The sequence below is a fragment of the Nonomuraea sp. NPDC003214 genome, from assembly GCF_053590035.1.
Genome location: NZ_JBSFSX010000031.1, coordinates 1 through 54,911, shown reverse-complemented (window position 1 = coordinate 54,911; position 54,911 = coordinate 1). Strand labels below are relative to the sequence as shown.

General features: G+C 68.3%; 41 protein-coding genes and 3 pseudogenes. 22 read left to right on the top strand and 22 right to left on the bottom strand.

Features of this window, described 5'->3' with window-relative positions; genetic code table 11:
* Positions 1–411 precede the first annotated feature (411 nt).
* A complete protein-coding gene (locus ACWDXC_RS44280) occupies positions 412–810 on the top strand; it encodes an SAM-dependent methyltransferase (protein WP_449993007.1) in 399 nt (132 codons plus the stop codon).
* 273 nt (positions 811–1,083) lie between these two features.
* Here the strand turns inward: ACWDXC_RS44280 and ACWDXC_RS44275 are convergent, their stop codons facing one another.
* Positions 1,084–2,223, bottom strand: coding sequence for a hypothetical protein (locus ACWDXC_RS44275; RefSeq protein ID WP_449993005.1), 1,140 nt, complete (start codon positions 2,221–2,223; stop codon positions 1,084–1,086).
* Positions 2,224–2,394: 171 nt separating this feature from the next.
* Between ACWDXC_RS44275 and ACWDXC_RS44270 the strand changes: the two genes are divergently transcribed.
* A complete protein-coding gene (locus ACWDXC_RS44270) occupies positions 2,395–3,450 on the top strand; it encodes a tyrosine-type recombinase/integrase (protein ID WP_449993003.1) in 1,056 nt (351 codons plus the stop codon).
* Between the two features lie 679 nt (positions 3,451–4,129).
* On the opposite strand, the gene ACWDXC_RS44265 is transcribed toward ACWDXC_RS44270, so the two are convergent.
* From ACWDXC_RS44265 to ACWDXC_RS44255, 3 genes are all read right to left on the bottom strand, one after another.
* A complete protein-coding gene (locus ACWDXC_RS44265; RefSeq protein WP_449993001.1) occupies positions 4,130–4,285 on the bottom strand; it encodes a hypothetical protein in 156 nt (51 codons plus the stop codon).
* Positions 4,286–5,577: 1,292 nt separating this feature from the next.
* On the bottom strand, positions 5,578–6,036 hold the full coding sequence (locus tag ACWDXC_RS44260) for a MarR family winged helix-turn-helix transcriptional regulator (RefSeq protein WP_449992999.1): 459 nt from the start codon (positions 6,034–6,036) through the stop codon (positions 5,578–5,580).
* Positions 6,037–6,622: 586 nt separating this feature from the next.
* The gene (locus ACWDXC_RS44255; RefSeq protein WP_449992997.1) at positions 6,623–8,056 is read right to left on the bottom strand and encodes an MFS transporter; all 1,434 of its coding nucleotides are present in this window, start codon (positions 8,054–8,056) and stop codon (positions 6,623–6,625) included.
* Positions 8,057–8,312: 256 nt separating this feature from the next.
* On the opposite strand from ACWDXC_RS44255, the gene ACWDXC_RS44250 reads away from it, so the two are divergent.
* Together ACWDXC_RS44250 and ACWDXC_RS44245 are read left to right on the top strand one after the other, a co-directional pair.
* Entirely contained in the window at positions 8,313–8,672 is a 360-nt protein-coding gene (locus ACWDXC_RS44250; protein ID WP_449992995.1) for a TetR/AcrR family transcriptional regulator, read from the top strand.
* A complete protein-coding gene (locus ACWDXC_RS44245) occupies positions 8,669–9,835 on the top strand; it encodes an FAD-dependent monooxygenase (protein ID WP_449992993.1) in 1,167 nt (388 codons plus the stop codon). Before ACWDXC_RS44250 ends, ACWDXC_RS44245 begins: the two co-directional genes overlap by 4 nt.
* A 328-nt stretch (positions 9,836–10,163) precedes the next feature.
* On the opposite strand, the gene ACWDXC_RS44240 is transcribed toward ACWDXC_RS44245, so the two are convergent.
* Together ACWDXC_RS44240 and ACWDXC_RS44235 are read right to left on the bottom strand one after the other, a co-directional pair.
* A complete protein-coding gene (locus ACWDXC_RS44240; protein ID WP_449992991.1) occupies positions 10,164–10,790 on the bottom strand; it encodes a hypothetical protein in 627 nt (208 codons plus the stop codon).
* 200 nt (positions 10,791–10,990) lie between these two features.
* Positions 10,991–12,010, bottom strand: a complete 1,020-nt coding sequence (locus ACWDXC_RS44235) for an ArsR/SmtB family transcription factor (protein ID WP_449992990.1) — start codon at positions 12,008–12,010, stop codon at positions 10,991–10,993.
* Positions 12,011–12,077: 67 nt separating this feature from the next.
* Between ACWDXC_RS44235 and ACWDXC_RS44230 the strand changes: the two genes are divergently transcribed.
* The gene (locus ACWDXC_RS44230) at positions 12,078–12,983 is read left to right on the top strand and encodes an aldo/keto reductase (RefSeq protein ID WP_449992988.1); all 906 of its coding nucleotides are present in this window, start codon (positions 12,078–12,080) and stop codon (positions 12,981–12,983) included.
* Positions 12,984–13,198: 215 nt separating this feature from the next.
* A pseudogene (locus ACWDXC_RS44225) lies at positions 13,199–13,576 on the top strand (helix-turn-helix domain-containing protein); the annotation flags it as partial.
* A 571-nt stretch (positions 13,577–14,147) separates the two neighbouring features.
* On the opposite strand, the gene ACWDXC_RS44220 reads toward ACWDXC_RS44225, so the two are convergent.
* From ACWDXC_RS44220 to ACWDXC_RS44205, 4 genes are all read right to left on the bottom strand, one after another.
* Positions 14,148–16,034: an NACHT domain-containing protein gene (locus ACWDXC_RS44220; RefSeq protein ID WP_449992986.1), complete on the bottom strand. Its 1,887-nt coding sequence runs from the start codon at positions 16,032–16,034 to the stop codon at positions 14,148–14,150.
* 259 nt (positions 16,035–16,293) lie between these two features.
* A complete protein-coding gene (locus tag ACWDXC_RS44215; RefSeq protein WP_449992984.1) occupies positions 16,294–16,665 on the bottom strand; it encodes a hypothetical protein in 372 nt (123 codons plus the stop codon).
* Entirely contained in the window at positions 16,662–16,961 is a 300-nt protein-coding gene (locus tag ACWDXC_RS44210; protein WP_449992982.1) for a hypothetical protein, read from the bottom strand. Before ACWDXC_RS44210 ends, ACWDXC_RS44215 begins: the two co-directional genes overlap by 4 nt.
* 208 nt (positions 16,962–17,169) lie before the next feature.
* Positions 17,170–17,406 (bottom strand): hypothetical protein, encoded by a 237-nt coding sequence (locus ACWDXC_RS44205; RefSeq protein WP_449992980.1) that lies wholly within the window; start codon positions 17,404–17,406, stop codon positions 17,170–17,172.
* On the opposite strand from ACWDXC_RS44205, the gene ACWDXC_RS44200 reads away from it, so the two are divergent.
* The 5 genes and pseudogenes from ACWDXC_RS44200 to ACWDXC_RS44180 all read left to right on the top strand — a co-directional run bounded on the left by ACWDXC_RS44200 (position 17,405) and on the right by ACWDXC_RS44180 (position 20,499).
* Complete coding sequence (locus ACWDXC_RS44200) at positions 17,405–17,761, top strand: hypothetical protein (protein WP_449992978.1); 357 nt, start codon at positions 17,405–17,407, stop codon at positions 17,759–17,761. The two genes, ACWDXC_RS44205 and ACWDXC_RS44200, sit on opposite strands and share 2 nt — an antisense overlap.
* Before the next feature lie 300 nt (positions 17,762–18,061).
* Positions 18,062–19,024: pseudogene (locus tag ACWDXC_RS44195) on the top strand (DUF4158 domain-containing protein); the annotation flags it as partial.
* Positions 18,979–19,503 carry a tyrosine-type recombinase/integrase gene (locus ACWDXC_RS44190; RefSeq protein WP_449992976.1) on the top strand — a complete coding sequence of 175 codons (525 nt, stop codon included), beginning with the start codon at positions 18,979–18,981 and terminating at the stop codon, positions 19,501–19,503. The pseudogene ACWDXC_RS44195 and the gene ACWDXC_RS44190, both read left to right, overlap by 46 nt.
* A 250-nt stretch (positions 19,504–19,753) precedes the next feature.
* A complete protein-coding gene (locus ACWDXC_RS44185) occupies positions 19,754–20,101 on the top strand; it encodes a peptidase inhibitor family I36 protein (protein ID WP_449992974.1) in 348 nt (115 codons plus the stop codon).
* Between the two features lie 77 nt (positions 20,102–20,178).
* Complete coding sequence (locus tag ACWDXC_RS44180) at positions 20,179–20,499, top strand: GNAT family N-acetyltransferase (RefSeq protein WP_449993009.1); 321 nt, start codon at positions 20,179–20,181, stop codon at positions 20,497–20,499.
* 59 nt (positions 20,500–20,558) lie between these two features.
* Here ACWDXC_RS44180 and ACWDXC_RS44175 read toward each other — a convergent pair whose 3' ends face one another.
* Positions 20,559–21,482, bottom strand: a complete 924-nt coding sequence (locus ACWDXC_RS44175) for a LysR family transcriptional regulator (protein WP_449992972.1) — start codon at positions 21,480–21,482, stop codon at positions 20,559–20,561.
* Between the two features lie 95 nt (positions 21,483–21,577).
* On the opposite strand from ACWDXC_RS44175, the gene ACWDXC_RS44170 reads away from it, so the two are divergent.
* On the top strand, positions 21,578–22,330 hold the full coding sequence (locus ACWDXC_RS44170) for an alpha/beta fold hydrolase (RefSeq protein WP_449992970.1): 753 nt from the start codon (positions 21,578–21,580) through the stop codon (positions 22,328–22,330).
* Positions 22,331–22,400: 70 nt separating this feature from the next.
* Positions 22,401–23,273, top strand: coding sequence for an oxidoreductase (locus ACWDXC_RS44165; RefSeq protein ID WP_449992968.1), 873 nt, complete (start codon positions 22,401–22,403; stop codon positions 23,271–23,273).
* Between the two features lie 189 nt (positions 23,274–23,462).
* Here the strand turns inward: ACWDXC_RS44165 and ACWDXC_RS44160 are convergent, their stop codons facing one another.
* Entirely contained in the window at positions 23,463–24,428 is a 966-nt protein-coding gene (locus ACWDXC_RS44160) for an IS481 family transposase (protein WP_449992966.1), read from the bottom strand.
* 382 nt (positions 24,429–24,810) lie between these two features.
* On the opposite strand from ACWDXC_RS44160, the gene ACWDXC_RS44155 reads away from it, so the two are divergent.
* Positions 24,811–25,293, top strand: a complete 483-nt coding sequence (locus ACWDXC_RS44155; protein WP_449992964.1) for a hypothetical protein — start codon at positions 24,811–24,813, stop codon at positions 25,291–25,293.
* A 524-nt stretch (positions 25,294–25,817) separates the two neighbouring features.
* On the opposite strand, the gene ACWDXC_RS44150 is transcribed toward ACWDXC_RS44155, so the two are convergent.
* Positions 25,818–26,330 carry a hypothetical protein gene (locus tag ACWDXC_RS44150; protein ID WP_449992962.1) on the bottom strand — a complete coding sequence of 171 codons (513 nt, stop codon included), beginning with the start codon at positions 26,328–26,330 and terminating at the stop codon, positions 25,818–25,820.
* 376 nt (positions 26,331–26,706) lie between these two features.
* On the bottom strand, positions 26,707–35,445 hold the full coding sequence (locus ACWDXC_RS44145) for a DNRLRE domain-containing protein (protein ID WP_449992960.1): 8,739 nt from the start codon (positions 35,443–35,445) through the stop codon (positions 26,707–26,709).
* A gap of 1,475 nt (positions 35,446–36,920) precedes the next feature.
* On the opposite strand from ACWDXC_RS44145, the pseudogene ACWDXC_RS44140 reads away from it, so the two are divergent.
* Together ACWDXC_RS44140 and ACWDXC_RS44135 are read left to right on the top strand one after the other, a co-directional pair.
* Positions 36,921–37,163: pseudogene (locus tag ACWDXC_RS44140) on the top strand (site-specific integrase); the annotation flags it as partial.
* Between the two features lie 73 nt (positions 37,164–37,236).
* On the top strand, positions 37,237–37,710 hold the full coding sequence (locus ACWDXC_RS44135; RefSeq protein WP_449992958.1) for a hypothetical protein: 474 nt from the start codon (positions 37,237–37,239) through the stop codon (positions 37,708–37,710).
* A 456-nt stretch (positions 37,711–38,166) separates the two neighbouring features.
* On the opposite strand, the gene ACWDXC_RS44130 is transcribed toward ACWDXC_RS44135, so the two are convergent.
* Complete coding sequence (locus ACWDXC_RS44130; RefSeq protein WP_449992956.1) at positions 38,167–38,811, bottom strand: response regulator transcription factor; 645 nt, start codon at positions 38,809–38,811, stop codon at positions 38,167–38,169.
* A complete protein-coding gene (locus ACWDXC_RS44125) occupies positions 38,802–40,406 on the bottom strand; it encodes a sensor histidine kinase (protein ID WP_449992954.1) in 1,605 nt (534 codons plus the stop codon). Before ACWDXC_RS44125 ends, ACWDXC_RS44130 begins: the two co-directional genes overlap by 10 nt.
* A gap of 164 nt (positions 40,407–40,570) precedes the next feature.
* On the opposite strand from ACWDXC_RS44125, the gene ACWDXC_RS44120 reads away from it, so the two are divergent.
* Complete coding sequence (locus ACWDXC_RS44120; RefSeq protein ID WP_449992952.1) at positions 40,571–42,079, top strand: apolipoprotein N-acyltransferase; 1,509 nt, start codon at positions 40,571–40,573, stop codon at positions 42,077–42,079.
* A 179-nt stretch (positions 42,080–42,258) separates the two neighbouring features.
* Here the strand turns inward: ACWDXC_RS44120 and ACWDXC_RS44115 are convergent, their stop codons facing one another.
* The 4 genes from ACWDXC_RS44115 to ACWDXC_RS44100 all read right to left on the bottom strand — a co-directional run bounded on the left by ACWDXC_RS44115 (position 42,259) and on the right by ACWDXC_RS44100 (position 45,858).
* Entirely contained in the window at positions 42,259–42,945 is a 687-nt protein-coding gene (locus ACWDXC_RS44115; RefSeq protein WP_449992950.1) for a response regulator, read from the bottom strand.
* Positions 42,942–44,030 (bottom strand): sensor histidine kinase, encoded by a 1,089-nt coding sequence (locus ACWDXC_RS44110; protein ID WP_449992949.1) that lies wholly within the window; start codon positions 44,028–44,030, stop codon positions 42,942–42,944. Before ACWDXC_RS44110 ends, ACWDXC_RS44115 begins: the two co-directional genes overlap by 4 nt.
* A 10-nt stretch (positions 44,031–44,040) precedes the next feature.
* Complete coding sequence (locus ACWDXC_RS44105) at positions 44,041–45,426, bottom strand: alpha/beta hydrolase (protein WP_449992947.1); 1,386 nt, start codon at positions 45,424–45,426, stop codon at positions 44,041–44,043.
* A gap of 276 nt (positions 45,427–45,702) precedes the next feature.
* Positions 45,703–45,858, bottom strand: a complete 156-nt coding sequence (locus ACWDXC_RS44100; RefSeq protein WP_449992945.1) for a hypothetical protein — start codon at positions 45,856–45,858, stop codon at positions 45,703–45,705.
* Between the two features lie 126 nt (positions 45,859–45,984).
* Between ACWDXC_RS44100 and ACWDXC_RS44095 the strand changes: the two genes are divergently transcribed.
* A complete protein-coding gene (locus ACWDXC_RS44095) occupies positions 45,985–46,383 on the top strand; it encodes an MmcQ/YjbR family DNA-binding protein (protein WP_449992943.1) in 399 nt (132 codons plus the stop codon).
* Between the two features lie 400 nt (positions 46,384–46,783).
* Here the strand turns inward: ACWDXC_RS44095 and ACWDXC_RS44090 are convergent, their stop codons facing one another.
* Positions 46,784–47,746 carry a DinB family protein gene (locus ACWDXC_RS44090; protein WP_449992941.1) on the bottom strand — a complete coding sequence of 321 codons (963 nt, stop codon included), beginning with the start codon at positions 47,744–47,746 and terminating at the stop codon, positions 46,784–46,786.
* Between the two features lie 1,733 nt (positions 47,747–49,479).
* Positions 49,480–50,094: a TetR/AcrR family transcriptional regulator gene (locus tag ACWDXC_RS44085; protein WP_449992939.1), complete on the bottom strand. Its 615-nt coding sequence runs from the start codon at positions 50,092–50,094 to the stop codon at positions 49,480–49,482.
* A 115-nt stretch (positions 50,095–50,209) separates the two neighbouring features.
* On the opposite strand from ACWDXC_RS44085, the gene ACWDXC_RS44080 reads away from it, so the two are divergent.
* From ACWDXC_RS44080 to ACWDXC_RS44065, 4 genes are all read left to right on the top strand, one after another.
* Complete coding sequence (locus tag ACWDXC_RS44080) at positions 50,210–51,025, top strand: SDR family NAD(P)-dependent oxidoreductase (RefSeq protein WP_449992938.1); 816 nt, start codon at positions 50,210–50,212, stop codon at positions 51,023–51,025.
* A gap of 54 nt (positions 51,026–51,079) precedes the next feature.
* The gene (locus tag ACWDXC_RS44075; protein WP_449992936.1) at positions 51,080–51,241 is read left to right on the top strand and encodes a hypothetical protein; all 162 of its coding nucleotides are present in this window, start codon (positions 51,080–51,082) and stop codon (positions 51,239–51,241) included.
* A gap of 266 nt (positions 51,242–51,507) precedes the next feature.
* Positions 51,508–52,875, top strand: coding sequence for a tyrosine-type recombinase/integrase (locus ACWDXC_RS44070; protein ID WP_449992934.1), 1,368 nt, complete (start codon positions 51,508–51,510; stop codon positions 52,873–52,875).
* Between the two features lie 641 nt (positions 52,876–53,516).
* Positions 53,517–54,758, top strand: a complete 1,242-nt coding sequence (locus ACWDXC_RS44065) for an FAD-dependent monooxygenase (RefSeq protein WP_449992932.1) — start codon at positions 53,517–53,519, stop codon at positions 54,756–54,758.
* Positions 54,759–54,911 lie beyond the last annotated feature (153 nt).

Sequence of the window (54,911 nt, the reverse complement as noted above, 5' to 3'; positions counted from 1 at the left end):
GCGAGAAAGGCATCCGCTGGGGCGGCCGACCACTCACACCGGCAGCCTGAACCCCGCGCCCAACCCGGTGATCGTTTCCGGTCACAGCACTAGCGATCTCCGGTCGCGGGTTTCTGTAGCTTTGCGACAAGTTTCACGCCGCCCGAGCAAGCCGAGCTTGGGCGGCGCAGTGATCGACATGCCGGGTGATGGCCCTGAGCGCCGCTCGTAGTCCAGGTGGCGCTTGGGACGGATCGGTCGCGGTGAATGCCGCCGACTCGCCAGCCGACCCGCGGTGCGGCAGTTGCGGCCGGGGCTCCGGCGGTTGAACCCCGATTCACGTGAACGGCGAATCCGTGCTGTTCAACCTGCTCGAACACCCTCGCCAAACACTCCGGTGCCCTCAGGCGCTACAAGAACGTGGAGATCACCATGACAACCAACACCGTGACCCTGCGACCAATCGGCCGGGTGGTGGGCGGTCGCAGCGAGATGGTCGAAGACGACTGGCACGACGTTCGAGCCGTGATCCGGCTGGACGGTGAGACCTTCACCGCCTCGGCGGTGCTCGGCCTGGAGGGCTTCTCCCACCTGGAGGTCGTCTTCCTCTTCGATCGGATCGACCCAGCAAAGGTACGCACCGATCCCCGTCCCCCACGAGGGAACCCGAGCGCGGCCCCTGTAGGGATCTTCGCCCACCGGGCGCCATACCGTCCCAACCGTCTTGGTGTCTCCCGCTGCCGGCTCCTCGCCGTGGACGGCCTGAACTTGCACGTCGCCGATCTGGACGCGCTGTCAGGCACCCCCATCCTGGATATCAAGCCGTACTGATCGAGTTCGCCCCCCGCCATCCGGTCACCCAATCGGCCTGGGCCACCGAGCTCCTACTACTGAGGCTCCGGCCGGCGGGCCCCCGCCGGCCGTCCAGTGATCAACCTGGTCGCACGTGGACGACACCCACCGCCCTGCGACCAGGCCGAGCACCTCTGCATCGTCCAATGAAGAGAGCTACTGATATGAACGTATTCCTGTGGATACTGCAGGCCCTCCTGGCCGCCGCGTTCGGCTTGGTCGGGGTGATGAACGACCCGCTGGCCCCGCCGCTTATGAGTCCGAAACTGCTGGCGCTTCGGCCGTGCTGCCAGGAGTCTCTGTTTCGATCTGGTCAGGCACGTGATGGGATTGCTGCTCGCGCAGGAGCGCCTGTGCAACGGCGGCGGCCGTGACGGCCTCTTCGCGTTGCTGCTGAGCGCTCTTGAGCGCGTCAACGAGGTGGGCGAGTTCGCCCCGCAGGCGTTCGGTCTCACCGAGAGAGACGGCTCGGGCCTGGTCCGCGAGGGTACGGGCCTGCTCGGCCACGGCGGCCGCAGTAACGGCTTGCTCGCGCCGCTGCTGTTCGGCGCCCAACGCCTGGCGTAGCCGGTCGGCCTCCTCGGCGTGCGCCGCGGCGGTGCCGCGGGCCTGATCGCGTTCCTGCTCGGCATTCCGCGTCCGGGCGTCCTGCTCCTGCAATTGGCGGCGGAGGCCGACGAGCTCGCGCTGCTGGTCACCGACCTGCCGTTCCAGTTCGGTGATGCGGGCAGTGCCGGCGGCGTACAGCTCGGTGAGTTCGGCAGTGCGCTGATGAGCGGTGTCCCGGTCGAGCTCGGCCTGGCGCTGCCGGTCGGCGGCGTCGGCGCTGAGCTGCTCGGCCTGGGCGCGGGCGGTCTGATGTTCGCCGACCTGGCGCCAGGCATCCTGCTCGCGTTCCTCAGCACGGTCGCGGGCGGTCTCGGCCTGGGCACGGGCCTGCTCGGCGGCGGCGATCCGGGTGGTGGCGGTGTCAGCTGCGGTGGTGGCGCGCTGCTCGGCCGCCGCGGCGGCGGCGCGGGCTTCCTCGGCGGCCTGTTCGGCGGCCTCGACCTGGGCGAGCGCGCCGCTGCTCAGCTCGGTGAGCTGGGCGCGCAGCGCCTCCTGGGCGGCCTGCCACTGCTCGCCGGCCGCCAGCAGCGGCGCGAGCAGATCCTGGGTGCGCAGCAGCGCATTCGCTACGGGGGCGGCATGCGCAGTGGTGCGCGCCCGGTAGGCGGCCGCCCGGCAGGCGTCGCTGCAGTACTTGGCCCGGCTGCTGCGCCCGGGCAGGGCCTTGGCACAGCCCGGGCCGGCGCACCGCAGCTGCTCGGTCGTGTTGTCAGTCGCGGTGTCGACCTTGTCTTCATCTTTCGTGGACACGTCCACCACCACAGTTTCCTGATCGTTCGCCATGACAAACAGGGTAGCGTTCGTAGCGTTCGATCGTATGCGTTCCGTACGTTCGCAAACGCAAATGTGTAACGGCGTTGGCCCGTGATAACCTTCCTTATCGCGGGTCAGAATCGCGGCACCATACCGGTGCCGGACGGGCCCGAAACAGGCGAGGGCGGGCGGGAGACGGGCGTGCACGACGAGCAGGGAACGCTGCCGGCCGCGGCGGCGGGGGAGCGGCCGCCGATTTACCGGCTGCCGGAAAATGCCGCGCACGAAGCCGGGCACACCGCCGCGGACTACGCGCTCAGCGCGCGTACCCAGGCGCGGATCGCCGACGGCGTGCCGGCCAACACCCGCCGCGCCTACGCCCGGCAATGGGCGACCTTCACCGCCTGGTGCGCCACGCACGGCCGCATCGCGCTGCCCGCCACCGCGCACACGCTGGCCGAATACACCGCACAGCTGTGCGAGACCGGCCAGGCCCCGGCCAGCATCGACCAGGCCATCGCCGCGGTGCGCACCATGCACCGGCTGGCCGGCCATCCCGGCCAGCCCGCCACCGAATCCGCCCGCCTGGCGCTGCGCGCCTACAAACGCGATCGCGCCGAAGCCGGCGGCCGCGGCCAGCGCGAAGCCCCGCCCATCACCATCGACGCACTGCGCGCCATGGTGTCCGCCTGCGACCTGAACACCCCCATCGGGCGCAGGGACCGGCTGCTGCTCGTGCTCGGCCTGGCCCTGATGGGCCGCCGCAGCGAACTCGTCGCCCTGCAGCGCGACGACGTGCGCGAGGTCGCCGACGGGCTCGAGGTCACCATCCGCACCTCCAAAACCGATAAGGACTCCGCCGGCGAGACCATCGCCATCCCGCGCGGCAGCCACCCGCTCACCGACCCGGTCGCCGCCTGGCGCGACTGGCTCACCGTGCTCGACCAGGCCGGACACCCCACCGGAAGGCTGCTGCGCCGCATCAACCGGCACGGCACCATCGGCCCCTCGCTCGGCGCCGACGCCGTCAACACCATCGTCCGCGACCTCGCCGTCCGCGCTCGCGTACCCGCCGCAGACAGCGTCACCGCGCACAGCCTGCGCGCCGGCGGCGCCACCGTCGCCTACGCCGCCGGCGTCCCGGTCGCCGTCATCGCCAAACACGGCCGCTGGGCCCCAGCTTCACCAGTGGTTTTGCGATACATCAGGGCCGTGGATCGCTGGCGGGACAACGCCATGCGCAATGTGGGGCTCTGACCAGCCAAAACGCGCAAAACAGCAGGTGTGCAGGGTGACGAACGCTCATGAAACTTAGGTGACTGGTCCCAACAAGTGCGCAGGTTGACGGCCACATGCGGCCCCGTTGTCATAGTTCTGCGTTTCCGCTGTGAACGAACCTGCGCGTCACACGGGGGAGCACCAGTGACCAACAGCGTGGACACTACCTGACGAACCTACTGGTGCGGCGCGCATTGGTCACGGAACTGTCCTCGTGGTGGTCATCACTTGTCCGACGATGCCGCCAGGTATCTATCCGTGATCGTCAGGCCAGGAACGTCGGCCCGAGGCTCAGCGCCCTTGGGCAACAGCCGCTGCCTGGAAAATCTGCAGGCCGGAGACTTGCCCCCAGAGCCCGTGTCGGCGGAGAGAAGTGTTTCCGCAAATTCGGGCGATCAAAATATAATACCTAATGAAGAGAGCGAGGATCCGGAAGGGCCGACTTTCCTGCTCAACCTAATAAAGAAAATGGAGATTCACATCTCCGCTAAAACGGTAATTTTGAATGCCAGGAGAAAATTCAAATGCGCTGAGGGCAGTCACATGAGAAGTTCTGTCAAAAGGTTACATATAAGGACCATTGCGCACACGGTCTAGGCCAGCCGAGTGACAAGACGTGACCAATCAAGTGACAAGCAATGACGAACGCGCAGGACAACTAGACGACCAGTCTCAGGCAGGGCCGCCGCCCAGCGGCGCGGGTCCGCGCGGCGCGCCCGGCGGCCACCGCCTCCTCGACCTGCCCCTGCACCGGCTGCGGGATTTCCTCGCTGGTTCCCACGCTCGGACCGGCCTGCTCGGTTCCCTCGATCATGCTCAGAAACCTATCAGAGCCATAGCAGATCCGTATCCGAACCGGATTATTCGCTTCGGGTACGGATATACGGGCAGCGCGAATCTCTCACACAATTGTTGTTATGTGAGATACCGTTGGTGATCACGTATTCTGCGGTTTACTCACGTGCTGTCAGTGGCGTGATTCCGCAGGTGATCCCGCCCCGCCGGCGGCATCAGGGGCTTACCCGCACCGTGCAGCCCTTTGGCTAAGGAACGGGTACGCACAGTGGCGGATTGTGACGAACTGTGACGCCTCCAGGAGGTGCTCATCCGGGGCGGGCGGCGCGGGGACGGCTCCAGGAGCCGTTCGGGAGCGCGGCGGCATCGAAGGGAGCGGGCGGACCGGCAGATGGAGCGGACGGGGGTGCCTCACCGGGCCCGGCCGGGGCGGGCGCCTGGTCAGGCCGCTGGCATCCACGGTGAAGGTCTGACCGTCGACCGGGAAGACGATGTTGGGCCGGTCGGAGCTGGTGACGTCGTCGCCGAGGTGGGTGGGGCTCACCCCCCCTCATCGGCGCCGGTCACGGCGCCTTCCCCGTCGGCGCCCAGGCCAGGCGCTACTACGCACGCCCCGACGTCGCCTACATCCCCATCAGTGACGCCCCGTCACTGCGATGGGGCCTGCTGTGGAGGACCGACGGCGCCACCGCTTGGGTCCGCGCCTTCGCCAAGGCCGCGCACGACCTGATCAGCTCCTCCTGAACGGCCGGCCAGGTTGGCGGTGATGACGATGGCCAACGGGTATGGCCGAGCACCTGCTGCAGACACAGGACTGCGACGAACTGCCAGCCGATCTTCACGCACGCCCAGACCAGCGCCGCGAGCCGGACCGGGAGTCGCCGCACGAACCACCACCGAGGCGGCATGTAGCCGCCAACGACTCCCGGCCAGAGCTTGCTCATTGCTGTTCCGGGCATATGACGGGCACGTCCTGGAGGCGCGTGACCCAAGGACGGGCCGAGCCAGACGCGACCACCGATGCGTCGCGGCTTCGCGACGCTCTCATCCCCGACGCGCCGGCCCAGCCGCCAGCTTCGCCTTGCACCATTTCGCCCACGCCATCACGGACACCCGTCGGCGAGATCCCGGCGATCTGAGCCTGAAGGGCCGACGGTCTGACGAGTCACGCGCACGCCCGGGCTTACGTTCACGGTAATGTCTGCCGGTTCTCTGGTCCTGTTCGACGACCGCCCGGGGAAGCACGTCGCCGCCGGCACGCGTTCGGCCCTCTGTGCCCAGTTGCGCACCAGTCCCGGGCAGACCAGCGGATCAGGGCCCCGGCCTGGGGGCTGCCACAGAGAGTCCCTGTGCGACAAGCAGCTGAGCAACCGTCGAGGTCAGACCCTCCCTCGCGTCATCCCCCAGGCGCTCGATCATCGTGTCCAGTCGCGCGACCACGTCATCGTGGGCGCGCGTGGCGGCGCGGCCGCCCTCCTCTGTCAACGCGACGCGGCAGGCTCGCCGGTCTTCCGGGTCGGCAATACGTGCGATGAGCCGGCGCTTCTCCACGCGGTCCACCAGGCCAGTCATGCTGGACCTTTCCAGGTGCATCAGCCGGCTCAGTTCCGTCATGCCCAGCGGTCCCGGGATGAGCATGCACACCAGCTGCAACTGCTGCGGCGTGAGCCCGTGCTCCCTGCTGACATCGGCGAATACGTGCTGCACGAGATGTGACAGTCGCACGAGAGCGTCCGCCGTGCCCAATCTGTCCAACGCGCTCGTCGTCATGACACCTCCGGTAGCCAGCGTAGCCAAAGCGCTTCGCATGACGAAGCGGCTGGGCCGACCGCCCGACGCACAGTACGGCTTTCGTTCGTTGCAGTTTTGGGCGTCGCGCTCACCTATAAGCAGTGCGAGAGGACGACCTGGAACCCTCCAATGCCGCTTCCAACGCGCCGGCTTTCGGCCTGTCGGCTTCGTCTCCTATGAGGGAGTTCGGCCTCTGGGGTCGGGGTGACCTGGGTTCGACGTCGCAGGCCCGATAGGTGCCCTCGACGGTCGCGCCTCCATGGAGCCCCAGCTGATGACGCGCTCGGGGAACAGCCGGATCCATGCCGGGGCCCGGAGACGGTCTCGGCGCTGCCCCGGATCTCGATCCCCCGCGGTCGCCAGGGTGGCAGCACATTGTCGATGACTAGGGTCGCTTGGCCCGTACGGGCAGCGTCCCGGTATTTCTTGCTGTCGGGTCAAGGATTCAGCCGAGGGGGACCACGTGTGGTGTTCCGTCCGGCCCGACGGTGGCCGGCGGTCCGGGGCGTGGAGGGAACTGCCGCGCAGATAGGCCAGTTCGGCGTCGCGGAAGGGGTGCAACGGTTCACTCATTGGTTGTTCGTACCTGCTCGTGGGCGCTGCCGGGAGCCGGTTCGGCGGAGCGGGCTCGGCGGCGGACGGCCAGGAGAGCGACCGCGAGGCCCAATGCCCCGGCGACCGTCGCCAGCCAGAACAGGGTGGTGTAGGTGGCGTCCGGGTGCATGCCGCGCGGCGCGTCGGTGGAGGCGATCACCCCGGCGGCTACCGCGGTGCCGGCAGCGCTGCCCACGGTGCGGGCGATGTTGTTCAGCCCGTTGGCCGTGCCGGTGCGCTCCAATGGCACGATGTCGGCGATCAGTTTGGGCAGCACGCCTATGATGAGGCCGGTTCCGACTCCCACGATGGCGTAGAACACCACGTGCTGCCATCTCTGGCTGTGCGCGAGGACTAACAGCACCGACCCGGCAGTGATCAGCGCGAATCCACCCGCCATTGGCCAGCGGGGTCCCAGCGCCGTGGTGAGCCGTCCGACCGCCATCCCGGCAGGGATCACCGCCAGCGCGCCTGCCAGCATCAGTAGGCCTGCCTCGGTGACCGAGGCGCCGAACCCGACTCCGCTGCCGGCGGGCGGCTGCTGTGCGTACAGTGGCAGAGCCAGGTAGAAGAAGTACGAGCCGGTGCCGAACAGGAACGCCGCTAGATGGGTCATCAGCATCGGCCGGTCGGCCAGTTCGGCGACGTCGATGAGGGCGTCGGCCTTGCGCCGCTCCACCAGGACGAGTGCGGCGAACAACAGCACGCCGAGCGCGAACAATCCCAGCACCCGGCCTGACGACCAGCCCCACGCCGGGCCCTTGGCCAGGGCGAGCAGGATCGAGACCAGGCTTCCGCCCAGCAGGACGGTGCCCGGCAGGTCGATCCCGCCGCTGGCAGTGCGCCGGTCGTCCGGTACCCACAGCGCCACCAGCACGAGGCTCACCAGCGCCAGCGCGACGCCCAGGACGAACAGCCACCGCCAGGACAGGTTGTCGGCGAGCAGCCCGCCGACGATCAGACCGGCCCCTGCGCCGGCACCGACGACCCCTGACACCAGCCCCATCGCGAAGGGCAGCCGGGTGCGCGGCAGTGTCTCCCGCAGGATGGCCATCGACAGAGGGACCAGCGCCAGCGCCGCGCCCTGCAGCACCCGCGCGGCGATGAGCTGGCCGATGTTCTGGGACGCCGCCGCGCCCGCCATCCCGAGCGCGTAGACCAGCAGCACCGCCAGGGCGACCCGCCGCTTGCCGTGCTGGTCTCCGAGCCGCCCCAGCACGGGCGTCAGTACCGCGCTGGACAGCAGGAACGCGGTGAGGATCCACGCCGATGCGGCCGGCGTCGTGTGCAGGCCGGCCTGCAGCACCTTCAATGCCGGTACGACCACGGTCTGCATCAGTGCGTATCCGAAGACCGCCACGACCAGGGCGATCAGGAGCCGGGTCCCGCTCCGCTCGTCACTCACCGCGCCTCGCCTCGACCGGGTTCCGTCCCATGACAGCTATCTCCTTCGCAGTACGAAATATATGTAATCCGAAGTAGATTAGTTCCTGGCGCGAACGATCGTCAACGGGAAGCGTCGCGACGCGACCGAGCCTGTCGCCGCTCGCCGCCTCTTCTGACGGATCCCCGGAGGGTGAATGTGCAGGTCAGGTGAGTGTTTGGCCGGCACCGGGGTGGCCGGGTGCGATGACAGATGGCGGGGACGCTAAATTGGCCGCATGACTAACTTAGCCGACCGACCAAATTCGATACGCGGCGACTGGCAGCGCGAGCAAGTGGTGGAGACCGGCCTCACCCTCTTGGGCGAGCACCAGCGGCCCGGCGTCACGGCATGCACTGTGGCCGAGCGCGCCGGCACCAGTCCCAGCCTGATCCACTACCACTTCGGTGGCCTGCCCGGCTTGCACACGGCGATCTCCCGGCGCGGCACCGACCTGCTCGTGAGCCCGCTCATCGATGAGCGAGCCGCGCCGGCCCCGATCCGCGGCCTGCTGCTGGCGGCCACCGGCGACGAGCCCCGGCTCGCCGCTGCGGCGCCGACCGTGGCGGAGTGCCTGCTTCCTGGGGAGTCGACGTGAGAGTCCTCATCAGCGGCGCCGGAATCGCCGGGCTCACGCTGGCCTACTGGCTGCGCCGCCACGGCATTGAACCGGTGGTCATCGAGCGCGCACCGCACGGCCGCCTGGGCGGTTACGGGGTCGACTTCTTCGGCACCGGCCACGACCTGGCCGCCCGCATGGGAATCCTCGACCGGCTGACCCCGCACCGCCTGCCCGTCGACTCGGTCGAGTTCGTCGACGCATCCGGCCGGGCCTCGGCCCGGTTGTCGGCCAGCCTGCTGCAGCGGGTCATCCGGGGGCCGCACCTGCCGCTCATGCACACCACGCTGGAAGGCACCCTGCTCGACGCCGTGGCCGGCGAGGTGGAGATCCGGTTCGCCGACAGCGTCGCCGAGGTGCGCGACACCGGCGACGCCGTCGAGGTCGGCTTCGCCGGTGGCACCAGGGAGCAGTTCGACCTGCTGGTGGGGGCCGACGGCATCCACTCGCGGACGCGGGAGCTGGTGTTCGGCCCCGAATCGAGCTTCGTCCGGCCCCTCGGCACCCGCCTGGCCTCTTACCCGGTACCCGACCGCTACAGTTGGGGCCGCGTGCGGGCGCACTACACCGAGCCCGGCCGCCAGGTCGTTCTCTATCCCGGTGGCGAGCCCGGCACGCTGGTCACCCTGCTGCTGTTCCGCTCGTCGCACGGGGGGAGCGTCCCGCGCGAGCGGCGGCCCGGGCTGCTGCGGGAGCGGTTCGCCGGGGCCGGCTGGCTCACGCCGTCGCTGCTGGCCGACGCGCCCGCCGGGGAACCGATCTTCATGGACGAGATGGCCCAGGTCGTCATGCCCGCCTGGCACCGCGGCCGGGTCGCCCTCGTCGGCGATGCCTGCGGCTGCATGACCATGGTGTCGGCCCAGGGCGTCTCCATGGCCATGGCCGGCGCGTACACGCTGGCCGAGGCGCTGGCGACCGAGCGTGGCCACGAGCGCGCCTTCGCCCGCTACGAGGCCCGGATGCGTCCCGAGGTGCGGCGCCGCCAGCGCAACGCGCTCCTGTTCGCCCGCATGCTGCTGCCCGCCGGCCGGGCCGGGCTGGCCGTCCAGAAGCTGGCCAACCAGGTCATCACCCGTAACGCGTTCGCCCCCATGCTACGCAGGCAATTCGGCGCCCGCAGCATCCTGCCAGCCGAGACCTGATTCGTCGAGCCGTGGTGACGTTGACTGGCTGGTTGAAGTCTGCTGGAGAGATGGCGGACAGCAGACTTCAACCGCTGGTGTTATCGGAGCAGGAGCGGCGGACGCTGGAGGGTGGACCCGGCGGCGCTCGACCGCTCAGGGGCTGGCGTTGCGGGCGCGGATCGTGCTGGCCTGCGCCGAGGGCGACGGCCGTGGCGGCAATGTGGCGGTGGCGGCCCGGCTGCGGGGCAACTCGACCTCCCGAAGTCGTCTTGGCCCGCCCCGGGAGGTTCGGCGCTCTACGGCGCTCTCAGCCCGCGCACGCGGGTCGACTGATACGACAACCGGATCAAGCGATCTTCCCTCGGCGCAGTTCCTCAGCGAGGAACCGCATCTCGGCCTCCGTCACCCGCATCTGCCCCGTCCGCGCCTGGAACCACTGGTTACGTAGCTCCCGCCGGTACCTTCCCCACCTGTTGGTCCGCGCCTGCCCGGCCCATGGATGCCGGGCGCGCGACGACATCACGGTGATGTTGTCCGAGAGCTGCATGGGTCCCCACCATCGGTAGATCTCGTACGCCGTGAAGGGCACCGTGGAAATCCCCTGATCCGCCTGGACCTCGTCGAACGCCTCGTCCCACCCCTTCTGGGACGTCTTGATGATGGTCGTGAGGGGCCCCCACCAGGTCCATCGGCGTTGGATCACCAGACTCGTGTCGCTGCCCTGGACCTCCACCTCCGCGCCGTCCGGGAACCTTCGCGCCTCCTTGAGAACCTCGGCTGCCGCCAGCCTCTCCGGCATGGGCGCGACCATGACTGCCGCCACGAGACAGGCGCAGCCGATCGCCAGGCCGGGCAGGAAGTAACCCCACGACCCTGAGGCGATGCTACGGATCAGGAGCCCCAGCGGAATTCCGGCCGCTGCGCCGATCAGGGTCAACGCGATCCATTCCCGGATCTTCGCCCATAACCTCATGCGCTGCTCCCGTAACTTGGCGTGGCTCAACCATCGCATCAGGAGTCATCCCGCCCCGGCAAGGGGCGCGGCCCTGTACGGCACTCTCAGCCCCGCACGTGCGCTCACGAAAACGGCCCGCCCTCACGGAAGCGGAGGACGGGCCAAACCCGGGGGACCACCGGGGAGCCTAGGGCTAAGTGGCCAGCTCCGGAAGTCCTTCAGGGGTTGACTTTCGGAGCCTCAGTCGAGGCAGTTTGAAGGAGGGTCTCGGCGGTGGTGGTGCGGGCGTAGAGGACGGAGCGGCCGGCGCGGTGGGCGCTGACCAGGCCCGCGTTGCGCAGTGCGGTTAGATATTGGGATACCCCGGCCGGGGACAGCCCGGTGCGGTGGGCCAGCTGCGTGGTAGAGGCCGGGGTTTCCAGTTCGATCAGCAACAGGGTCCGCGAGCGGCCCAGTACGGCGGCGAGAGCGTCGGCCCGGGGCGCGGGCCGCGTCTTCCACAGTGCGCCGACACCACGCGCGGGATAGGCGAGCTGAGGCGGGTCCAGAGGCGTCGTCCGGGTGCGCAGTCCTGGACCAGTGAAGGCCGAGGGGATCAACAGCAGTCCTACACCTGCCGTGTGACGGGTCAGCGGCTGCTTTCGGCCGGCCAGCCGTAGCCCGCTGTCGTCCCAGCTCACGGAGGTGTGCAGGTCGTTGAATAGACGGCCCGCGCCGCGCTCGGCGATCATGCGAGCCCGGTAGAGGATGTCTGTGTCCAACACCGCCTGGATCCGTGCCCAGTAGGGGGCGAGTGCCAGCTCCCAGTACGCTTCGATCTCTTCTGTGACCTTGGCCAGGCGGGTCTGTGGGTCTGCGCGCAGGGCCCGCAGCCGGGGGCCGAGATGCCCCTGGTGGCGGGCCAAGTGGTCGAGGTCCTGGCGTACCCGGTCGGCGGGTGAGGCGAGGATCGCAGCCCACTCTGCCGCCGGCGTGGGGGCCGGTCCGGCGGGGGCCGGGTTGAGGAAGTCGGGGACGTAGCCGCCGGTGGGCGTGATCAGCTCGGAGAGCCAGCCGCGGTCCAGCCCGGAGGCTACCAGACGCGGGCGTACCTGGTCGGCCCAGGCCCGGTGGACCGGATGTGCGGCGGCGGACAACAGCAGCCGGAAGCTGGGCGCGATCTCCCACATCGGCGACACGGCGAACCGCACCTGCGCCAGATCGCTCGCCGAGAACGCCAACTCTGCCAGGACGACCACTCCTCAATAGATTCAGGTATGCGTGAATGAATGGCGCGCCAGCCTACCGTGCAGGGATCATCCCGCCATGACCTCACAGACGATCACCGCGACGGCATCGGGTACCTGGAGACTCGGCGACCTGACGGTCAACCGGATCGGATTCGGCGCGATGCGCCTGCCCCAGCGCGGAAAGGCGTTCGCGCTCGACGCCGTCCCACGCGACCGTGACCAGGCGATCCGTGTGCTGCGCCGCGCGGTCGAGCTCGGCGTGAACCACATCGACACCGCCGCGTTCTACTTCTCGCCGCTGCGCTCCGCCAACGAACTGATCAACCGTGCTTTGGCCCCCTACGGAGACGGCCTCGTCATCACCACGAAGGTCGGACCGGGCCGCGATCCCTCGGGCCAGTGGCTACCGCATGCCACCCCCGAGCAATTGCGCGGCCAGGTCGAGGAGAACCTGCGTCAGCTCGGCCGCGACCACCTCGACGTGGTGAACCTGCGCATCGTCGGCACCGATTCCATCGCCGAACGCTTCGGCGCACTCGCCGACCTGCGCGAGGCCGGACTCATCCGCCACCTGGGCCTGTCCAACATCCGCCCCCACCACCTCGCCGAGGCCCAGGCCATCGCGCCCGTGGTCTGCGTCCAGAATATGTACGGCATCGGCGCATCCTCCGAGCAGAAGGAGTTCTTGGACCTCTGCGGTGCACAGGGCATCGCGTTCGTGCCGTTCTATTCGATCGCCGGCACCGGACGCGAAGGCGGCGCGACCACCGACGACAACCCGGAGGTGGTCGCCATTGCCCGCGCCCACGGCGTGAGCACGGCCCAGATTCGGCTGGCGTGGACCCTGCACCAAGGCTCCCACGTTCTGGCCATCCCCGGCACCGGCGACCTCGACCACCTCGCTCAGAACGTCGCCGTCGGCTCCCTGCACCTGTCCGAGGACGAACTCACCGCCCTGGACGCACTCCACCACGAAGCATGAGCAAGATCCACATGGCGCTGTGATCCACTTCTGCTGATCGGCCTGTCTGCCTTGCCAGTTCCTGCCGCCCGTCGCATAACCCTGACCGCCGCCGAGCGGCACCGGTTGAAGAAGGCGGCCTACGGTCACAAGACTCCGCACCAGATCAGGGTCCGGTCGCAGATCGTGCTCCTGGCGGCTCGGGGCAGGTCCAACGCGCGGATTGCTGCCAAGTTGGGGTGCACGTGGACACCGTGCGCACCTGGCGGGGCCGGTTCGCCGGCGGCGGTCTGCTGGCTCTGGCCGATCGCAGGCGCAGCGGGCGCCCGACCCGCTTCACGCCCGTGCAGGTCGCTGAGGCCAAGGCCCTGGCCTGTCAACTCCCGGCAGAGACCGGGGTGCCGCTGGCGCGCTGGTCGTGCCCAGAACTGGCCGATGCCTACACCGCGCATGGCCTGCGCGCGGGCGGCGCCACCTCCGCCGCCAAAGCCGGCGCGCCCATGTCCGCGATCACTCGCCATGGACGCTGGGCCGACGGCTCCCCCGTCGTCGCCGGCTACATCCGCCAGGCCGACAAATGGAACGACAACCCGCTCCACGGCATCGGACTATGAGAGATCGGCGGCCGCTGATCTGCCTATCGATACCGTGGGGCCTGATCGACCTTGAGCCACTTCGCTGTGCGGGCGACGCCTGCGAGTGGTGCTCGCTCTTGAACGGCTGCCGGAGCCACCCAATCTGGACTGCCCTGTGTGACTGCGCGGCCGGCTCGGGCAGCCAGCATCTCCGCGAGTAAGCCGCTGGCGGTGGTGGCTGTCACTGATCGCTCTGCAAGCAGCCCGGCTTCGCCGAGGCGAAGAGCCGCGATGCGGAGGGCGCGCCGCCGCCGGTTCGGGAGCCGGTCGAGACACTGCTCAAGCTCGTTGAAGAGCTCCTCGATGGTGTCGCCTGCTGCGATCGCCCAGAGTGCAAGGGCCCACTCGGCCTGGGAGTGGTCGTCGTCGCACGCTTTGAGCCGGTCGCGCCACCATGTGGCGTCACGGGCATGGGCCCGGGTTTGTGCGATGAGCGCCGCTGGGTGACCAGTGGCACCCAGCGCTTGCGCACCTGGCACACGCGTATATCCCTCAAGAAGCGGCATGGCCGCACCGATGATGGCGATCTCCGTGACGAGCCAGCAGCGGCCTACCTCGTGGAACAGCGCGGTGAGGCGTTGGACCAGGGGAACGTGCTGCCCTTCTCGCCTCGCTGGAATCGTCGGAAGCTCGCGACGTCGGCAAGGGCCGAGCCCGACTTGCGTAGGAGCTGGATGGCCTGTGAGCGACGATCTTGGGAGGACGCTTTCGGCGTCTGGGTCTTGGGACGGGTGCCGAAGGAGTAGAACTCGGCGGGGCTGAGGGCTACCGTGATCCGTGCAAGTTCCGAGCGCACCGAGGTCGTCTCGGTGCATTGGCCGTCGAGTACGGCCCGGCGGAGTTGCTCCTCAAGGAGGCTGCCTTGTTGGGGCAGGCCCCCGGTGTTGAGGATCATCTGGGCCCGCTCACCGTCCTCGGCGGAAAGGCCGGGGATGTCGATGACATCACCGGCGATGACTTCGCAGGCCGCGCCGAGCCTCAACCAGGCGATCTCGTCTTCGGTGCCGATCGCCTGGGTAAGCCGGTCAATCCACCAGCGGGCGAACTGGCGTCGTTGCCCGAGCAGGTCGAGGAGGACGCGTATGCGAATGTGATTATTGGGGTGTGCGGGGACTGCGGCGATGGCTTGGGTGAGGCGCTCCCAGACCCTGCCGGCGTGCGACGGTTCCGGAAGTGTTGCTATCGCTCTGTCGTCGAGCGCCTCCAGCAGGAGCTTGCTGCCATGGTCGTCGGTCAGCGCGTCCACGATCGCGGCGGCTTCCAGCGGCCGGCTGTTGAACACGCCGTCGGTGATGAGGCTCCACGATGCCACGCGAACGTGCTTGGAGGGATTGTCGGCCAGTTCGTGGGTGATCCCCGCCTGCAGCACATAGAGGTCGGAGCCCGTCGCGTGGCCGCCGTAGAAGCGGGCGGTGTTGAAGCGGGCGGTGTTGAACCAGTAGGGCCGTCGCAGCAGTTCACGGAAGACGAGCGTGCGGTCGAAGCCGGGGGCGCCCTCGCCGGCGTACCAGTACAGATATCGCGCCGCGAAGTACTCCCGCAGCGATTGCACTTCGAACTCGTAGGTCTCCTGTTCCTTGCCCGTCAGGGCCCACAGTCGGTCGGTCGCGGCCTCGAAGAGCTCGTCCACCACGTTCTCAGGCTTGCCGTAGGTCCGCTGGAAGTGCTTCATCGCGGCCTCGACCTCATCGCGCGCCATACGCCCGCTATGGCCGTCTTCCTCGGCTCGGGACTGGACGTACCAGCCGAGGAACGGGACGATCTCCATGAGTTCTGTCCGATATTTCCGGACCGTCTCAGGGTGCTTGTTCGCCTCCCGAGCCAGGAGCAGATTCATGTACGCGGCGTACAGTTCGGTGCGTTGGCTTGGTGTCGCGTCCCCGTGCTGGCGCAGCAGGTAGAGCAGGATGGTCAGCTGCATCGGATTGCCGGCGAGTTCGCCGATGTAGGGCTCGCGAGTTCTTTCGTTGAAGTTGCGGCGCAGGGTGCGGCTGTCGTTGCCTCGGACGTTGTGGACGGCGCACCATTTGCGGAGGAACTGGTCGCGCAGAGCATGATCCAGGGGGCTCAGCGAGATGACCTCGAACACGTCCGCATCCGGTTCTGGCAGACCGGCGGAATTGGGACGTGAGGTGACAATCACTCGGGGTTCGACGGTGTACGCCCTGCTCCGGGAGCAGAACAAATCGATCTCTCGCACGACGCGGCGGCGCGCCGCCATGCTACCGACCTCGTCCAGGCCATCAAGAACGATCAGGCTGGGCACCCGGTCGAACAGGTCCTGTACATCCGATGCTGCTACCGAGGTGCCCCCTGCCAGATGCGACATCAGGGCGGCGAGGAAGCACTCGACGGTCGCCTCCTGAGTGGGCCGCTTCTTTCCCTTCTTGAGGGTGAGGGCTTCGGACTGTCGAAGACATCGTGGCCTTGCATCCATGCCGCGTAGTCGGCGAGATCGAATCGGAGCGGAAATCTGGGCTTGCTGGTCGCCGGCAGATCAGACGTGGGTGTCTGTGCCGGCATGAACGCGGCACGGAACGCCTGGCAGACGATCTGCCCCAGCGTGGACTTGCCCTGGCCGGGCGCGCCCCGCACGAGAGTGAACGGGTAGGGCGACTTTCCGATGATGTAGGAGGCGGCGCCGCCCAGTCGCTGGGTGTCAGCTGCCAACCCTTGTGCTCGGCGGGGAACGTGGATCATGTCCGCCGGCACATCGACGAACAGGTCGGCCAGGCGTTCCCGGTCCAAATCGACTTGGCTGAACTTGACGCGCGCTCGTCGTCGTCCCACTGTGCAGCGGCTACCTTGCGAAGGAGGTCGCGAAGGCCTGAATCACGTTTGGCTGCTGCCTCCTCACTGAGGAGATAGCGGATGAGATCCCATCCTGCGAGCATGTCGGCATAGGCCCACTTGGGCTCGGTCGATGCCGCATCAACCATCGGGTTGATCGCCTCGCGCCACAAAGCGCTCATGTCGAGGCCGAAGGCCTTCGAGTGGGCGGCTAACCTCTCGTTAAGCTTGTCGAACGTCCCAGTTCTGGGTCTGCCGGTACTCGGGACATTCGTCACGATGATGTACTTTTCGCGCCCTCGGCCGCGAGCCGCCTGATGTTCTCGGCTTCCTGAGTGATTGTTGCGTCCAGCCACGCAACGGGGTCCTTCTCGGTGCCTGTGGCAGACCATTTAACCTGATAGATCAGCCGTTTCTCGGGTGCGCTTCGGACTCCATCACGGCCTCCGTCGGCCTGCCGCAGAGGTAGCGGGACAAAATCTGGGAAGCGCTCGGAAAGCAGCGCCCCGATGAGTTGCTGGAAATCGTGATCCCCGAGGCGCTCGTAGAGGTACTTGTGGCGGCTGTCAGGCAAAGTCCCCCCTCAGGTGTCATCTGTCACGATGATCCCACTGCGTGCCCAGTATGGAGGTGAATCGTCCTCCGCTGACCCGCGTTCGCACCGTACGGATACAGGCGGAGTGCACCAGAAACACTTCGCCTGGCGCTTCGCCGGCCGGGGGTCGTGCTCAGCGACGTGGGCCCGGCACTCACCCAGCCCCGGTGAGCAGCCGCAGGGCTGATCAGTGGATACGGCGGCGCAGTGCCACGACCTGGCGGGCCTTGGCGATGGCTTCGGCGCCGCTCTCAGCCTCGTAGGGGTCCCCGTCGTGCTCGCGGAGAATCGGGCGGATATAGCCCCGACCTGCTGCGCTGCATGCGTTACCAGCGTCGCGTCGCCGGATCCCGGCTGTTCTGCCATCAGGTGAGCGCCTCAGGAGGCACGCGGGCGCAGCGACGCCGGTGAGAACATCGATCATGACCACGCCCCTTACCCAGATGAGCGAGCGCGAGTACTTCGCCACCGTCAGGCGCCGCCCAGGGATGTTCGTCATCGGCGGTCGACTGGCAGGTCTGGAGGCTTTCCTTGAAGGCTATGACCAGCACGCCAAGCGCCACGGTGGACCCGGCCTGCAGGGGTGGACGGAATGGCTCATCGCCCGCCGTGGTGAGGCCTGTAGTCACCACTGGTCGGGACAGGTGCGCCACATCGCTCTCGCCACCTGGGACCACTGGGAGCTCTCCGCCGATCAGGAAGAACTCGTCATCAACACCCTGTTCAGCCTCCTCGACAAGTACCTGGCCGAACGCGAGGCGGCTTCCTCCACTCCCTGATCGCACTCTCAGCCGGGCGGCAGGCGACGTGTCAGATGATCGGAGATTCCACCAGCTGCAACAGCGACTAGTTGGAGGCTGAGTGCAGAAATTAGCGGTAGAGAGTTGATCTTCATGCCGGTTCGATGACGGCCCTCGTTTGGGCAGGTCGCGGGGCTTACGTTCCTGGGCCATGCCGTTCGAATTTCTCTCTGATGAGCAGATCGCCCGCTATGGCCGCTTCCCTGAGGAGCCCTCCGCCGCAGAGCTGGAGCAGTTCTTCCGGCTGGATCGCAGTGCCTTGGATGCGCTGCCTCGAAACGGCGTCCGGCCACGAAACTCGGTTGGGCCGTGCAGTGGGGCACGGTGCGCATGCTGGGGGTGTTCCTGACCGACGACCCGCTGGCCGTTCCGCCGGAGACGGTGGCGTTCGTCGCCGAGCAGCTCGGTCTGGATCCAGCGCACTTGGCCGACTACGGGCAGCGGCAGCAGACGGTGTACGAGCACGCCTGGGAGATCCGGGAGCTATTGGACTATCGCGCCTTCGGTTCGTGCGAGAGCGAGGTGCGCCAGTACGTGGCGGCGCGGGTGTGGGCCTCGGCGGAGGGGCCTCGGGCGCTGTTCGACCGGGCCCAGGTGCACATGCTCAAGGAGCGCATTCTGCTGCCGGGCATGACCGTGCTGGTGCGGATGATCGGCGAGGTGCGGCGGGCGGAGAACGAGCGGCTGCACGCGCTGCTGTCAGGCCGGTTGCCGGCCGAGATGCGCGCCGCGCTGGTGGGGCTGCTGGAGGTGCCGGACGGCAAGCGCCGCTCAGAGCTGGAGCGGTTGCGGACGGCACCGACCAAGGCCTCGGGCCGGGTGCTGGCCGACGAACTGCGGCGGGTGGCCGAGATCGCCCAGCTTGGCGCCGGAGGGGTGGCCACCGATCCGGTGCCGGCGGTCAAGCTCGGGGCGCTGGCCCGATACGGGCTGGCGGCCAAGGCGCCGAGATCGGCGCCGCGCTCACCGAGCTGTGGGGCCGATGCGCGCCGGCGACCTGGAACCGCAACCGCGCCGCCGTCACCGCCTGGCTGCTCTGGTGCCAGGCCAAGAAGCACTGGGCCGCCCCGTCCGTTCCGGCTGAGGCCGAACGCCGCAAGGAGAACGTCGACGAGACCCGCGCGGTCGCCCAGGCCACCGTCCACCGGCTGCTGTCCCGCCGCGACATCCCGCTGCGCGAGAAGACGCTGTGGCGGATGCTCTACGAAACGGCGGCCAGAGCGGCTGAGATCCTGGCGCTGAACGTCGAGGACCTCGACCTGGAGCACCGGCGGGCACCGGTCCGGTCCAAGGGCGGCTCGATCGAATGGGTGTACTGGGAGCGCGGCACCGCCCACCTGCTGCCCCGGCTCCTCCGGCTCCCCGACGGCAGCACCCGCACGCACGGCCCGCTGTTCCTGTCCGAACGCCGCCCCGTCCCCGCTCGCCGCCCGGCGGCCGCCGACATCTGCCCGCACACCGGCCGCGCCCGCCTCGGCTATGACCGCGCCCGCGTCCTGCTGGACCAGCACGCCGGACTCGACCTGCACCAGCTGCGCCACAGCGCCGCCACCCACCTCGGCGAGGCCGAGGTGCCGCTGCAGCTCATCATGGGCAAGACCCGGCACAAGAACCCCCGCACCGCCATGCGCTACGTCAAACCCGGGCCTGAGGCCATCGCCAAGGTCACCGAGGTCCTCGCGCCCGCCGCCGTACCCACTGATCAACCGGGCGCGCCTTGACGGGGCTGTAGGAGGTCCGGGCCATCACGTCACGGATCACTAACAGGCGAAGAAGCCCCAGGTCACTACCACCAGTTCCTGCACTCAGCCTCCTCGAAGGCCGTTCAGCTCCTGCCGCCTGGCCGGCATGGCCCGTCGGCAGTCCCCTACGCCGCCCTCACCACACCAAGTTGAATGCGCATGGTGTGTTAGTAATTACAGAGAGTGAGGGTAGTGAGATCACGGAGTCCACGATCGATAGGAGACCCCCATGCGTTCCCTCACTCTGCTTGCGGTCCTCGCCGCCGGTGCCACCTTCACCATCGCAACGCCCGCCGCGGCCGGCACCCTGCACGCCGCCGGCCCCCGCTGCCCTGACGATGCGGTCTGCTTCTGGACCGAGCCTGGGTTCGAGGGCGAGCGGCAGGTCGTCCGCCCCGTCCCCGGCTCGCGTCCATGCATTGCGACTCCCGACGCCCACGCGGAGTCGGCCGTCAACAACACCCGCTTCTCGCGGCTGCTGTACCTCGACGCCGACTGCTCCAGTCGGCCAGTTGCGTTCATCCCGGCCGGCGAGAACAGGCCATCCCTCCAGCCTCCCATCGCCGCCTGGCGGTGACCAATCTCGGGCCAAGTACCTGGCCCAGCCGGACATCGCACGACGTCGATCGGCGCGAAGCGCAGCGTCGGGTGGTGATGCTCGGCGCGATCGGTCTAGCGAAGATCAAGGCGGTGGCGGTGGCCGAGATCGAACGCCGCCGCGGGATCGGCGCGGCGCTGCTCAAGCGCTGCCGGCAGATTTACGTGCACTGCGGCTACCTGCTGCTGTACGGCGCGATGCCGCCCACGCCCGGGCTCGGCGCCTTCTACCGCCGCCAGGGCTTCGACGTGATGGAGGCCGGAGCGCCGATGGACATGTGGATGGTCTTCGGCGTGCATTTGAGCATCCTGCCCGGTGCCGACGAGCGCTTCTTCTTCCGCCGTTTCCCGCCGGGCAGCGTGCACCGCGGCGGGTAGCAGGGTTCGCCGTGCGCCCGTACACCGCGCCCGGGAACCCTCCCATCAGCGGGACAACACTAGACAGAATGGGCGGGAGGGGCCGCACCGCTGGTGATGTGCCCGACCAGGAGGTCCTTCGCGGATCGCACGAACTCTGTGACGAGTGGGTTGGTGTCGGCGGTCCGGGTGGCTACGACGACCTGGCAAGGCTCGATCCCGTCGAGCGGGACGGTGACCAGGTCGGGGCGCAGGGTGTGGCGCCGGTCGCCGGCCGGGACGATGGCGATGGCGGTGCCGTCGGTGATGGCCTCGAGTTTGTCCTCGTACGTCTCGGCCAAGGTAGGACCCACTGGGGCGGGTTCGCTGCCCGATCGGGGTTCGAGCCGCCAGAAGGTGGTCCATGCGACGCCCATCCCGGTGCAGCCCACGAGTGGTTCTGCGGCGATGTCGTCGATCGTGACCGCCTCTCTCCCGGCGAGACGGTGCGAGGCGGGCACGAGCAGGACCCGGGCCTCGGAGTACAGGACCGTCACCTCCAGATCCTCGGCCGGGATGGGCAGCGGCGTACGGGTGACCAGGACGTCGACCTGCCGCTCCAGCAGCGCGGAGGCGTCCTGCGAGCCGAGGTGACGAGTGCGGACGTGGGCGTCGGGACAGCGATGGCGCAGGTCGCGCACAGCGGGGGTGATGACGAGATCGTCGACGTACCCGATGGTGATCGTGCGCGCCGGCGCCGCGGCCCGGGCGGTCTGGACCGCCTGCCGGGCGCCGTGCAGCAGTTGCTGTGCCTGGGGCAGGAAGGCCGCGCCCGCGGCGGTGAGGCGGCTGCCCTGGGTGGTGCGTTCCAGCAGACGCACGCCGAGAGTGTTCTCCAGGCGCTGAATCTGGCGGCTCAGGGAAGGCTGGGCGACACGCAGTTCCTCGGCCGCCCGGGCGAAGTTCAGCTGCTCGGCGACGACCGTGAAGTACCGGACCAGTCGTAGGTCCAGATCGGGAAGCATGTCCTCAGGCTAGTCCCCCGTTATGCAGATCTTGCATCACGAGGTGCAATACAGGACTTGGACGCCTACGCCGGCACGGTGGTGTCATACCTGGCATGACCATTGTCTTTGTCCACGGCGTCCCGGTGACCTCTGCGGTCTGGACCCCTCTGATCAGCGAACTGCCCAAGTCCCGGCAGCAGGACGCCGTCCGGCTCTCACCTCCGGGCTTCGGCGCCGCACTTCCGGCAGGCTTCGGTGCCACCTTCCTGGACTACCGGGACTGGCTCATTGACGAACTGTCGCAGCTGGGCACCCCGGTGGACCTGGTCGGTCACGACTTCGGCGGCGGTTACGTGCTGGAAGTCGCGATGGCCCGTCCCGACCTGGTACGCAGCTGGACCAGCGACACCATCGGCGGGTACGAACCGGGCTTCACGTGGCATGAGATCGCAAAGACCTGGCAGACGCCGGGGGACGGGGAACGCCACATCGAGGACACGTTCTCGGGAGACGCCGCGGAACGGACGGCGCGCATGATCTCGTGGGGCATCCCTGAGCCGGCGGCCGGCCAGGTGGCGCTCGGGCAGGGCCCCGAGATGGGCAGAGCCATTCTGTCGCTGTACCGCTCGGTGCCCGAGAACATGCTGGCCGAACGCGGGCGCGAGCTGGCAGCGGCAGCGGCCCGGCCCGGTCTGGTTCCTGTGGCCACCGACGACCTCACTGCCGGCAGCGTTGCTCTCCGCCACCGCGCCGCCCAGCGCGCCGGCGCCCGTGCCGTCGACCTCGACGGGCTCGGTCACTGGTGGATGCTGCAGGACCCGGCCCGGTCCGCCCGCATGCTGTCGGACTTCTGGGACAGCCTGTGAAGCGGCACCTCCGGAAGCCATCGATCTTGACCACCGCGCAACCCGATCACGGAAAGATCGTCGTCACCTCATGACCATGCACATCCCCGATCATACCGGCCGGACCGTCATCATCACCGGCGGCAGCAGCGGCATCGGCAAGGCCACCGCCGCCGCGCTGGCGGCGAAGGGCGCACGGGTCATTCTCGCCGTGCGCGACCAGACCCGCGGGCGCGCGGCCGCCGCCGAGATTGGCGGCCTCACCGAGTCACGCCCGCTCGACCTCGGATCGCTGGCCTCTGTACGTGAGTTCGCCCGCACGACGGACGGCCCCATCGACTATCTGATCAACAACGCCGGTTCCATGACCGACACCCTGCAGCACACCGCCGACGGCTTCGAGAGCCAGCTCGGCGTCAACCACCTCGGGCACTTCGCATTGACGAATCTGCTCCTGAGCCGGATCACCAGGCGGGTGATCACCGTGTCCTCCACCAATTACCGCGGCGCGCACATCGACTTCGAGGACCTGCAGTGGCAACGACGGCCCTACCGGCCGTTCGGCGCCTACGGACAGACCAAGCTGGCCAACCTGCTGTTCACCCGAGAGCTGCAGCGCCGCCTGAACAGGGCCGGCTCGCCGATCCTGGCCACGGCGGCGCATCCCGGCTGGGCAGCCACCGGATTCACCATGACCACCGGCCGGCGCATCCTTGACCGCAGCCTCGCGCTGGGAACGCGGCTCCTGGCCCAAAGCCCCGAAGGCGGCGCCCGGCCGACCCTGCTGGCCACCGTCGGCGACGTCCCCGGCGCCAGCTTCTCCGGTCCCAGCCGGTTCGGGGTACGCGGCCCCGCCGCCCTCGAAGAACTGTCTGGCGCAGCACTCGACGACGACACCGCGCACAAGCTCTGGGAGGTCTCCGAACTCCTCACCGATATTAAGTTTCCCCTGCCCACCGGCTGAGCGGCCGGTTTGACTGCCTGGCGCAGTGGCTTCACGACTTCCGGACTGTTTCACAGGCGAACACCTATGAAACAGCGCTTTCCATCGGACGCGTCCGACTCCCCGCTCGGGTTGGCGCCACCCGGGGCAAGATAGAAGATCGCCGCAGGTCACAGAGGGTGAGGTGCGCCCACGCTAGGGTGTACTTGGTCATGAACTTGGTGTCAGTCGGCTGATCGGTGGTCGGCCGCCGAGGGCTGTGTGTGGCCGGGTGGTGTTGTAGTGCTCGAGCCAGGGATCAAGGGCTTGCGTGCGGTGCTGGTTGCTGGCGTAGGGCTGGCGGTAGGCCCATTCGGTGGCCAGGGTGCGGTTGAAGCGTTCTGCTTTGCCGTTGGTCCATGGGCAGTGCGGGCGGGTGAACTTCTGCTGTGCGCCCAGTTCGGCGCAGGCTTGCTGGAATGCGCGGCTGATGCGGTAGTTCTTGGCGTTGTCGGTCAGTACCCGGTGGATGCGGTCGATGCCGTGGGTGGCGAAGAAGGCGGCGGCGCGGGTCAGGAAGGCGGCGCAGGTGGTGCCCTTCTCGTCGGTGAGGGCTTCGGCGTAGGCCAGGCGGGTGTGGTCGTCGATGGCGGTGTGCAGGTAGTCGTAGCCGATGCCGCGGCCGCGGACCTGCTCGCTGCGGCCGTGTGCGCGCCAGCCGCCGCCGTCGGGGATGCGGCCGAGTTTCTTGACGTCGATGTGGATCATGTCGCCGGGTGCGGGGTGTTCGTAGCGGCGGGTGCTGTGGCGGGTGGTGCGTATCGGTGTGCCGGTGAGGGGGTCGCAGTTGGCCAGGACGGGCACGCCGTGGCGGCGCAGGATGCGGGTGACGGTCCTGGCCGGCACTCCGGTGGCCCGGGCGATGTGGTCGGGTCCGGTCCGCAGCTGGGCGCGGGCGGCCAGCACTTGCTGCTCGGTGGCGGCGGGGGTGCGGCGCGGGCAGGAGCGGGGGCCGCTGCGGCGTTCGCGTAGTCCGTCCCAGCCTTCGGCGCGGAAGCGGCGCACCCACCGATGCCCGCACTGGCGGGAGACACCGAGTTCGGCGGCCACATGCGCGACCGGGCGGCCGTCGAACACGACACGGCGGATCAGCAGGCATCTGCGATGAAACGTCAGCCGGGCGTTAGCGTGACCCATCAAGACCTCCGGGTGGTGGTGAAGTCGGCAAACTCCACTACGCCCGGAGGTCTTCTATGTGATCAATCACCCGCGACCGCGTGTCACCAAGATCTTGGCCAAGTACAGCTAGGCCACGTTTCGCCAACCAGGATCAGCCCACGGGTGGTGCACTGATCGTTTGAGGGCGCCCCCAGATACCTCAGCACGCCACCCTCTGTGTCAGGATTCCCTTGTGATCAACCCTAACGAGATCCTTGCCGACATTTCTTAGCAAGTGGCATGGACCACCGAGCATCCCCCCGAACCACTACCCCCAAGATGCTCGTGGCTACCATCGCCTCTCAGGGAGTGGCACGAACTGTCGTCACAATGGCCCACGGCACTTCTCACCATCAAGGAAATGATCTCTGCGATCAATATTCACTCCGATGGATACGCGGCCGTCTTCATGGAGGATCATGGGGATCACGAATGGGCTTTCACAGTAAACCCTCCACACGAGGTACTCCAAAGAGAGCCTGATCAGCCCTGGGAAGAGCTAACGGAATCTCTTAGGGAATTTCTGATTCACAACGCAGTCCATGAGGCCGCCTATGGTTCCAATTTCTGGCGCTCATGCGCCCAGGTGGCGCATTCAAAGCTTCCAGAAATTTTGGCACCTGTGCAAAAAATCTCATTCAAAGAATGGAGTTGGCCTCGCCCGAGGCAGCAAATTTTCATGGGGGACGGGCTCGTGGCTAACATCGGCCCCGCCATGGAGGACCACGCTCCGTGGGGCAACAGGGCTGGTTACGCAGAAGTCCAGGTTGGCGCAACAGGCCCCGCTCATCTTGAGTACCTGGATGCCATTCAGGGGATCCAGTGGATGAAGCCTGCCTGGTAATGAGAGGCGAAAATCCACTCTGGGGTCTCGATGATGAATCATCGAGACCCCAGAGTGGATTTAACTACCCGCCATGGTGGATGGAGCCGGCGAGCGTGGCCAGGGTTCGCCGGGACGGCCACGTGGGGGCGCGCCTTGAGCGATGGGACAATACTCGATCTCCTGGCGCGCCATCTCCCGGACCGTCGCATCGCTTGCGGTCAAGGCTCTGATGTGATCGGGAAGGTTACCCGGTTCTCCTTCCATGCATTCGAATTGACTCCATTCCACTCGTTCCAAGCCCTGGAAGGGAGACGTCGACTTACCTCCTGTGAACACGTACCTTGATCATGAGGGCGAGCAAGCCTACCGCCCCTAACAGCTCCTGAGGAAGGGCCCTGCCGGTAGAAGGCAGTGCTACTCCAGATCCGATACCCGCGGCGTAGGGAATTTCCGACGATTTAAATCTCGTGCTCCGTCGCGAACCAATTGTTACCGCGGCATAACCCGTCCAGTCGCCCCGGCACGGCCTTCGGGCAGCTAGATCACCAACTTGTCCACTCGTATGCGGGAACGGATCCCCATGGTTCCAGCGCCCAATCGCGCAAGAGGAGAAGCGGCCGGGTGAGGAGGATGTCCCCTGCTCGTTGCACGCGCAAGATTAGGCCCAGATCCGGTGATGACGGATTTCCGTCATGGATATACTGGATCTCACATCCGTGCGTTTGCCCGTACTCCCACAACCACTTCTCCATCACAGAGGGCACCTGTGCGACCAGAGCCGTGCCGTCTAGAAGCACCTGTGGACCGATGAGTGCATCGATCGCCACTCCGGCCAGGCTGATGTCGTCTTCGTAGTACACGGTTACACCCAACTCCGGGTACCGCCGAGCAGTGGGTGCGTCGTCAGACCCGACGCCGCCCGTCTGTACGAAAGGATCGAGGGCGTCGATTATCTCCTGGTAGCTCATTCCGAACCGCAGCGGTCCCACGCCGACGAGCGGGGTGTAGGTCCACTGCTGCCGCTCTTCGTCCTTCTTGACGTCCCAGATTCCCATGGCGCACAATCCTCTCATTCTGTGTCACTGAGCTGATCCAATCACTCATTCAGGCTCATGCCAACTTCGCCGCATCAAACGGTGCTGATATATGAATGCGCCACCACCCCGAAACCTTGTTTCCGCAATGGCAGCCTCCGGCGCCCAATCGGCCGCTGGGGGCTTGATCGACGCCGCAAGCCCGAGAAGGTGTTCCGCATGGGAACGGTATATTCATCGCTACTGACGCGTGGCACGCCCGGGGATGTGAACAGCCCCGGGCGCGCCTATGGCCGAAGGTTGGCTGCCTGCTTGATCAGGCTTTACCATACGTGGTCCGAGCGGGCGCCGGTAGCCGTGGGCGCTGCGCTATGGATGGCCGAGTTAGGGTACGGAACTACCCTAGCCCGACAAAAGTGACGGCCTCCGTTGCTCCTGGATACCACACTTCCATGGTTTTGCCTCGGGGAAGAATTGCTTCCACCGCCTTCATGCATCCGAAGGGTGCTCCGCACACTCCACCTTGATTGTTGATCACCACAACCGCATTCTTGGCGGTGTTATTGGGATTCCTCAGCCACCACGCGTACCAGGTTTCAACGTGAGTGGCGGACGGGTGCGGGCCTCGGGGAGGATTTGCCATCAGCGGAGAGTCCGCAAGGTACTTGTTGATGGCATCCGCAACTTCTCCTGTTCCACTACGCATGGCGGGGCCGATCTCGGTCCCGTCGGGGCTGAAGATACGCCCATTCGTCTTAGACCCCTTGCCCCTGACCGGCAGTTCGCCTATTGCCTTCGTCACGAAGGCTGGCGGGCAGTTGTGAACCAGGATCGGTGTGGCACCGGCCAGCACGTAGTAGGTGTGCAGGTCTTGGACGGACATGTTGTGGACCCGCTGCACAGCGGTCCACTTTCGGATCGCCTCGACCTGGACGTACGTTCCTGCGGACGTACGCAGCCACATGTCCGGCTTGAGGTCAGCGGCCTTGACCCACTTTTTCAGCGCGGGCACCCAGAACGGATGATGATCCGTCGCGATTATGCTGCCGCGATCGTCGCCTACGTCACCATCGGCGTCGATGCTGAGCTGGACAAGGCGCTTGTCACCTTTGCTGGTCATAACCGCCGTGACGCGTTCTGATCTGGTTTCCCCGCTTTCCGGATCGGTTGCCAGAACTTCATCGCCGACCTTGACGTCCTCAATCGGTTTGCGAGTGCCATCGGCCATGAGCACTTCGGTTCCGGGTACGAAGCTGTGTTTGCAGGCGGTGAGGTTGTCCAGGAGCGCTGCGCCGGCTTTCCGCGCAACGGTCCCGAGCTTCATGGTGAAGGCGTCGTAGGCTGCCCACGCGCAGGATCCGGTATCGCCTTGCAAGCACCTCTTGGCGTCGCCGTATGCGATTTCCTTGACGGCTTCAATCACCTTGTCTGCAGTGCCGTCTCGGTGTGCTTTAGTCCACTTGTTAACAGTGTCCGGATCTTTTTGACCGATAGCACTCAGCGTCGCTCTAGTTTTGTCGGTCTCGTTGAGGTTGCTGATGTGGGTATTCGAGGAATACTCTGACACGTCCGCTGGACTAGCAGTCCCGGAGTCGACCTTCTGCTGGAGCGTGGGTGCGCACTCCATCCGCCCGGAGCCGTCTCCACACCCATCGACCCTGTGGCCGTCGAGTTCGATGCCGGTGATGGGGTTGCCGCCGGTGAAGGCGTAGCGGTTGGAAGTCCAGGGGTCGGTGCCGAGGGAGAGGTCGTTGAGGGCGCCGTTGTAGGTGTCGCGCAGGAGGAAGCGGTTGAGGCCGGGGTTGTAGTCGCGGAACCCCATGTCGTACATGCCGGTGGAGTTGTCCCAGCGCTTGGCGTTGAAGCGGTAGGGGTTGTACTCCTCCTTGGCGGTGGGGTCGACGGGGTCAGGCTTGTCGACGCCGGTGAAGAGCTTGTCGTCGTTCTTGCCGTAGGCGGTGTAGCCGTAGGTGGCGCGGGTGTCGCCGGTCTCGCTGGTGATCTGCTCGACGTCGGTGTGCGGGTTGTAGCCGTAGTAGGAGGACTCCTCGCGGCCTTCGTCGGCGACCTTCACCTGTGACAGGCGCTCGCCCCAGGGCGAGTATTGGAAGGACTTGGTGAGCTTGCCGGCCACCTCTTCGTCCAGGACCTCGGCGGACAGGCCGAGGTAGGAGTAGGTGGTGGTCTTGGCGCCCGCGGTGCCTTCCTTCTCCGTCTTGGAGGTGGTGCGATCGAGCGGGTCGTAGGTGTATTTGGTGACGGTGCCGGTGACGCCGTCGCCGCCGAGTTTCTCGTGTTTGACGACGTGGTCGAAGCCGTCGTAGGTGTATTTCTCCCAGACCTTGCCGCCGCCCTGGATGGTGCGCAGCCGGCCGTAGGGGTCGTAGGTGTAGGTCGAGGTCTGCCCGCCGGACACCGACGTCATGAGGCGGTTGCGGTCGTAAGTGAAGGTGGTCTTCTTGCCGAGGACTTCTTCTTCCCAGACGTTGCTGTTGGCGTCGTGGGAGTAGGTCTCGGTTTCCGCGGTGCCGCCGGCGACCGGGGTTTTGACGGTCTTGGCGATGCGGTCGCGGGGGTCGTAGGTGTAGGCGTAGACGTGTTCCAGGTAGGCGCCGGGGGAGTCGGCGTTCTGGATCTTGGCGTGGTCGCGGTTGCGGTGCAGGTTGCCCTGGTAGCCGAGGGTGTGTTCGGCGACGACGGTGGCGTTGGGCTTCTTCTCGATCGAATGCCGCAGGACGCCGGACAGGAAGTAGTCGTAGGTGACGGTGTTGCCGTTGGCCTTGGTCTCGGTCAGGCGTTCGGCGCGTGGGGTGTAGGTGTAGCGGGTGGTCTTGAGGTTGGCGTCGGTGGCGGTCTTCTTGTTGACGACCTCGTCGACCAGGTCACGGACGTCGTAGCGGTAGGTGGCCAGCGTCTTGTCGTGGGTGCGCTGGGTGACGGCGCTGTTCTCGTTGTAGGCGTAGGTGGTGGTGTTCTTGACCGTGCCGTCGAGCTTTTCGACGATGCGGTCGATCTGGTTGAGGTTGGTGTAGGCGATGTCCCACAGGTCGATCTTGGCGGTGGGGGAGTTGTCGGTGATCCGGGTGAGGTTGGCGTTGGCGTCGTAGGTGTAGGCGAAGTCCTTGGCTTCGGTGTCGGTGTCGCCGCTGTTGTCGCGCACCAGTTTGACGGCGTCGGCCACGACGGTGCCGTTGGCGTCATCGGTGAGGGTGACGCTGTGGGCCAGACCTGCGGTGAAGGTGTAGGTGCCGAGGTCGACCCAGGTGCCTGGGTTCTGGGTCTGGTCGACGGTGACCTGTGCCTGGCCGCCTGCGTGTTTGACGGTGTAGGTGGCGTTGGTGGCGGTCGCGCCGGCCGGGTAGGCGGCCTGCACCTTGTAGCTGCCCTCGGTGGGGGTGGTCAGGTTCCAGGTGAAGCTGGAGGCGCCGGTGCCGGCGGGGGCGCTGGCGTAGTCGTAGCCGACGAATCCGGTGGCCGCGCTCGCCTGCGGGCCGGCGATGTTGGAGGACGAGCTGCCGCCTCTGGTGGTCCAGGAGCCGACCGTGGTGACCTGGCCGGTGTCGGAGTTGTCGCCCATCACCACGTCGAGGCCGAGGGGGACGCCGTCGTCGGAGTGGGTCTTGAGCTTGCCGTCGGGGTAGTAGGTCCAGTCCAGGGCCCGCTGCGACGAGCCGCCCGCGCTGGTGACGGTGCGGTTGGTCTGCAGACCGAGCTGGTTGTAGTCGTAGGTGGTCTTGATGTCCCACGGGTCGGTGGTGGTCTTGGACCAGCCGTTGTCCCAGTAGGACATGGTGGAGACGTTGCGGACGCTCTGGCCGTGCGAGGGCGGGTGGGAGATCTCCGTCAGCCGCGACACCGCGTCGTAGGTGTAGAGCACCTTGTCGGGGGTGTTGTAGACCGGGTCGTCGGGGTCGTACGGGTAGATCTGCTCGACGGGCCGGTTGAGCTTGTCGTAGGTGGTCTCGTTGACGAAGTCGGCGGGGTCGTCGGCGGTCTCCACACCGCGCGGGGTGATGGTCTTGGTCTGGTTGCCGACCTCGTCGTATTCGAACCTGGTGGTGACGTACTTGATGACGCCGTCGGTCTCGGCGTGCGGGACGCGCGTCTCGACGACGTCGCCGCGCTTGTTGTAGGCGGTGTGGGAGGTGTTGCCGTCCTGGTCGGTCTGGGAGATGACGAGCCCGTCGAGGTCGAAGGCGACGCTCGTCTCGTGACCGGCGGCGTCCTTGGTGCGGGTGACACGGTGGTTGCGGTCGTAGGTGTAGGACGCGGTGTAATCGGCGGCGTCCGCGGTGGCGTTCTTGCGCGGGTCGACGACCGTGGTGACATTGCCGACGTTGTCGTAGGTGTTGGTGATCTTGTGCTGGTCGGAGTTGAGGACGTCGGTCAGCTGGTAGATCGGGTCGTAGACGTAGGTGGTGACGAAGTCACCCGCCTGCGCGGTGAGGTTGCCCTTGGGTTCGGTCTGCGTCTTGAGGTTGCCGGCCAGGTCCCAGGTGAAGGTGGCCTTGCGGTCGGGGCCGTCGGTGGCGTCCTTGGGCAGGATCGACTCGATGAGCTGGTCGGCGGCGTCGTAGACGGCAGTGGAGACGGCGCCGTTCGGGGCGGTCGACTCAGTGATGTTGTCATTCGGGTCGTAGACCGGGGCCGGGGTGACGATGAACACCGGAGGCGAGGCGTCCTGGTCCTTGGGGACCTTCGACTCGAGAGGTCGTTTGAAGACGTCGTAGGTCTGCGTGGTGGTCTTGCCGAGGGCGTCGGTGACCGAGAGCACGTTGCCGCGTACGTCGTAGACGGTCTTGGTGGTCTTGAGGTAGGCGTCGGTGATCGTCTCGGGGTAGCCGGAGGCGTGGTAGTCGCCGAACGTGGTGGGGTTCTCGTTGGCGTCGACGGCCTTGATCAGCTGGCCTAGCGGGTCGTACTCATAGGTGGTGGTGTAGTCGCCAGCGGTGGCCGACTGGACGCCGAGCGGGTCAGTGACCGTCTTCAGGTTGCCGTTGGCGTCGTAGCCGAACTGCCATGTGCGGCCCTCGGGCGAGGTCTTCGCGGTCAGGTCGGCGACGTAGCCGTTCAGACCGGTCGCGTACGTGAGCGTGGTGGGCGGGGTGTCGTTGTGGTTGGCCTCGGCGTCGCGCAGTTCCAGCGGGTAGCCGGTCTTCGGGTCGAACGTCCAGGTCGCGTACGCGCCGTTGGCCTCGGTCAGCTTGGTGACGTTGTGGTCGGGGTCCCACTCCAGCGCGGTGGTCTCGTTCTTGGCGTTGGTGATGGTGGTCGGCCGGCCGTACGCGTCGAGCACGTACCTGGTGGGGTGCTGCAGCGGATCGGTGACGGTGGCGTGGATGACGCCGCCCTGCGGGCCGTCCGGGTCGACGTAGTCGAAGCGGGTGACCCCGTCCAGCCGGTCGGTGAGGGTCTCGATCTTCCACTTGTCCTTGGGATCGACCGGCGCCTCGTAGTACTGCAGGTCGGTGACGTTGCCGCGCGGGTCCGTGACGGTGACGAGCTTGACGTTCTTGTTGCCCTGGGTGGCGTCGTAGGCGAACCGGAACGTCTTGGCCTTGGCGTCGCCTGCGCCGTCGACCATCTTGGCCATCAGGCCCTTGTCGGTGTAGGCGAAGGTGACCTTGCGGCCGGCGATGTCCGTGATCGATTCGACGGTGTCGATGATGTGCGGGTTGGTCAGCTTGGTGGCTTCGACCTCGGCGCCGTCATCGCCGATGTAGGTGTAGTCCTGACCCTTCTTGTAGTACGTCAGCGACAGCGTCCGTCGGCCGGCCGCGTCGGTGATGTACTGCAGGAACTTGGTCGGCTTGTTGTTGGACTTACGCCGCTCGTAGGTGAACGACATGGTGTTGCCGTTCTTGTCGACGATCGCCGACTGGAAGCCCTCGTCGTCGAAGAAGAACTGGGTGCGGTCCGGCTTGGTGAACACCCACTGCCGCAGCGGGTCCGGCGAGCCGGTCTTCTGCAGATACAGGTGCACGCCGCGCGGGTTCTTGTATGCGCAGTTGGAAGTGCAGGTAGGCGGGTCGCGCAGCCACACGTGCGTGGTGCCGTCGCCGTCGGTCAGCCGCACCTGCGACGGCCAGGGCTGGCCGGGCGGGTGCAGGTGCAGTTGCGAGCCGAGGCGTTGCAGGGTGGAGGTCTGCAGACTCCAGCCGTAGCCCATGGAGGAGGCGGAGGTGTCCAGCGAGTTGTACGTCATCCGGACGAACGTCTGCGCGCCCCGCGACGGGTTGGAGAAGGCGTTGTAACCCCACACCACGTTGCCCGCGTACGGGTTGACCAGCGCGGTCGTCCCGGCGCCGGTGTTCTTGCCGGTGTAGGAGTAGAACTTCTCCAGCCCCAGCAGGTCGCTGGTGGGGGAATCGACCCGGATCTGCTGCGGCAACTGCGGCAGATGGTGGCTGGCCGACTTCCAGTTGTTGGTGACGGTGTCCTGAAGGTCCCACACGACCGTGGCGGCGTCGGCCAGGTTGCCCGAGGTGAGCACCGGCGCCTTGAGCGGCGCCGTCACGGTGACCGTGTCGCGCGGCTCCAGGTCGATCGGCAGCGCGGCGAACTGCTGGGTGTCGCCGGTGACGTCGGTGCCGTCCGGCAGTTTCCAGAAGTAGCCGAGCCGGGTGGTGGCCGCCGGCCAGGTCTCGGTCGTGGTGTTGGTGATGGTCACCTCGACGTTCTGCTGCTCACCGCCGGCCATCCGGGCCGGGGTGGCCGGGGCATGGTAGGTGAGCGTCGGGTCGGAGTAGACCACCGTCAGCCACGGCCGCACCTCCGGCTCGGCCGCCTCCGAGGAGGTGAACGAGGCGCCGTCGCCGCTGGTCGCACAGGCTTTGCTGCCCTCGCGCTCGGCCCGCATCAGCAGGCCGTGGTTGCTGGCCGGGTCGCTGATCCACTGCTTGACCAGGTCGCTGAACCCGTCCAGCGTCCACCAGCTGGAGTACTCGTAGTCCCACGGGGCCGGGATGAAGCCCTCGCCGACCGGCGCGGTCTCGTAGTCGCCGCCGGGCGCGGTCCACGGGACGCCGGGCGCGGCGTTCGTCCACGACGCGGCCGCTTCGTCGAAGCCGCGGGTGAGCCGGTGGAAGCGGATGGTCGGCTCGCCGCCGCGGTGCGCCACCTGGAACACCCGCACGTCCGCCGACAGATCCCTGACCCCTGCCGGGATGACGGAGGTGTCGAACTTCAGCAGCGACCGGGTGTTGCCCAAGGCGGTGCCGCCGAAGCCCGCAGACAGGTTCGCCCGCTCGCCCAGCCGGTCGTGCCCTGTGCTCGGCTGGCAGCTGCTCAGGGTGGTGTCGATGGTCGCCGGGATCGTCGCCGAGGAGATGCCCGCGCTCGGCAGGCCCACGGTGATCGGGCCGGACGCCGACGTCTGCCCGTCGGCGCGGACGGCGACCACCCGGTAGGTCGGCCGGGTCCGCGGGGTGGCGGAGGTGTCGGTGTAACTGGTCGCATCACCCGGCAGCGGCGCCACCAGCGTGGCCGGCGAGGGGGTGAAGGCCGCGTCCGTGCTGCGGTGCACCTGGTATTCGGCCACCTCGCCCGGCCCGTCGTACGGCTTCCACACCAGCTCCGCGCCGGTGGCGTGCACCACCAGCGGCCGCCCGAGCTCCACCGACGGCATCCCGTAGGTGAGCGTCAGCTTGGGCATCGGGTTCTCCGGGAAGCCCGAGCCCCAGTCCCCGGCCGCATAAACGGGGCCACCGGCTGCGACCGTCTCGTTGACGGCCTTGACCATGACGCCGTGGTTGGGCACGGTGCCGCTGATCCAGCCACGTGCCAGGTCGGTGATCGTGTAGGCGTGCCAGATGTTGGCCTGTGCCGGCTGGTAGGTGGCGGTGGCCGCCACCGCGCCCATCGCGGTGTTGATCGAGCTCCAGGTAACGGTGGAGGCGTCCCATGCCTGGGTGACCGCCCGGGCTTCCAGCGCCACCGGCGTGTTGTTGCCGGCCAGCGCCTGGTCGTAGTAGAGCCCCAGCTCGGCCTTGTCCAGCACCGCTCCCGGCGGGATCGCGGTCGCCACCTGCGGAAACTGGATCAGCCCGCGGTGCACGGCGGTGCCGGACCGGCCGGCGCCGAGCCGCAGGTCGTAGTCGAAGTTCACGCCTGCCGAGGTGGAGACGATCATCGCGTCGCTGGAGGTTTGCGCGTCCGGAGCCACGACCACGGTCGGGTCGATGGTCACCGGCCAGGCCCGCTCGGGCGCCGCCAGCCAGGCCGCGTCCGCTGTGATGGTGATGCTCACCTGGTCGCCCTGCTGGGTCACGCTCTGCGTGACGGCGGACGAGAAGCGCTTGCCGTACGGTGACGCCGGATCGTCCGCCGCATCGATCATGAACGGCTTCGGAATCGTGAACACCGGTGTCTTGCCCGAGGGCGGCACGAAGTCGATCGACCCGTCAGCCTGAGCCTCGGCCCGCAACCCGTCGGACACGGTGAGGGTGAAGCCGTACGACGGGCTGCCCGCCGGGGCACGCGCCAGGACGATGTTCTCCTTCACCCCGGTCTCGGTGACCTCGTAGACCAGGTCCGCGCCCTCACCCAGCACACCTCGGTAAGTGACCGTGGAGCCGTCCACCTCCGGCGCCACCTCGCGCGCCGGGCCGGTCACGCCGAGCGTGAGCCGGCGCTCGCCCAGCGTCAGCCGCACGAGCCGATCCGAGCCGGCGCCGAACCGGGAGGAGAACCCCGTCTTGTCGTTGCCGTGCGTGAACCCGTCCTGCGACACCTGCTCCACCCGGGTGTCGACCGGATGCCAGCCGCCGTCGCCGTCGAGGTAGTGCGCCGGAGCGGCCGACACCTCGGCCTGCAGCCGCCCGTCCTCCAGCTCGTAGACCTTGGCGAAACGCGACCGCTTACCGGTCAGCTCCTTGACCCGCTTGCCCGGCGGCTTCGGCGCCGCCTGCCGCGGTGCGGCCGTGCCTTCGCGGCCCGGCAGGACGACGTTGCCGGTGGGGCGCATCCCACCCTTCGGCTCCTCGGCGAACCAGCCCGCCACCGTGCCACCCAGCCAGGAGGCGAACCGGCTGATCGCCCCAGGCTCAGCCGACGACGCCACGTACGTCTGCGCCGCGGCGGGAGGCGGCGGCGTCAGCGAAGCCAGCAGGACGAACGCGACCACTGTGGCGACCACGCGCCGTAACCGGCCACGACGCCGCCGGCGCGGCCATAAAGGATCGGGACTTTGATCGGACGACTGCGACATGAGCGCACTCCACTCCCGCACGACCGCCGAGAGGAGGCCGCGCATAAAGAGGACCTAAAGATCCGCAGAGCAAAAGCACCCGAATCACGCCATAAACCGGCACAACCGGTCAATGATCACCGAATGTGATCCGGCTCCCTATGCGAACACTCGACCGATAAGCCGTTCGGGAGTGCTTCCATCTGCGATGATCGGTTCGATCGAGTCCGCTTTGGCGCCCTGGCCGCCCACGTAACAGTCCGTGAACGCGCCAGGTCGCGCTTGACCGACCGCCATCGCGCCGGGAAAGGACTCCCAGCGCACTCACAGCAAACCGACAAATCGGAAGGCGCGGCCGTAAGCATGCCTGACCTGCGCAAAGTCATCTGCCATCCGACAAGCCGCGTCAACCGTCTTGACGATCTCCCGCATCGCATGTCTAGATCAATGCGGCCCGTCTGAAGATCCGGAGGTGGAACGTGGCGCCGATCCAGCACACGCTCTCGTGACCGTCCACGCCCCGCCGCCGGACCAGCGATCCAGTCGCACGGCGCGATCCCTCACAACCGCCGCCGTCCTGGCCGGCCTCGTCCACCTGGCTCTCGCCGCCATCCTGCTGACCATCCCCGGCAGCAGCACCACCCTGGACCCGCTCAACCTCCCCGGCGACAACGCCACCACCCCGGCCCACACCGCCCTGGCACGCAACCGCACCCTGGCAACGCCGACCACCCGGGCGGCCCACATCGCACTCGCGCCCTCCCCGAGCTCACGACCGACCATCGACCCGGTCGCCGAGCAGACCATTGAACCGGCTCCGGTCAAGACGCAGCGACGCACGCACACCCCACCACCCACATACACCCCGCCCCCTACGCGAACTCATCCGACGAAGGCCAGTCATCGGCAAGCGGCTGGGCCGCTCAATGAGTCGTCACGTACTCACCGTCCCTCACCTACCGCAAGTGCCCGTAAGTCCCTGAAGCCTCACGCCAAGCACACACCCCCTGGCCAGTCCCGAGGACCCTCCGCGAAGACGCCTCCCGGCCAGGCGAAAGAGCCGCCTGGGCAGGCCGTGAGAGAAATCAAGAAGCCGACGGACGGGTCGGCTGTCGGTGCCGATGTCCACCAAAACAGGCAGCGCGGGAATCCCAACCCTGGCCGGCACGGCTAAGCCGGCGCAGCCACAGCGTGAAATGACGCCGCCGCCGACGGATCCCACCTGTTTCGTTCGCTGATCGGTCAGCAGCGCAGGCGCCCGCTACCTAGGATCCGGATCGAAATGTGCCGGATCCGTTCGTCGCCTACTGACAACCTGATGAGAATCAGCCACTGACAGAAGAATGAGAACTCTCATGCGGTTTACTCACGTGCTGTCAGTGGCGTGATTCCGCAGTCGATGCCGCCGCGCTCCCGAACGGCTCCTGGAGCGCGTCCCCGCGCCGCCCGCCCCGGATGAGCACCTCCTGGAGGACCGCACAACCCGGCTGGTCGAAGAGGGTCTGGCCGTCAACACCCGCCTCGCCTACACCCGCGACTTCGGCGCCTACGCCACCTGGTGCCAGTCCACCGACCGCACCATGCTGCCCGCCACCCCGGCGACCCTGGCCAACTACGTCGCCCACCTGGCCGCCCAGCAGTGCGCCCCGTCCACCATCGACCGCGCGCTGGCCTGCGTGCTGGCCGCCCACGAACCACGCGCAGCTCGCCAAACCCGCCACCACCGCGGCCCGGCTGGCCTTGCGCGCCTACCGCCGCGAACGCGCCCAGCAGGGCCACCGCCCTCGCAAATCTCCGCCGATCACCGTCGACCGGCTGCGCGCGATGGTCGACGCCCTGCCGGACCGCGCCCCTGTAGCCCGCCGCGACCGTGCCGTCCTGGTGCTCGGCTCCGCCCTGATGGGCCGCCGCTCGGAGATCAGCGACATCGACATCGCCGACCTCACCTTCACCGCCGACGGCCTGGAGCTGTACGTCCCGTTCAGCAAGACTGACCAGGACGCTCAAGGCGAGATCGTCGCCATCCCCTACGGCCAGCACCCGCAGACCTGCCCCGTCCGGGTGACCCGCGTATGGCTCGCCCACCTGGCGGACGCCAGCGTGGCGACCGGGCCGCTGTTCCGCCCGATCGACCGGCACGGCCGCATCGCCGCCCGCGCGCATCCCGTCGCCGGGCGCGGCCGGAGGGCTTCCGACTTGTCGAAGACGTCGTAGCCTTGCATCCATGCCGCACGGCGGATGCGCCGGTTCCTTGACGTTCTTGGCGACCTGCACCGTAAAGCGCGAGCCGCCCGCGCACCCGGTCCGAGATCGTCCGGGTCACCTCTCGCCCCTGTCCCGGCCGCCGGTCAGCCGGGTGCTTGCCGGTTCCGCGCTGGTCTCCTCGCTCCTGATCGCGGTCAGCCATTTCCTGCCGTGGAGCTCGATTTACGGGCGCGACGGCTCGGCCGAGGAGGTGATCCAGGTCGACGCTGCGGGTCCGAGGCCGCTGCTCGGCGCTTGCAGGAGCGCTCCAGCGGTCTTTCGCCGACCGGCCCGGATTTCCCGGCTGGTCACAGCGGCAATGGGTCGACTGGACCGTCGACGATGCCTTTCGCTCCACTGTTCACCGGTTCCTCACCCTCGCACGTGCCCGGCTGCAAACGGGTCCGGCCCTGGCGCTCCTGCTGGTCATCGGCGGAGATAGGCGAGGACGGCCAGGACACGACGGTGGTCGTCGGCGTCGGCGGGGATCTGGAGCTTGCCGAAGACGGCGGCGATGTGCTTCTCCACCGTGCGCTCGGCGATGCCGAGCCGCCGGGCGATGGCGCGGTTGGAGCGGCCTTCGGCCATGAGTGCGAGGACTTCGCGTTCGCGGCCGGTCATCGTGGCCGGGCCGTCGGCGGGCTGGCGGCGTCCCAGGAGCAGAGCGACCACCTCGGGGTCCAGGGCCGAGCCACCGCGCGCCACCCGCCGTACGGCCGCGGCGAGTTCCTCCAGGTCGGCGACCCGGTCCTTGAGGAGGTAGCCGAGGCCGTGAGGGTCGTGGCCGAACAGTTCGAGCGCGTACGTCACGCGTACGTGCTGCGACAGGACAAGCACGCCGGTCTCCGGGTGACGGGCACGGATCTCCCGGGCGGCGCGCAGTCCCTCGTCGGTGAACGTGGGCGGCATCCGGATGTCCACGACCGCGACGTTCGGCCGCTCCGCCTCGACCAGCGCGAGCAGCCCGTCGTGGTCAGCCGCGGTGCCGGCGATCTCGAAGCCTGCCTCGGCCAGCAACCGGCTCAGTCCTTCCCGCAGGAGCACCGCGTCGTCGGCGACGATCACGCGCATGGCAGCACCGCGTCCACGGTCGTGCCCGTACCCGACCTGCTGGTGATCGTCATGGTGCCGCCGAGCGCCTCCACTCTGTCGCTGAGGCCCCTGAGCCCGCCGCCGTGCGGGTTCGCGCCGCCGACGCCGTCGTCGCGGACGGCGATGGCGACCTCTCCGGCATCCGCCGTGACCTGGACGGAGACGACAGTGGCACGGGCGTGTTTGGCGGTATTCGCCAGCGCTTCGGAGATCACGTAGTAGGCCGTCGCCTCCACGGGATCGGGAAGCCGGTCGGGTAAGTGCCATCGGAGGTCAACCGGCACGGGGAAGGACCAGGTCAATTCGGAGACGGCGGCACGCAGGCCGCGTTCCGACAGAATCGCCGGATGGATGCCCTGGCTCAGCCTGCGCAGATCGTCCAGAGCGGTGGCCAGGCCGGCGCGGGCCTCCGCCAGGACCGTACGGGCGCTGTCCTGGTGGTCCAGCCGGGAATCCAGCAGGGCCAGGCCCATCGCGACCGAGATGAGCTGCTGCTGGGCGCCGTCGTGCAGGTTGCGTTCGATCCGGCGCCGCTCGGCCGCCGCGGCCTCGACCAGCCGGCCCCGGGACGCCTGCAACTCGGCCAGCTTGGCGCGCAGTTCGGCGTGCAGATGGCGGTTCTGCAGGGTCAGCCCGGCGGCAGCGGCCACCGCGTCGAGGAGTTCGGGCTCGGCCAGCAGTGCCCGGTCGTGGATGATGACTCCGATGGTGTCGCCGTCGCGCCTTACCAGGGAGGCCGCCTGGCGACCTCCCTCGGTGGGCATGGACACCGGCCGGCCGTGGACGTCGACGAAACGATCCTGGCCGGGCGCCCGATAGGCGATCTGGAGCGACGGGTCACGCAGTGCTCGGGCCAGCCCCGCGTCGAGGTGCTCGTACCGGCCGTTCCCGGTGAGGAGGTCGGCCACCTCGGCCCTGCGCAGCCGCAGGTCGAGCAGTCCGGCCAGAAACGCGATCGGGACAGCCGCCAGCGCCGCCGTGAACAGCGCGAACAGCGGCCACTGCCAGCCGGGCGCGAGCCATACGCTGAGCACGTTGGCGGCCAGGGCCACACCGGCCAGCGCCCCGGCCCACAGGTGGGACCTCATCTCGTGTCGCTCGACGGGCCCGGCCCGCCACCACCGCACGGCCAGCACCGTGACCGCCGCGATCAGCAACATGATCCCGGCGGCGTACTCGACGTCGGCCAGTGCCGCCGCCACCGGGCCCGCCGGTAGCAGAGTGGCGGCCGCGTGCACTCCCAGCACATCGGCATAGCCCAGCGCCACGAGGACGCGCAGCGGCCGGGTGCGCAGCCTGCCCGTGGGGAAGGCGAGCAGGAGATGCCCGACCAGCGCCACGTAAAGGTTGTTCAGGGTGTGACCGATCACTACCCAGGGGACGGTGTGCGTCCAGGTCAGCAAATGTGCGAACCAGGCGAAGCCGACGGCGGTCATCAGCGTTCCGGTGCGCAGGTGCGGGCGGCGTGCCCGGGCCACCATGCCCGCGATCGTGAACGACCAGCCCACCAGCGGCGTGAGCAGCACGAACACGACGGTCAGTCCGCCTGTGGAGCCCAGGACGACCACAGTCATGATCACGCCGAGGACAGCGAGCACAGCGGGAATCACCCGCCACATCGGAAACATCTCACCATTCAACGGCCTCGCCGGCCCTTCGCGGCCGTACGTGCCAGCACCCAGTGCTCGGTGGTGGCAGCACGCTTCACCTGGCCGGACGTGCTCGCCAGACTGCCGGGATGATCGACACGTCGCGGAGGGAAGAGGCTCTTCCCCGCTATCTCTGGCTGGGCGCGGGCGGAGGTCTGTCCATCCTGGCCTGGCACGGTCCCTGGCATGTGGCCGTCGCTGCCTGGTTGTTCCCCGTCCTCTTGATGCGGTTCGCCCGCCGCAGCCGGGTCCTGCCCGGCTTCGCCGCCCTGTGGCTGGTCCAGGCGATCGGGGGGCTGGCGTGGCTGTATCAGACCGGCCTGCTCGTCAGGCTGCCCGTAGCGGTCTCGGTGCTCGTGGTCACGGCCGTGGCAGCCCTGCTGGCCCTGCCGTTCCTGTTCGATCGCCTCCTCGCGCCCCGCATGGGGCAGATCGCGGGCAGCCTGGCGTTCCCGCTCGCCTGGGTGACGGCGGAATTCCTGCTCGCGCAGATCACCCCGTTCGGGGCCTTCGTCGTTCTCGGCACCACCCAGCACGACGACCTGCCGTTGATCCAGATCGCATCCGTGACCGGCGCGTACGGTGTGAGCTTCCTGGTGACCTGGTGTGCCCCGGTCGTCAACCAGCTCTGGCAGCGGGGCCTCAGCCGGCCCCTGCCCCTTCTCATCTACGCGGCGGTCCTTCTCGCGGTGGTGGCCGGGGGCGGCGCCCGCCTGGCGTTCTTCCCGCCGTCCGCGGCGGCGGTACGCGTCGCCGCCATCAGCCCGTCCACGGCCGCCACCGAGGCCAGAGCGGCCGCCACCGCCCGGCTGCGCGCGCAGTACGGATCGTTCGAACAGGTCCTGGCCCGCGCGCCGCAGGCCCAGCGGCAGGCGATCGCCGGCGCGACGGACGAACTGCTGGCCCGCAGCGAGCAGGAGGCGGCCGCCGGCGCCAAGATCATCGCGTGGTCGGAAACGGCCGCCTGGATCATGCAGCGGGACGTGGACGCACTGCTCTCCCGGATCCGGACATTGACCGCACGGCATCACGTCCACCTCGTGGCGGGCCTGTCCGTGTACGCCGACCAGGCCCCGTACCTGCGCAACAAGACCATCATGGTCACCCCCGACGGCCGGGTCGGCTGGGACTACGACAAGTCCCATCCCACACCGATGGAAGGGCTGCTTCCCGGCGCCGGCCGCGTCCCCGTCCTCGACACGCCCTACGGGGGGCTGGCCGGGGTCATCTGCTATGACGCCGACTTCCCCGGGCTGATGAGCCAGGCCGCCGGACGGGCAGGTCTGATGGTCGTGCCGTCCCGGGACTGGCAGGGCATGGCCGCCGCCCACGCGCAGCGAGCGGTCTTCCGCGCCGTGGAGAACGGATACGCCCTGCTCCGCCCGGCCGATCAGGGGCTGTCCAGCGCTGTCGACCCGCATGGGCGCGTCCTCGCCACAGCCGACCACTTCGCCGTCGGCCAGGTGTCCATGGTCGCCTACCTCCCCGTCCTGGCGGTGCGGACGGTTTACGGCGTGGTGGGAGACCTGTTCGCCTGGTCGTGCCTGGCCGGCGTGGTCATGCTGACCGTCTCCGGCGTCAGACGGCCGCGCCCGTGACCACTCCTGCGCCATGCTTTCGCCACCCAGCTCGTCCGCGACGGCCCTGACCAGCGGCACCTGCTGCACGCTCGGTACGCCGCCGCGCCCCGTGAGACCCGGGCCGCGCTCGCGCTGATCGACTGGCTCACCGCATCGACCCACCGGCCTCTCCGGTGGGCGGCTTGCCCTCTGAGGGATCAAGGGGCTGTGAACCTCCTTGGCGGTCGGGTGTCTGAGTGGTTTGGGGCCAGGCCGTGCTCGTAGGCGTAGATGACGGCGCGCACCCGCGTGGGCAGTCCGAGCTTGCGCAAGAGACTGGCGACGTGGTTCTTGACCGTGCCTTCCTCGATGGTCAGGGCGCGGGCTATCTGAGCATTGCTCAGCCCGTGGGCCAGGTGCCGGAGCACTTCGAGCTCGCGGGCGGTGAGCCGCTGCAGCGCGTCGGCGGGGGACGCGGGCGACAGGCTTGCGAAGCGGTGGATCAGCCGGGTGGTGACCTGAGGGTCCACCAGCCCGTGCCCGCGGTGCAGCGCCCGCACCGCCTCCAGGAGCAGTTCAGGGTCGCTGTCCTTGAGCAGGAATCCCGAGGCCCCCGACTGGAGCGCCCCGAACAGGTACTCATCGGTGTCGAACGTCGTCAGCGCGAGCATCCGCGGCGGAGCTTCCACTCCGGCCAGTTGCCGGATCGCGGCGATCCCGTCGACGTACGGCATGCGCAGGTCCAGGACCACCACGTCGGGGCGCCGCCATAGCGTCTGGTGGACGGCCTCGGCTCCGTCGGCCGCCTCACCGACCACCTTGATGTCGGGTTCGCCGTCCAGTGTCATGCGCAATGCGTCGCGCACGGCCGGCTGGTCATCGGCGATGACCACTCGAATCGTCACACCGCCTCCATCGCACCGGCGCGCCTGATCGGGACGACGGCCTCCACCCGCCAGCCGCGATCCTGCCACGGGCCCGCCCTGAACGTGCCGCCCTGCTGGTCCACGCGTTCGCGCATGCCCCTGATACCTCGCCCCTCGGCTCCGGCACGGCCGTGGCCGTCGTCGGTGATCGAGACTGTCACAGCGGCCGGGTCGCAGCGCACGCGCACGTCCACATGGCCGGCTCCGGAATGGCGAGCGGCGTTGGTAAGCGCTTCCTGCACGATGCGGTAGACCGTACGGCCGACAGCCGGCGGCAGCGTGGCGCCGGGGCCGGTGCGGTGGACCGAGATCGGCATCCAAGTGGTGGACAACCGCTCGGCGAGGTCCTCGATCTCCTCCATGTCCGGACCGATGGGTGCCTCACGTAGCGAGTCGAGAAGGGCGCGCACCTCGTTCAACGCGGTCGCGGAGAGCTCGGCGATGGTGCCGAGCGCCTTGTCGGCGGTCTCCTCCCGACCGCGCAGCGCTCGGCGGGTGGCGGTGGCCTGCATGCGGATGGCGGTGAGGTGGTGACCCACGCTGTCGTGGACCTCGCGAGCGAGCTCAGCGCGTTCCTCCGCCATGTCGCGCTGGGCCTCGGCGTGGTCGAGCCGTGCCGCCTGCGCGGCCCGGTCACCGGACAGGCGCAGGGCCAGGCCGATCGCGACCGGAGCCACGCCCATGATCACCAGGTCGGTGATCACGGACAGCCCGGCCTGGGCGCGCGGGATGAGCAGGCCGTAACCGGTGCTCCAGGCGATGGACAGGCTCAGCGCCAGCCAGGCACGGCCCGGCAGGCGGAAGGCCGCAGCGCCGAACATGACCATGGTCACCAGCCGGCCTTGCCAGCCCGGGATCGCCAACCCGAGCACAGTGATCGCCGCTGACAGCAGCGCTCCTGTCAGCGGGAAACGGGTACTGAGCGTCAGGGGCAGAGCTGCGGCAAGGCCGGCACCCGCCAGAAGGGGCAGCCCAGGCCACGGCGACGGCGGACCGTCGATCACGGCGAACGCGGTGAGCGCGGCCGCGGCCGCGAGCACGAGGAGTCCCTGTCTGGCGTACACAGCGGCAACGCTACGTCGCCGGACCGCAGGAGGCGCCGCGCGGCGGCATCCGGCCCGTGGTCAGGTAGCGGTGCACGTGCTCGCGTACGCACGGGTGGCCGGAGAGGTAGAGCGCGTGTCCGCCGACGGCCGGCAGGAAGCGGGCCCCGGAAAGCTGGGCGGCCAGCCGGCGGCCGTCCGCGGCCGGGGTGTTGTCGTCGTGCTCGCCGCCCGCGACGAGCACCGGCGGCAGGCCGGGCGCCTCGATGGGGTGAGGCGCGTACGTCCTGGCCGGAGGGAGGCCGGCGCAGTGGTTGGCCATCGGCCATACGGCCCGCCAGCCGATGTGGGGCGTGTCGCGGCGCAGGAAGCTCTCCAGCTTCTTGACCTTCGTGTAGCCGGGGTAGGGCAGGTCCGCGCAGAGGATGACGCGTGACAGGGCGGGATCCGGAGCACCGTGCACCTCGGCGAAGAACGAGGCGTCGCCGGCGTGCGCCCGTGCGAGCCCGGCGGCCAGTCGCTCCCAGGTCGCCTCGAAGGTGAAGCCGGCGCGGGAGGCGATCTGGGTGTCGCTGACGCGCACGCCGGGACCGGCTTCGCGGGCGGGGATGGGCTCTCGGCGGGCCTTGGCCATCACCTCGTCCCAGACGGCCACCGGATCCTTGTCGTGCAGTGCACAGGTGGCGGTGCTCCGGCACCAGGCGGCGAAGCGCTTGAAGTTGGCCTCCAGGGCCTCGGCTCGGGGCTGGAGCCAGGTGCGCAGGTCGGGGGTGGTGTGGTCGAAGACGCTGTCGAGGAACATCCGGCCGACCTTGCGCGGGAACAACTCGGCGTAGGCCTGCCCGAGCACGGTGCCGTGGGAGTTGCCCAGGTAGGTGAGCTTCGCCTGGCCCAGGGCGCTTCTGATCGCCTCCATGTCGTGCGCGATCTGCCAGGAGTTGAGGTTTCCCCACAGCGGCCCGGCCTGTTCGGCGCATGCCCGCCTGAAAGCGCGGTTCTTCGCGGCATACGCGTTGTACGCGGCCTTGTCGGGGAACACCCACTCGGTGGCGAAAGGGGCGGGGATCGGGCAGTTGATCACGCTGGACTTACCGAAGCCCCTCGGGTCGAAGATCACCACATCGAACCATTTGGTGAGATCTGCGAAGGACTGTTTCGCCTGACGGAGAATGGCGATCTGCTCGCCGGGGCCGCCGGTGTTGACCAGCAGCACGCCCTTCTTGCCGGCCTGGTCCTGGGCGGGCAGCTTGGCGAGACCGATCGTCACCTTCTGCCCCGACCGGCGCGCCCAGTCCGCCGGCACCTGGATCTGCGCGCACCGCAGACCGTCTCCGCAGTCCTGCCACGACAGCGGCGCGGCCGGGGCCGGGGCAGCGGCGGTGGCCGCGGCGATGACGAGTGAGACAACGATGTTCATGGCGGAAGGATCGCCGCGGCCGCCCCGCCCGCGCGTCCCCCTTTCTGCATATCTTCGCGGACCCGGCGATCGCCGGAAGGTCGGTGGGGATCGCTGATGCGCGTGTACCAAGGGCCCCACACGCGCTCTGCTCGCTCAGCTCGGCATCGCGCACCGCGCGCGGACCGACACCGCGCTGCGGCGTGCGTAGAAGGCGGCACGGGAGACTCCCAGCAGCTCACGCGCGCTTGACGCTGTGGCCGCCCTGCTTCTCCGCCTTGATGAACGGGTGCACGCTCACTGGGTCTCCCTCACGCAGAAAGCTGTTGCCCGCTTCAGGACGTCGACGTCCTCGCGCGGCCGCCGGTTCTCCCGCCGCAGCGCCGCCAGCTCCTCCCGCTCACTGCTGGTCAACCCGTCGCGATGGCCGGCGTCGACCTCGGCCTGCGTCAAGAACGGCCACGTGAACGCGCGTCCAGGGCCCGATAGTCCAATGACGTCGGCGCGGCCCCGCCAGCCCCGGAGACTCTGATGTGCTGATGTCCTACCCGGCGGGCAGGATGGGCGCGGGAGGTATAGATGAGCGACATCGCGGACGTTCCACCCGCCGTTGTGGGTCGGCTCCGGGTGATCTGCGGGGAGCTGCCCGAGGCGTACGAGGAGCCGGCGTGGATCGGCTTGCGGTGGCGGATTCGCCGGCGGACGTTCCTGCACGTCTACACCACTGACGTGAGGGGGTCGGCGTACATCGATCTGGACGATCCGGCCATCCTGATGACCTTCCGGGCGCCGCCCGGGGAGTTGTCCGCGCTGGCGCATGCCGGCCCTCCGTTCTTCCGGGCCGACTGGGGTGTGAATGTCGTGGGAATGGTGCTGGACGACGAGACGGACTGGGTCGAGGTTGCCGAGCTGGTGACGGACAGCTATCGCGTGCAGGCGCCCCGCCGCCTCGCGTTCCGGTTGAAGGCAGGGGGATGAACCGCCGGCTACCTCCCCACGTTGCCGCTTGTCCAGGTTCGGTGCTGAGAACATTCCTATTCACGGGTGGGATAGGTCGGGTTGCCGCACTGGCCAGAGGTATTTCAGGAGTCGATTCCGATGACGACATCACCCAGTGCCGCATGCTCGGACCGTCTGGCCGAATTTGCGGATGCAGTTCATTCTGGGCGTGATCGCCTTCGCAGGTCCACCGCGGCGTGACATCGAGGAAGACCTCGCGTCGTTCGTTGGGGAAGCCCGCATTAGCCGGTCGTGGCTACCTCGCCGGTCGGCACCGCGCCCTGGCTGGGCAGCGCGGGTGCGATGAGGGGCTCCGACAGCAAGATGGGCTGGTCAAGCGCAGGATCGCGAGATCGCCGTCCGTTGCCGGGACGCGCCTTCACTCGGTTCGGGCACCGGCCTCGAGCACGGTGAGGTCGCGGACCGCATACCGGTGATGCTCGGCCTCTTCCTTGCACACCACTGTGAGGCAGCGGCGCACGACGTACTCCCGGTCCGGATATGGGTCCGCCGGCTTGCGACCACACACCCGATCGAGCTCGGCCTCGGTGAGCTCGTCGACGACCCGGCGCATCGTGGTCATGCGGGCGAGCCGCGGCGCGAGTACCTCGTCGAGCGTCGGGGTGGCATCGAGGGTGAGCCCGAGCCTCGCCGATGCTTCGGCCGGCATCCAGCCGCTAGGAAGGCCCAACGGGTGGTACGGCGCGTCCTCCTCGAGCACGGCGTTGCCGATCCAGGCATCGCCGGCCATCAGCAGATGCCGCTGCGTCTCGACGAACGACCACTCGCCGTCGACCTGCTCGTGCAGCTTCGCCTCGGGTAGGCGCCTGGCGCGGTCGAGCGTCTCCTCCCATTGCTTCTCGATGGCATGCCAAGCGGCCCGGTATTCGGCGGCGGACGTGGCCTCACGGGCCAGCACCCGGTTGGGATGCAGCCGGTCGAGCTCGGCCTCGACGTATGCGGTCACGTCGACGTCGTTGACAACGACACGCTCGAAGCCGCCACCGAGGGAGATGTTGCCCCCATAGCAGTCCACGATCTTCAGGCCGGTGACGTCGCAATCGCGAATCTCAAGGCCGGAGAGGTCGCTCAGGTGGATGCGGGCACCACGGAACTGGTCACTTTGGGTGTACTCGGCAGGCATTGGGACAGTTTCCCGTATCCGTCCCGCCCTTGCCAGTGAATGGCACAACGTGAGGGTTGCGTGTTCGTCCGGGTGGGGGAGTGCGGGATCGAGCATCTTGGCGAGCGCTCGACGATCGATCTTGCCCGCACGGTTGAGGGGGCCGGAGTGATTTGGAACGAAATCCCGATCCTGGACAAGGTCGGACGGGGTCGCCATGATCATGAATTTGGCAGCTGGGCGCATGCCTCTTACTTCGACCTCTCATGGGCGGGTTAAGGCCTGCAATCAGCCCTCGTCTTCTTCGTGCTGGGAGGGGTCTCGTAGCGATCAGCGACCCGGCCACGCGCAGCATGTCCGGCCACCAAGTGATGATCCTCTTAAGGTTGATCTTGTTGCGAGCTGGCGCGTCCACTGGGCCGTAGCCGCCACGGGCTTGGTCGGGCAGGCCGGCGTACCAGAACCGCTGGACGACCATGACGCCGCGATCTCCACGCTTGGCGCCACTGGGCTGCATGCCCAGAGCATCTGCCGGACAGCACCCGGCAGCCGGGCTCACTGCCCGGACCGACGCGGGAGTCCGACATGCGGCTGCTTTCCCGCTGACTGAGCACGGGCCGGCGAGGCAGGGCGCCGGCGCCGATGGTAGGCGCATGCCAGAGCGAGCACGATCGGGCCCCACAGGTTCAGCGGGCTGACGCATACCGTGGCCAGGATCTCTCACCAGACATTCTCGTAAGCGGCCTCGTCAACGGTGCCGATCCATTGGAGCACGGTCTGCACTGGCAGCATCGACAAGATCACACCCCCGACCACCGCGGGAATGACCGCAACCATCGGCGGGATGCGCCGTTCCCCGAGGAACGGGACCCAGCCCGGAACGACCTCCCCCCCACCGGCGCACGAGGCCGGACTTGGCCCATCTCGAAGTTGAAGGCGAACGGCAACCTCCACAGGCACGAGGGCAGCAGCAGCCACGGAAGCGCGCAGGCGGCACGCAGGGCCCAGCGTGGAACGGGCCGTTCAGTGTCGCTGGTGGCGGGAGCCTTGTGCAGCAAGTTGATCGTCATTGTTCAACCTTCAGGACTGTTGCGGACAGCTTGATTCATCGGGTCGTCGGGCCGGGTCGGCCGTCGAAGGCGCAGGCATAGGCCGGCAGCCATCCCGCCCCCGCCGTGCACGTCGGGATCACCGCAGCCCTCGCATCCGTGCTTGCAACCAGGACCCAGACTGCGCTGCCAAGGCGAGGAAGACATCTGCCGATCGGCCGATTCGGCAGCGTGGGTCGCTGCCCTAATGTGCCGTCATGGGATTCCTCGCAAGTGGGCTGGCGGTGGCTGGCTCGCTCGCATTCGTCCTGTGGCCGCTGCCGAGCCCGCTCGTCGCCGTACCCGCGGTGCTCGCGGCTGCGGCAATGTCGCTGGGCTGGTGGCCGCGGGCACGCCCCTTCTTCCCGGCGATCACCGCAGCCGCCGGTGTGGCGGGCGCGGTGTGCACGCTCGTCTCATCACGGCCGGTAGGCGGTGTTGTCGGGTCCTGGTCAGATCCGGCCGGAAGTTGCCAGTAAGCACTGAGGCGCTGGTCAGCGGGCTCGTCCCTGATCCGGCCCCGGAGCCGGATGAGCTTGCGCTGGTCGGCTCGCGGTCCAGGCCATCAATGGTGAGGTAGCACAGAAAGGGGCCGGGAACGGTGGGCGGTCCGTCAGGTAGCCCGGTCTCGAGCGCTTCACAGATTCGCGCTCGATCGGAGCTGCGCATCGGGCGGCGGGATGCGTTCGGCGGCGAGGCTTTCCGGTCGAGCTCGGTGTCTCGAAGATCCATAGCCTGGCCTTCTGTGATGTCTCGAAGGGCCCGGCGCGGACCTATGGGCATGGAACGTCCGGTCACCTCGGCGGCGTGGTCGCGCTGCCTTACGCGGTATATAGCCCCCAGAAGCGCGAAGCCCTCCACTGATCAGTGGGCGGAACCGCCGATGTCCGGTCGCATGGCTTTGAGGAAGGCGTCGACGAGAGCGTCGGCGTACTGCGGGGTGAGCGGGCCCGAGCGGAGCAGCCAGCGCTGGTAGACAGGGCCATACAGCAGCTCCAGAGCCAGGTCGAGGTCGGCGTCGGGGGCGAGTTGGCCGGCTCGCTGGGCGCTGCGCAGCCGGGCCTTCTTGGCCTCGTCGACCGGCCCGGCCAGTTTCTCGCGGTATTGGGCGGCGAGTGCCGGATCATTGATGATCTCGGTGTTGAGCGCGCGGATCGGCCCCTCGAACGCGGGATCGGCGAACTCGGCCACCGTCGCCCGCATGACCACCCTGAGGTCGGCCTCCAGATCGCCGGTGTCGGGCAGCGCCATGTCCTGGTCCGGCCCGCTCTCGCTGAGCGCCAGAAAGGCGTCCAGGACCACCGCGCCCTTGGAGGGCCACCAGCGGTAGATCGTCTGCTTGCCCACGCCGGCCCGGGTCGCGATGGCCTCGATGGTCAGCTTGGCGTATCCCACCTCGGAGACCAGCTCGCGGGCGGCGGTCAGGATGGCCTGCCGGGAGCGCTGGCTGCGGCGGGCGGGGTTGGGCTGCTTGGCCATGTGCCGGATCATAGCACCCTTACGATACGAGACGTACCGTCTTGACATTATGGCGAGGCGATACGTACCGTCTTGTCTCGTAAGAGCTGGACCCGAGCAGGAGGAGGTGGAGCCCATGACCCGGGTGTGGTTCATCACGGGCGCGTCACGAGGACTGGGCCGGGCGTTCACGGAGGCGGCGCTGCAAGCGGGCGACCGGGTGGTCGGGGCCGCGCGCAACATCGAGCCGCTCGCCGATCTGGCCCGGCGCCATCCCGGCGACCTGGTACCGCTGCCGCTCGACGTCACCGACCGCGCGGCCGTGTTCGCGGGCGTGGACCGGGCGGTAGCGGCCTTCGGCAAGCTCGACATCGTGGTCAACAACGCCGGCGTCATGCTCCTGGGCATGCTGGAGGAGGCGACGGAAGAGCAGATCAGATCCCACTTCGACGTCAACCTGTTCGGCGCGATCTGGGTCACCCAGGCCGTGCTCCCGCACCTGCGCTCCCAGGGCTCCGGCCGCATTCTGCAGGTCACCACGATGGGCACCGGCGGCGGCTTCCCCATGGTCGGCCTGTACGCGGCCGGCAAGTCGGCGCTCGACTCGGTCTCCGAGGCCGTGGCGGGAGAGGTCGAGCAGTTCGGCATCAAGCTGACCATCGTGCAGATGGGCGGCTACGACACCGGCCTGTTCACCACGGGCACCACGATGACCGCATCCGCCCCGCACTATCAGGAGCTGCGCGACAAGCTGATCGAGATGTGGGGTGATGAAGCCGGTCCCGCCCCGGAGACCGCCGCTCCGGTGATCATGGAGCTGGTGGACCTGCCGGAGCCGCCGCGGCGTCTCATCGTCGGCGCCGCGTCCTACGACATGGTCCAGCAGGACCTGCAGAACCGGGTGGCGGAGTACCGCACCTGGGAGCACCTCAGCCGCAGAGCGCCGGGATGACCCGCGCAGGACGAACGGAGCGCCCCCGACGGAACACCCCGGCAGGGCGGCACGGTGACGCGGCCATCCTCCCGGGCCACGAGCAGGGCCGGCGGTGTCCGCACCACCGCGAACCGGGCGCGGCGCACGCTCTCACAGAACTTCCTGGCCGAGCCCCAGGCCATCGATCTCGTGATCAGGGCAGCAGACCCGGCCGGGCTGGTGCTGGGGCGCTGACCCTGGCACTGGCCGGTGCGGGCGCGCAAGTGATCGGCTACGAGATCGATCCGCGCCTGGCCCGGCGGCTGGCCACACGCACACTCCGGAAATGCCCAACGCAACCGGGGCCGGTCGCCTCGTGCTTGGCCGTCCGTTCCTCTGCCACGATGCCAGAATCGACTCCCATGAAGCTCCGTCTGTGCTTACTGACAACCTGATGAGAATCAGCTACTGAACGGAAGAATGAGAACTCTCACGGAGCGCCTCGATCCCGAAGGAGTCGTATGAGCCGCGACGACGTGCTCGTGCCCACCGCGGTGTGGCGTCCCGGGTCGGGCGCGACGCTTGCCGGCTCGGGCGGTCACGGTGGCGGGGGAGTGGTCGGCGGGGTCGGTCAGGCGGCCGAGCCGCCGTTGCCGCCGCCCGCGCCGCTGGTGGGTTCGGTCGGTGACATCGCCGGGCTGCGTCCGCGGCGGCGGCCGAGGGACGGCGGCGAGGTGCCCGGCGCCGACGTGGACCTCATCGACGCGTTGCCGCGCACTGACGACGTGCCTGCTCCTGGGCAGCGGGCCAGTTGGCCGACCGTGGCCGCGTGGCTGCGCGCGGGCAGGACCGCCGCGACGCGCCGCGCCCGGCTGGCCGACCTGGCCAAGTTCGTACGCTGGTGGGACGCTGCCGCGCCCGGCGCCGGGCTGTGGCAGGTCAGCGAGGATGTCCTGGTCGCTTATGCCGAGCAGCTGGGCACCGGCGGCGGCCATGCGGCGGTGCTCGGCCGGGGCGGTGGCCCGTTGGCCGCCGCCACCGTCAAACGGCACATCTCCACGCTGAAATCGCTGTACGGGTACGCGGTGCGCCGCCGGGTGATCAGCCACAGCCCCGCTACGTTCGTGGAGACGCCCGAGGTCGGCAAGGTCGGCACCACCCCCGCACTGGCCCTCGACGAGGCCGCCGCCCTCGTACGCGGTGCGCAGCAGATCGCCCGGCGTCATCCGGTCGACGCCGCGGCGGTGATGCTGCTGGCCACCCTCGGGCTGCGCGCCGCCGAGCTGGAGGGGCTGACGGCGGGGCGGATCGAGCGTTCGGCGGGACACTGGGTGATCAGCTTCCGGCTCAAAGGCGGCCGGCAGGTCGTCGTGCCGCTGGCCGCCGAGGTGATGGAACTGCTCCGGCCGCTGCTGGACGGCCGCCGCACCGACCAGCTGCTCCTGCTACGCGCCGACGGCCGCAGCTTCGACCGCTGGCGGCAGCAGACCGCACTACGCCGGGCCGCCCGCGCCGCAGGGCTGGACCTCGCGAAGCTGACCCCGCACATGCTCCGCGCCACCGCCGCCACCCTGCTCCGGGCCGCGGGTGTCGCCGTCGAAGACATCCAGGAACTGCTCGGGCACGCCTCCCCGGTCACCACCCAGCGCTACGACCGCGGCCAGAGCGCACTGGACGGCCACGCCGCCTACCGGCTCACCGACCTGCTCACCGGACAACCCGCCACCGGCCCCGGCGAGGCCACCGAGGTCACGGTGGCCGTCGACGAGACGAACGGGGAGGATGCCACCGCGCGCGCTCGCCGGCCCCGACCTCCGCGCCATCGAGGAGCACAGCCACTGGCAGGAAAACGCCGCAAGACCGGCGACCCCACGCGACGTAAACGCTGAGCAGGCTGTGTCGGCCGACCCCGGCACACTCCTGGCACGAGCCCTCTGCCCCCGCCAAGACCGGAACTCCCGCTATCTCGGCTCGACCCCAAACCGGCCGCTGCCCGTCTTGGTGACCGAGATGTTACGAACGGGCACCGACAGTTTTGGTGTAGGGGATCAGCGCGCGACCTCCACTTCGCCGAGTCCGTCACGATGCCCATCATCCAACCAACGAAGAGCGCTGACGACGCTGAACATCCCGCCGCATGGGCTGATCACGTCCACGGACGTGGTCCTGCGTCCATTTCACGTCTGGTTCTGTCGATGACGAGTGACAGCGATCGTTTCCGCTGCAAGGTGATGTCGCTGGGAAGTAACAGCGCCCAGAGGGCTTGTAATGGGAGCATTGATGTGCTTCGCGGGATGAGGTGGCGCTGGTGCAGCCCAAGTCCAAGGTCGAATTGTATGCGGCGGTCCGCCGCGATCCTCGAGACCGTGCTTCAACCCACCGGCCAGGCGATAGAGGGGAACATTTGTCCAAGCCACCGGCGCGTGCCGGCGGTGACAGTGGGCTCATGAATGTTTCCGACGGGCGGTCACGGCCGGTCGACCGCGCGCTCCACGACGTACGGGTGGGCTGAATGACAAGCAGGAATGCCATGCGGATTCTCATCTCCGGCGCCAGTATCGCCGGTCCGGTCCTGGCGTACTGGCTGACCAGGCACGGCTTCTCCGTCACCGTCGTCGAGCGCGCGCCGGCTATGCGCAAGACCGGCGGCCACGCGGTCGACCTGTTCCGGCCTGCGATGAACATCTCGCAGCAGATGGGTCTGATCGCGCGCGTCGAGGAGCGGGCCACCGGCACCAACCGGATGACCATTCACCAGGAGGGCGCCCGGCGCCCTGTCCGGGTGAACCTGTCCAAGATCTTCAACGCCACCTCCGACCGGCACCTGGAGATCATGCGCGACGACCTGAGCGAGATCTACTATGACGCCACCCGCGACCACGTCGAGTACCTCTTCGGCGACTCGATCACCGCGATCTCGCCCGACGGCGAGGTACAGTTCGAGCGCGCCACGCCGCGACGCTTCAACATCGTCGTCGGCGCGGACGGGCTGCACTCCAACGTGCGCCGCCTCGTCTTCGGCGAGGAGTCCCGCTTCGGCGCCTTCATCGGCGCCTACTTCGGGGTGCTGACCCTGCCTCACGCCTTCGGCCTCGACGGAGAGCTTCTCATGCACGTCGGCGTGGGCCGCACCGCCGGCATGTACGGCGCGCGACACCTCGACGAGGCACGGGCGTTGCTCCTGTTCCGTAGCGAACACGAGCTCGACTACCACCACCACGACGTGCCCCGGCAGAAGGAGCTGCTGCGCGGCGCGTTCGACGGCATGCACCCCGAGGTGGACCGCTGGCTGGACGAGCTGGACCGTACCCCGGCCTTCTTCTTCGACTCGATCACCCAGGTCCGCATGGACACCTGGTCGCGCGGCCGGGTGACGCTCGTCGGCGACGCCGGCTACTGTCCCGGCCCGGCCGTCGGCGGCAGTACCAGCCTGGCCGTCGTCGGCGCGTACGTACTGGCCGGGGAACTGGCGCGAGCGGGCGGCGACCACCAGCGCGCCTTCCCCGCCTACGAGCACGCGATGGCCGGGCACGTGCGCGGCAGCCACGCGGCCGCGCTCAGCGCGGCCAGAACCCTGGTCCCCGCCTCCCGCCTCGGCGTACGAGGACTGGCCCAGGGCGCCCGCCTGATCTCCGCCCTGCCCGCCCGGCCCCGGCGCGCACTTCTCCGCCTGGCCAGCAAGAGCGCACGCCTGCACAACGCCATGACCCTCGACGACTACTCGCCGTCGCTCGCCGCATCAGCAGGCCGGAGCGACCTCACGGGCTGCTAGGGCCTGTCTCAAAGTGTTGATCAACGGCGTGTCGTAGCCGGACACGCGAAGAGGTCTCCGGTAAAGGGTTCAACGACCAAGAAGAACCTCATACCCCGGAGACCTCGTGGCCACCTTAGCGGTGACGCGGCGGTTCGATCTCACCGATGCGCA

Bases quoted from the DNA above. Each gene is read 5' to 3' on its own strand.
- ACWDXC_RS44280 (WP_449993007.1), top strand. From the start codon at position 412: ATGACAACCAACACCGTGACCCTGCGACCAATCGGCCGGGTGGTGGGC.
- ACWDXC_RS44180 (WP_449993009.1), top strand. From the start codon at position 20,179: ATGCTCGGCGCGATCGGTCTAGCGAAGATCAAGGCGGTGGCGGTGGCC.
- ACWDXC_RS44095 (WP_449992943.1), top strand. From the start codon at position 45,985: ATGAGCGACATCGCGGACGTTCCACCCGCCGTTGTGGGTCGGCTCCGG.
- ACWDXC_RS44085 (WP_449992939.1), bottom strand. From the start codon at position 50,094: ATGGCCAAGCAGCCCAACCCCGCCCGCCGCAGCCAGCGCTCCCGGCAG.
- ACWDXC_RS44090 (WP_449992941.1), bottom strand. From the start codon at position 47,746: ATGGCGACCCCGTCCGACCTTGTCCAGGATCGGGATTTCGTTCCAAAT.
- ACWDXC_RS44185 (WP_449992974.1), top strand. From the start codon at position 19,754: ATGCGTTCCCTCACTCTGCTTGCGGTCCTCGCCGCCGGTGCCACCTTC.
- ACWDXC_RS44200 (WP_449992978.1), top strand. From the start codon at position 17,405: ATGACCACGCCCCTTACCCAGATGAGCGAGCGCGAGTACTTCGCCACC.
- ACWDXC_RS44175 (WP_449992972.1), bottom strand. From the start codon at position 21,482: ATGCTTCCCGATCTGGACCTACGACTGGTCCGGTACTTCACGGTCGTC.
- ACWDXC_RS44080 (WP_449992938.1), top strand. From the start codon at position 50,210: ATGACCCGGGTGTGGTTCATCACGGGCGCGTCACGAGGACTGGGCCGG.
- ACWDXC_RS44205 (WP_449992980.1), bottom strand. From the start codon at position 17,406: ATGATCGATGTTCTCACCGGCGTCGCTGCGCCCGCGTGCCTCCTGAGG.
- ACWDXC_RS44190 (WP_449992976.1), top strand. From the start codon at position 18,979: ATGCTCTACGAAACGGCGGCCAGAGCGGCTGAGATCCTGGCGCTGAAC.
- ACWDXC_RS44155 (WP_449992964.1), top strand. From the start codon at position 24,811: ATGATCTCTGCGATCAATATTCACTCCGATGGATACGCGGCCGTCTTC.
- ACWDXC_RS44165 (WP_449992968.1), top strand. From the start codon at position 22,401: ATGACCATGCACATCCCCGATCATACCGGCCGGACCGTCATCATCACC.
- ACWDXC_RS44250 (WP_449992995.1), top strand. From the start codon at position 8,313: ATGACTAACTTAGCCGACCGACCAAATTCGATACGCGGCGACTGGCAG.
- ACWDXC_RS44275 (WP_449993005.1), bottom strand. From the start codon at position 2,223: ATGGCGAACGATCAGGAAACTGTGGTGGTGGACGTGTCCACGAAAGAT.
- ACWDXC_RS44160 (WP_449992966.1), bottom strand. From the start codon at position 24,428: ATGGGTCACGCTAACGCCCGGCTGACGTTTCATCGCAGATGCCTGCTG.
- ACWDXC_RS44170 (WP_449992970.1), top strand. From the start codon at position 21,578: ATGACCATTGTCTTTGTCCACGGCGTCCCGGTGACCTCTGCGGTCTGG.
- ACWDXC_RS44070 (WP_449992934.1), top strand. From the start codon at position 51,508: ATGAGCCGCGACGACGTGCTCGTGCCCACCGCGGTGTGGCGTCCCGGG.
- ACWDXC_RS44130 (WP_449992956.1), bottom strand. From the start codon at position 38,811: ATGCGCGTGATCGTCGCCGACGACGCGGTGCTCCTGCGGGAAGGACTG.
- ACWDXC_RS44150 (WP_449992962.1), bottom strand. From the start codon at position 26,330: ATGGGAATCTGGGACGTCAAGAAGGACGAAGAGCGGCAGCAGTGGACC.
- ACWDXC_RS44065 (WP_449992932.1), top strand. From the start codon at position 53,517: ATGCGGATTCTCATCTCCGGCGCCAGTATCGCCGGTCCGGTCCTGGCG.
- ACWDXC_RS44220 (WP_449992986.1), bottom strand. From the start codon at position 16,034: ATGGATGCAAGGCCACGATGTCTTCGACAGTCCGAAGCCCTCACCCTC.
- ACWDXC_RS44260 (WP_449992999.1), bottom strand. From the start codon at position 6,036: ATGACGACGAGCGCGTTGGACAGATTGGGCACGGCGGACGCTCTCGTG.
- ACWDXC_RS44265 (WP_449993001.1), bottom strand. From the start codon at position 4,285: ATGATCGAGGGAACCGAGCAGGCCGGTCCGAGCGTGGGAACCAGCGAG.
- ACWDXC_RS44120 (WP_449992952.1), top strand. From the start codon at position 40,571: ATGATCGACACGTCGCGGAGGGAAGAGGCTCTTCCCCGCTATCTCTGG.
- ACWDXC_RS44240 (WP_449992991.1), bottom strand. From the start codon at position 10,790: ATGAGGTTATGGGCGAAGATCCGGGAATGGATCGCGTTGACCCTGATC.
- ACWDXC_RS44105 (WP_449992947.1), bottom strand. From the start codon at position 45,426: ATGAACATCGTTGTCTCACTCGTCATCGCCGCGGCCACCGCCGCTGCC.
- ACWDXC_RS44125 (WP_449992954.1), bottom strand. From the start codon at position 40,406: ATGACTGTGGTCGTCCTGGGCTCCACAGGCGGACTGACCGTCGTGTTC.
- ACWDXC_RS44230 (WP_449992988.1), top strand. From the start codon at position 12,078: ATGACCTCACAGACGATCACCGCGACGGCATCGGGTACCTGGAGACTC.